Origin of the sequence: Streptomyces sp. PT12 (assembly GCF_003311645.1) — a bacterium.
Lineage (GTDB): Bacteria > Actinomycetota > Actinomycetes > Streptomycetales > Streptomycetaceae > Streptomyces.
In genome coordinates this window covers 1-55374 of record NZ_QEST01000280.1, presented here as the reverse complement: position 1 = coordinate 55374, position 55374 = coordinate 1, and the positions used below count along the sequence as shown (strand labels likewise).

General features: G+C 73.5%; 52 protein-coding genes, 2 pseudogenes and 1 riboswitch (1 of these 55 only partly in view). Of the genes and pseudogenes, 21 read left to right on the top strand and 33 right to left on the bottom strand.

The genetic code is table 11. The annotated features are described in order from the left end of the window. Window positions 1-959 carry the 5' portion of a DUF5925 domain-containing protein gene (locus DEH69_RS29540; protein ID WP_258535047.1) on the bottom strand. Its footprint begins 160 nt before the window's first position, so 959 of the gene's 1119 nt are visible here — the first part of the coding sequence; the start codon lies at window positions 957-959; its stop codon lies beyond the left edge, outside the window. 186 nt (window positions 960-1145) lie between these two features. Here DEH69_RS29540 and DEH69_RS29535 point away from each other — a divergent pair, with 186 nt between their 5' ends. Continuing rightward, window positions 1146-1412 carry a hypothetical protein gene (locus DEH69_RS29535; RefSeq protein WP_113690061.1) on the top strand — a complete coding sequence of 89 codons (267 nt, stop codon included), beginning with the start codon at window positions 1146-1148 and terminating at the stop codon, window positions 1410-1412. A 63-nt stretch (window positions 1413-1475) separates the two neighbouring features. Here the strand turns inward: DEH69_RS29535 and DEH69_RS29530 are convergent, their stop codons facing one another. The 7 genes from DEH69_RS29530 to DEH69_RS29500 all read right to left on the bottom strand — a co-directional run bounded on the left by DEH69_RS29530 (window position 1476) and on the right by DEH69_RS29500 (window position 7168). After that, the gene (locus DEH69_RS29530; RefSeq protein WP_113690060.1) at window positions 1476-2231 is read right to left on the bottom strand and encodes a GntR family transcriptional regulator; all 756 of its coding nucleotides are present in this window, start codon (window positions 2229-2231) and stop codon (window positions 1476-1478) included. Between the two features lie 24 nt (window positions 2232-2255). Further along, a complete protein-coding gene (hmgA, locus tag DEH69_RS29525; protein WP_113690059.1) occupies window positions 2256-3545 on the bottom strand; it encodes a homogentisate 1,2-dioxygenase in 1290 nt (429 codons plus the stop codon). A gap of 78 nt (window positions 3546-3623) precedes the next feature. After that, window positions 3624-4931, bottom strand: a complete 1308-nt coding sequence (locus DEH69_RS29520; protein WP_113690058.1) for a hypothetical protein — start codon at window positions 4929-4931, stop codon at window positions 3624-3626. A gap of 261 nt (window positions 4932-5192) precedes the next feature. Continuing rightward, window positions 5193-5654: a MaoC family dehydratase gene (locus tag DEH69_RS29515; protein ID WP_113690057.1), complete on the bottom strand. Its 462-nt coding sequence runs from the start codon at window positions 5652-5654 to the stop codon at window positions 5193-5195. Window positions 5655-5687: 33 nt separating this feature from the next. Further along, window positions 5688-6038, bottom strand: a complete 351-nt coding sequence (locus DEH69_RS29510; protein WP_113690129.1) for a DUF202 domain-containing protein — start codon at window positions 6036-6038, stop codon at window positions 5688-5690. Beyond that, window positions 6035-6433: a YidH family protein gene (locus DEH69_RS29505; protein WP_113690056.1), complete on the bottom strand. Its 399-nt coding sequence runs from the start codon at window positions 6431-6433 to the stop codon at window positions 6035-6037. Before DEH69_RS29505 ends, DEH69_RS29510 begins: the two co-directional genes overlap by 4 nt. A 39-nt stretch (window positions 6434-6472) precedes the next feature. Then, window positions 6473-7168 (bottom strand): GntR family transcriptional regulator, encoded by a 696-nt coding sequence (locus tag DEH69_RS29500; RefSeq protein WP_258535046.1) that lies wholly within the window; start codon window positions 7166-7168, stop codon window positions 6473-6475. Window positions 7169-7454: 286 nt separating this feature from the next. Here DEH69_RS29500 and DEH69_RS33235 point away from each other — a divergent pair, with 286 nt between their 5' ends. From DEH69_RS33235 to DEH69_RS29470, 6 genes are all read left to right on the top strand, one after another. Next, window positions 7455-8774 (top strand): MFS transporter, encoded by a 1320-nt coding sequence (locus DEH69_RS33235; protein WP_113690054.1) that lies wholly within the window; start codon window positions 7455-7457, stop codon window positions 8772-8774. Beyond that, a complete protein-coding gene (locus tag DEH69_RS33230; RefSeq protein ID WP_113690053.1) occupies window positions 8771-9619 on the top strand; it encodes a putative hydro-lyase in 849 nt (282 codons plus the stop codon). Before DEH69_RS33235 ends, DEH69_RS33230 begins: the two co-directional genes overlap by 4 nt. Next, window positions 9613-10386 (top strand): LamB/YcsF family protein, encoded by a 774-nt coding sequence (locus tag DEH69_RS29485; protein ID WP_113690052.1) that lies wholly within the window; start codon window positions 9613-9615, stop codon window positions 10384-10386. Before DEH69_RS33230 ends, DEH69_RS29485 begins: the two co-directional genes overlap by 7 nt. Next, the gene (locus tag DEH69_RS29480; protein WP_113690051.1) at window positions 10383-11024 is read left to right on the top strand and encodes an allophanate hydrolase subunit 1; all 642 of its coding nucleotides are present in this window, start codon (window positions 10383-10385) and stop codon (window positions 11022-11024) included. Before DEH69_RS29485 ends, DEH69_RS29480 begins: the two co-directional genes overlap by 4 nt. After that, window positions 11021-11932 (top strand): biotin-dependent carboxyltransferase family protein, encoded by a 912-nt coding sequence (locus DEH69_RS29475; protein ID WP_113690050.1) that lies wholly within the window; start codon window positions 11021-11023, stop codon window positions 11930-11932. Before DEH69_RS29480 ends, DEH69_RS29475 begins: the two co-directional genes overlap by 4 nt. Before the next feature lie 77 nt (window positions 11933-12009). Beyond that, a complete protein-coding gene (locus DEH69_RS29470; protein WP_113690049.1) occupies window positions 12010-13662 on the top strand; it encodes an FAD-binding dehydrogenase in 1653 nt (550 codons plus the stop codon). A 116-nt stretch (window positions 13663-13778) separates the two neighbouring features. Here the strand turns inward: DEH69_RS29470 and gvpO are convergent, their stop codons facing one another. Beyond that, the gene (gvpO, locus tag DEH69_RS33520; RefSeq protein WP_309302915.1) at window positions 13779-14306 is read right to left on the bottom strand and encodes a gas vesicle protein GvpO; all 528 of its coding nucleotides are present in this window, start codon (window positions 14304-14306) and stop codon (window positions 13779-13781) included. Here gvpO and DEH69_RS29460 point away from each other — a divergent pair. Continuing rightward, window positions 14253-15410 (top strand): DUF2330 domain-containing protein, encoded by a 1158-nt coding sequence (locus DEH69_RS29460; RefSeq protein WP_113690047.1) that lies wholly within the window; start codon window positions 14253-14255, stop codon window positions 15408-15410. The two genes, gvpO and DEH69_RS29460, sit on opposite strands and share 54 nt — an antisense overlap. Before the next feature lie 79 nt (window positions 15411-15489). After that, window positions 15490-16311 (top strand): bifunctional 2-polyprenyl-6-hydroxyphenol methylase/3-demethylubiquinol 3-O-methyltransferase UbiG, encoded by an 822-nt coding sequence (locus tag DEH69_RS29455; RefSeq protein WP_113690046.1) that lies wholly within the window; start codon window positions 15490-15492, stop codon window positions 16309-16311. Window positions 16312-16526: 215 nt separating this feature from the next. On the opposite strand, the gene DEH69_RS29450 is transcribed toward DEH69_RS29455, so the two are convergent. The 3 genes from DEH69_RS29450 to DEH69_RS29440 all read right to left on the bottom strand — a co-directional run bounded on the left by DEH69_RS29450 (window position 16527) and on the right by DEH69_RS29440 (window position 20909). Further along, window positions 16527-18203, bottom strand: a complete 1677-nt coding sequence (locus DEH69_RS29450) for a BCCT family transporter (protein WP_258535059.1) — start codon at window positions 18201-18203, stop codon at window positions 16527-16529. Window positions 18204-18525: 322 nt separating this feature from the next. Then, complete coding sequence (locus DEH69_RS29445) at window positions 18526-20319, bottom strand: VanW family protein (RefSeq protein ID WP_113690044.1); 1794 nt, start codon at window positions 20317-20319, stop codon at window positions 18526-18528. Window positions 20320-20462: 143 nt separating this feature from the next. After that, on the bottom strand, window positions 20463-20909 hold the full coding sequence (locus DEH69_RS29440; RefSeq protein ID WP_113690043.1) for an ATP-binding protein: 447 nt from the start codon (window positions 20907-20909) through the stop codon (window positions 20463-20465). A gap of 272 nt (window positions 20910-21181) precedes the next feature. Here DEH69_RS29440 and DEH69_RS29430 point away from each other — a divergent pair, with 272 nt between their 5' ends. Further along, window positions 21182-22039 carry a helix-turn-helix transcriptional regulator gene (locus DEH69_RS29430; protein ID WP_113690041.1) on the top strand — a complete coding sequence of 286 codons (858 nt, stop codon included), beginning with the start codon at window positions 21182-21184 and terminating at the stop codon, window positions 22037-22039. A gap of 37 nt (window positions 22040-22076) precedes the next feature. Then, window positions 22077-22313, top strand: a complete 237-nt coding sequence (locus DEH69_RS29425) for a DUF397 domain-containing protein (protein WP_113690040.1) — start codon at window positions 22077-22079, stop codon at window positions 22311-22313. A 96-nt stretch (window positions 22314-22409) separates the two neighbouring features. Here the strand turns inward: DEH69_RS29425 and DEH69_RS29420 are convergent, their stop codons facing one another. Beyond that, a complete protein-coding gene (locus DEH69_RS29420) occupies window positions 22410-23930 on the bottom strand; it encodes an MDR family MFS transporter (protein ID WP_113690039.1) in 1521 nt (506 codons plus the stop codon). A gap of 265 nt (window positions 23931-24195) precedes the next feature. Here DEH69_RS29420 and DEH69_RS29415 point away from each other — a divergent pair, with 265 nt between their 5' ends. Next, window positions 24196-26961, top strand: coding sequence for an alpha/beta fold hydrolase (locus DEH69_RS29415; RefSeq protein WP_113690038.1), 2766 nt, complete (start codon window positions 24196-24198; stop codon window positions 26959-26961). Beyond that, window positions 26961-27815 carry an ABC transporter permease gene (locus DEH69_RS29410; protein WP_113690037.1) on the top strand — a complete coding sequence of 285 codons (855 nt, stop codon included), beginning with the start codon at window positions 26961-26963 and terminating at the stop codon, window positions 27813-27815. Before DEH69_RS29415 ends, DEH69_RS29410 begins: the two co-directional genes overlap by 1 nt. Window positions 27816-27875: 60 nt before the next feature. Here DEH69_RS29410 and DEH69_RS29405 read toward each other — a convergent pair whose 3' ends face one another. From DEH69_RS29405 to pip, 8 genes and pseudogenes are all read right to left on the bottom strand, one after another. Then, window positions 27876-29987, bottom strand: coding sequence for a xanthine dehydrogenase family protein molybdopterin-binding subunit (locus DEH69_RS29405; RefSeq protein ID WP_113690036.1), 2112 nt, complete (start codon window positions 29985-29987; stop codon window positions 27876-27878). Next, the gene (locus tag DEH69_RS29400) at window positions 29984-30994 is read right to left on the bottom strand and encodes a xanthine dehydrogenase family protein subunit M (RefSeq protein WP_113690035.1); all 1011 of its coding nucleotides are present in this window, start codon (window positions 30992-30994) and stop codon (window positions 29984-29986) included. Before DEH69_RS29400 ends, DEH69_RS29405 begins: the two co-directional genes overlap by 4 nt. Beyond that, window positions 30991-31548 (bottom strand): 2Fe-2S iron-sulfur cluster-binding protein, encoded by a 558-nt coding sequence (locus DEH69_RS29395; RefSeq protein ID WP_113690034.1) that lies wholly within the window; start codon window positions 31546-31548, stop codon window positions 30991-30993. Before DEH69_RS29395 ends, DEH69_RS29400 begins: the two co-directional genes overlap by 4 nt. 69 nt (window positions 31549-31617) lie before the next feature. Beyond that, on the bottom strand, window positions 31618-32823 hold the full coding sequence (locus tag DEH69_RS29390) for a glycosyltransferase family 4 protein (protein ID WP_113690033.1): 1206 nt from the start codon (window positions 32821-32823) through the stop codon (window positions 31618-31620). Then, window positions 32820-33260 carry a hypothetical protein gene (locus tag DEH69_RS31875; protein ID WP_181727659.1) on the bottom strand — a complete coding sequence of 147 codons (441 nt, stop codon included), beginning with the start codon at window positions 33258-33260 and terminating at the stop codon, window positions 32820-32822. Before DEH69_RS31875 ends, DEH69_RS29390 begins: the two co-directional genes overlap by 4 nt. Continuing rightward, window positions 33257-34189 (bottom strand): sulfotransferase, encoded by a 933-nt coding sequence (locus DEH69_RS29385; RefSeq protein ID WP_181727658.1) that lies wholly within the window; start codon window positions 34187-34189, stop codon window positions 33257-33259. The genes DEH69_RS31875 and DEH69_RS29385 overlap by 4 nt, the downstream gene beginning before the upstream one ends. Before the next feature lie 309 nt (window positions 34190-34498). Then, window positions 34499-35248, bottom strand: a pseudogene (locus DEH69_RS29380) (sporulation protein); the annotation flags it as partial. 98 nt (window positions 35249-35346) lie between these two features. Further along, window positions 35347-36351, bottom strand: coding sequence for a prolyl aminopeptidase (pip, locus tag DEH69_RS29375; RefSeq protein ID WP_113690031.1), 1005 nt, complete (start codon window positions 36349-36351; stop codon window positions 35347-35349). A gap of 85 nt (window positions 36352-36436) precedes the next feature. Here pip and DEH69_RS29370 point away from each other — a divergent pair, with 85 nt between their 5' ends. The 4 genes from DEH69_RS29370 (at window position 36437) to DEH69_RS29360 (ending at window position 38767) form a co-directional block, all read left to right on the top strand. Next, window positions 36437-36937 (top strand): MarR family winged helix-turn-helix transcriptional regulator, encoded by a 501-nt coding sequence (locus tag DEH69_RS29370; protein ID WP_113690030.1) that lies wholly within the window; start codon window positions 36437-36439, stop codon window positions 36935-36937. A gap of 201 nt (window positions 36938-37138) precedes the next feature. Further along, window positions 37139-37309, top strand: a complete 171-nt coding sequence (locus DEH69_RS31870) for a hypothetical protein (protein WP_181727657.1) — start codon at window positions 37139-37141, stop codon at window positions 37307-37309. A gap of 70 nt (window positions 37310-37379) precedes the next feature. Beyond that, complete coding sequence (locus DEH69_RS29365; RefSeq protein WP_113690029.1) at window positions 37380-38033, top strand: DUF3105 domain-containing protein; 654 nt, start codon at window positions 37380-37382, stop codon at window positions 38031-38033. After that, window positions 38030-38767 carry a DUF305 domain-containing protein gene (locus DEH69_RS29360; protein ID WP_258535045.1) on the top strand — a complete coding sequence of 246 codons (738 nt, stop codon included), beginning with the start codon at window positions 38030-38032 and terminating at the stop codon, window positions 38765-38767. The genes DEH69_RS29365 and DEH69_RS29360 overlap by 4 nt, the downstream gene beginning before the upstream one ends. A gap of 108 nt (window positions 38768-38875) precedes the next feature. On the opposite strand, the gene DEH69_RS29355 is transcribed toward DEH69_RS29360, so the two are convergent. The 3 genes from DEH69_RS29355 to DEH69_RS29340 form a co-directional block, all read right to left on the bottom strand. Then, complete coding sequence (locus tag DEH69_RS29355; protein ID WP_113690028.1) at window positions 38876-39250, bottom strand: RNA-binding S4 domain-containing protein; 375 nt, start codon at window positions 39248-39250, stop codon at window positions 38876-38878. 44 nt (window positions 39251-39294) lie between these two features. Next, window positions 39295-39373: riboswitch (cobalamin riboswitch) on the top strand. A gap of 263 nt (window positions 39374-39636) precedes the next feature. Then, complete coding sequence (locus tag DEH69_RS29350) at window positions 39637-40569, bottom strand: NADP-dependent oxidoreductase (RefSeq protein ID WP_113690027.1); 933 nt, start codon at window positions 40567-40569, stop codon at window positions 39637-39639. A gap of 932 nt (window positions 40570-41501) precedes the next feature. Then, entirely contained in the window at window positions 41502-42971 is a 1470-nt protein-coding gene (locus DEH69_RS29340; protein ID WP_181727656.1) for an NAD(P)/FAD-dependent oxidoreductase, read from the bottom strand. 95 nt (window positions 42972-43066) lie between these two features. Here DEH69_RS29340 and DEH69_RS29335 point away from each other — a divergent pair, with 95 nt between their 5' ends. Next, entirely contained in the window at window positions 43067-43741 is a 675-nt protein-coding gene (locus DEH69_RS29335; protein ID WP_113690026.1) for a UdgX family uracil-DNA binding protein, read from the top strand. 24 nt (window positions 43742-43765) lie between these two features. On the opposite strand, the gene DEH69_RS29330 is transcribed toward DEH69_RS29335, so the two are convergent. The 5 genes from DEH69_RS29330 to DEH69_RS29310 all read right to left on the bottom strand — a co-directional run bounded on the left by DEH69_RS29330 (window position 43766) and on the right by DEH69_RS29310 (window position 48076). Then, a complete protein-coding gene (locus DEH69_RS29330; RefSeq protein WP_113690025.1) occupies window positions 43766-44707 on the bottom strand; it encodes a dihydrodipicolinate synthase family protein in 942 nt (313 codons plus the stop codon). A gap of 304 nt (window positions 44708-45011) precedes the next feature. Beyond that, window positions 45012-46421 (bottom strand): acyltransferase, encoded by a 1410-nt coding sequence (locus DEH69_RS29325; RefSeq protein WP_258535044.1) that lies wholly within the window; start codon window positions 46419-46421, stop codon window positions 45012-45014. Between the two features lie 188 nt (window positions 46422-46609). After that, entirely contained in the window at window positions 46610-47191 is a 582-nt protein-coding gene (locus DEH69_RS29320; protein ID WP_113690024.1) for a dihydrofolate reductase family protein, read from the bottom strand. Then, a complete protein-coding gene (locus tag DEH69_RS29315) occupies window positions 47188-47856 on the bottom strand; it encodes an RNA polymerase sigma factor (protein WP_113690023.1) in 669 nt (222 codons plus the stop codon). The genes DEH69_RS29320 and DEH69_RS29315 overlap by 4 nt, the downstream gene beginning before the upstream one ends. Beyond that, complete coding sequence (locus tag DEH69_RS29310) at window positions 47843-48076, bottom strand: hypothetical protein (protein WP_113690022.1); 234 nt, start codon at window positions 48074-48076, stop codon at window positions 47843-47845. The genes DEH69_RS29315 and DEH69_RS29310 overlap by 14 nt, the downstream gene beginning before the upstream one ends. A 234-nt stretch (window positions 48077-48310) precedes the next feature. Here DEH69_RS29310 and DEH69_RS29305 point away from each other — a divergent pair, with 234 nt between their 5' ends. Next, window positions 48311-48760: an SgcJ/EcaC family oxidoreductase gene (locus DEH69_RS29305; RefSeq protein WP_113690021.1), complete on the top strand. Its 450-nt coding sequence runs from the start codon at window positions 48311-48313 to the stop codon at window positions 48758-48760. A gap of 29 nt (window positions 48761-48789) precedes the next feature. On the opposite strand, the gene DEH69_RS29300 is transcribed toward DEH69_RS29305, so the two are convergent. From DEH69_RS29300 to DEH69_RS29290, 3 genes are read right to left on the bottom strand one after another with little or no spacing between them, the layout of a single operon-like run. Beyond that, the gene (locus DEH69_RS29300) at window positions 48790-51204 is read right to left on the bottom strand and encodes a tetratricopeptide repeat protein (protein ID WP_309302914.1); all 2415 of its coding nucleotides are present in this window, start codon (window positions 51202-51204) and stop codon (window positions 48790-48792) included. Then, the gene (locus DEH69_RS29295) at window positions 51201-51836 is read right to left on the bottom strand and encodes a DUF6879 family protein (RefSeq protein WP_113690020.1); all 636 of its coding nucleotides are present in this window, start codon (window positions 51834-51836) and stop codon (window positions 51201-51203) included. Before DEH69_RS29295 ends, DEH69_RS29300 begins: the two co-directional genes overlap by 4 nt. Next, window positions 51829-52098: a hypothetical protein gene (locus DEH69_RS29290; protein WP_113690019.1), complete on the bottom strand. Its 270-nt coding sequence runs from the start codon at window positions 52096-52098 to the stop codon at window positions 51829-51831. Before DEH69_RS29290 ends, DEH69_RS29295 begins: the two co-directional genes overlap by 8 nt. Window positions 52099-52305: 207 nt before the next feature. Between DEH69_RS29290 and DEH69_RS29285 the strand changes: the two genes are divergently transcribed. After that, window positions 52306-52956, top strand: a complete 651-nt coding sequence (locus DEH69_RS29285; protein WP_113690018.1) for a class I SAM-dependent methyltransferase — start codon at window positions 52306-52308, stop codon at window positions 52954-52956. 21 nt (window positions 52957-52977) lie between these two features. Here the strand turns inward: DEH69_RS29285 and DEH69_RS33225 are convergent. Next, a pseudogene (locus tag DEH69_RS33225) lies at window positions 52978-53178 on the bottom strand (maleylpyruvate isomerase); the annotation flags it as partial. Between the two features lie 730 nt (window positions 53179-53908). On the opposite strand from DEH69_RS33225, the gene DEH69_RS29275 reads away from it, so the two are divergent. After that, window positions 53909-55135, top strand: coding sequence for a helix-turn-helix domain-containing protein (locus DEH69_RS29275; RefSeq protein WP_113690017.1), 1227 nt, complete (start codon window positions 53909-53911; stop codon window positions 55133-55135). Window positions 55136-55374: the final 239 nt, after the last annotated feature.

The following is a 55374-nucleotide window of genomic DNA, read 5'->3' as shown; positions in this document are numbered from 1 at the left end:
CCCACCTCGATCCTGGCCAGGCAGCGCCCGGGGCGCACCACCGCGGGGTGCAGCCGCTCCAGGTCCTCGTTGGTGGTCACGCCCACCAGCACCTTGCGGCCCTGCCCGAGCAGGCCGTCCGTCAGGTTGAGCAGCCGTGAGAGCGCCTGCCCCGCCGCGCTCTTGGCGCCGCCGCGGATCAGCTCGTCGCAGTCCTCGAGGAGCAGCAGCCGCCACCGGTCCTTCTCCTGGTCCTCGTCCCGCCCCATCGCGACGTCCATGAGGTAGCCCACGTCGTTGAACAGGCGCTCGGGGTCGAGCACGCAGTCCACCTGGCACCACGGGCGCCAGGCGCGCGCCAGGGCGCGCAGCGCCGAGGTCTTGCCCGTGCCGGGCGGGCCGTGCAGCAGGAGCAGCCGCCCCGCGACGTCATCGGGCGTCAGCGCCATCAGCCGACCCAGCGCGTCGGCCACGGGCGCGGAGTACCCGGACGCGATCGCGTCCCAGCTGTCCGCCTCGATCCGGCGCGTCATGCGGGCCGGGCGGCGGTTGCCGGGGGAAAGGTGCCAGAAGCCCATCGTGACGCTCGACGGCTCGTTGTCCGGCTCCTCCTCGGCGCCGTCGAGCGCCTCCTTGAGGACGCGCTGCGCGAGCTCGTCGCTCTCGGCGATCACCAGTACGTGCGCGGCGCGCGTCCAGCGGTGCGCGCGCAGCAGCCACCCCTCGCCCGCCGCGAGCACGCTGTCGACGTTGCTGTCGTGGGTCATGAGCCTGACCTCGCAGCCGTCGGGCATGAGCGGGTGGTGCCGCTTGACGTTCTCCACGCGGTGGCCCCGCGCGAACGGCAGCGCGCCCGAGGTGAAGTCCCTCAGGAGCAGCACGTCCATGGCGTCCTCGGGCGAGTCGGCCTGGTCGACGGTGAACCGGATCGGGGATTCCAGGGATTCCTCCTTGGGGGTGGATGGTGTCGTCGGCCTCATGCCCGTCATGATCCGGCACCCCGCGCGCCGGCGCACGGGGGTTTTCGCGACGAACGGGTGTCTCGCCGTGTTCGTCAACCCCGTTGCCGGGAAAGGTGAATCGTGGGACCGGGATACCCATGCGTCCTTGTGGGGCGTTAGGGTTACCCTGCCCGGACCGGGTGCCGTTGTACGGGTGGGAGAGTCATGAAGCAGATAACAGTTCGCAGCAGACCGCCGCGGGTGCCTGCCATCAACGGCGGGAGCAGCGCGAACAGCGCGCGCCTCGACCGTCACCTGAGCGTTCTCTCCGGCCCCGCGGTGCCGCAGCGCGAGGCCGAGGAGGCCACCACGCTGATGCGCGAGCTGACCCGCAGGGACGCCGCGAAGGCGCACACGAGCCGGGGCGCCCGGGTGTCGCTGTTCGCGCCCCTGCGTCGGCTGCGGCGCACGCTGTTCGGCGGTCGCGGCTGAGAGGGCCGCCGGGCAGGGCCCGGCGGCCACCGCGGTCCGGGCGGGTGAGGCGGCGCGCGCCCCTCACTCGCCGGTGGCATCCATCGTGACGGCGAACGAGAACCGGTCACCGCGGTAGTGGATGCGCGCCACGTCGACGGCGCGTTCGCGTTCGTCGTACTCCACGCCCGTGATGTGCAGGATGGGGCTCAGCAACGGCACGCCGAGCAGCCGCGCCACGGGGGGATCGGCCAGGCGCGCCTGCACGGTGTTGGCGATCCGGCTCACCGCCACCCCGGCGATGTCGCGCAACACCTTGGTCATGGGCCAGCGTTCGAGCGCGGCCGGGTCGATCCGATCGGCGATCTCCGGATGCACCAGGTTCTCCGCGTAGTTGGCGGGCTCCCCGCTGACCGGGTCGTGGCGCACCCGGCGGAAGCGCACCACCTCGGCGAGCCCGGGGAAGTGCTCGGCCAGATCGCTTGGCACGGGCACGGGGCCGTGGTCGAGCAGCTTGACCGTTTCTCCCGACTGCTGAGCGACGATCGTGTCCACCGAGCCGAGCAGCCGCACCGGGGCGCCGTGCCGCGCGGCCGGATTGATGAACGTGCCCCTGCGCCGGTGCCGCGTGATCAGCCCCTCGACCTCCAGCTCCTTGAGCGCCTGCCGCATCGTCAGGACGCTCACCCCGTAGTGGCCCGCCAGCTGCTCCTCGGTGGGCAGCCGCAGGGGGGCCTCGGGGGAGCGCCCGAGGATCGAGGCCCGCAGCGACTGCGAGACCTGGTACCACAGCGGCAGCTTTCGGTTCAGCTCGAGCGAGTCGGGGGCGAAGACGGTCACGGGGCGCGCTCCGGGTCGACGATGTTATGAAGGGAAGGTCTGATTCAGACCTTCCCATACGTCGTCATACCCGCGTTGCCGATGCTCGGCGTTGAGCGCCTGATCGGTAACGGTCACAGGCCAGGGCGTTTCGAACATGAACGCAAGGCCATCGTCGACCTTCTGGGGCCGGAGCTCGGCCTTGCTGGCGCGCTCGAAGGTCTCCCTGTCGGGGCCGTGCGCGGACATCATGTTGTGCAACGAGCCGCCGCCCGGCACGAATCCCTCGGCCTTGGCGTCGTACGCGCCCTCGATCAGGCCCATGTACTCGCTCATCACATTGCGGTGGAAGTACGGCGGCCTGAAGGTGTCCTCGCCGACGAGCCAGCGGGGCGCGAAGACCACGAAGTCGGCCGCGGGGGAGGTCAGCACGGTGAAGATCGAGGGGTCGGGGTGATCGAAGCTGATCGAGCCAAGGACGTTGAACCGGCGCAGGTCATAGAGGTAGGGCACATGCGTGCCATGCCAGGCGACCACGTCGAGCGGCGAGTGGTCATAGGTGGCGGCCCAGAGGTTCCCGCAGAACTTGTTGATGACCTCGAAGGGCCGCTCCTCGTCCTCGTAGGCGGCCGAGGGGACCTGGAAGTCCCGGGCCGCGGCGAGGCCGTTGGCGCCGATCGGGCCGAGCTCGGGCAGCGCGAAGGGCGCGTCGTAGTTCTCGCACACATAGCCGCGCGCCGCCCCTTCGGGTAGCTCCACGCGGAAGCGCACCCCGCGCGGGATCAGCGCGATGGACCCCGGCTCGGCGCGCAGCGGGCCGAATTCCGTGCGCAGCAGCAGCGCGCCCGACTCGGGAACGATCAGCAGCTCGCCGTCCGCGTCGCCGAACACCCGGTCGGTCATGGGGGAGTTGGCGCGGTAGAGGTGCACGGCCATCCCGGTGCGGCGGCGGGCGTCACCGTTGCCGCCCAGGGTCCACAGGCCCGCGACGAAGTCGGTGCCTGGCGGCGGCTCGGGCAGCGGGCTCCACCGCATGCGGTTGGGGTCGGGGGCGGGCTCGCCTGGGCCGTCCCCGAACGGCGCGGTGCGCAGCGTCCCGTTGGCCACGCGGGTGAACGGCGGGTGCGCGGCGGACGGCCTGATCCGATAGAGCCATGACCTGCGGTTGGTGGCCCTGGGCTCGGTGAACGCGGTGCCGCTGAGCTGCTCGGCGTAGAGGCCGAGGGGGGCGCGCTGCGGGGAGTTCCGGCCGAGGGGGAGCGCCCCGGGGACCGCCTCGCCGCTGTGCTCGTTCCCGAAACCGCCCGAGTGGAGCGTCAGTCCGCCCGTTTCCATCGCACACTCCCAGCAGCGCGGCCGTTCCCGGCCTCCCACCATTCCTTTGTTCGACCATAGGAATGCGGGGGTGGCAAGTCAACGACCGTGCACGGTCCGTGCGAGAAGCTCGGCCGCGGGCTTGCGGTTCCTGTGGGGCGCGAGGGCCCGGCGCATGTCGCGCACCGCACGCTCCGCGTCGCCCGAGCGCAGGCGTTCCCGCGCGGTCAGGAAGGCGTCCCACGCCGCGCACGCCTCGTCCAGGTGACCAGTGTGCAGCAGGAGTTGACCGAAACGCGCCTGGGTCAGGGCGCGCCCGCGCACATCGGTGGCCGAGCGCTCGCCCGCCGACCGGCGCAGCGAGGCCAGCGCGCCCTGCAGGTCGCCAAGCGACTCAAGCGCCACCGACGTCTGGAAGTGCAGCGCCGCCCTGGGGTAGCTGTCGAACGGCGCGGCGGGGCTCGTCGCCCGCTCGGCGGCCCGTTCCGCCCGGGCCAGTGCCTCAAGCGCCCCGCGCCGGTCGCCCGTCTGCGCCAGCGCCACCGCCAACTGCGCCTGAACGTACGCCTGCTGGGCCGGAGCCGCGGAGCGCGCGCCGTGGTGGGCCGCCTCGGCCAGCTGGAGCGCGGACGGCAGGTGCCCGAGCCGCTGCGCCTGGGCGCTCATCGCCCGCACCACGATGCTCCACGAGGCCCGGTCGCCCGCCTCGGCCGCCAGCCGGTGGGCGCCCGTGTAGTACCGCTGCGCGACGCCGTGCAGCAGCCCGTCCTCGTACATCCGCGCCAGCAGGAACGCCAGGCGCGAGGCGGCCACCAGCACCTCGCCGCGCGCCCGGCGCGCGAGCCCCGAGTGCAGCAACGGCACGACGTCGTCGGCGAGATAGGCCGCGAGCGCGCTGCGCGCGTGCCGCCCGCCGTGGGTGTCGATCGAGCCCGCGAAGAACGCCACGGCGTCGTGCAACGCCATGGTCTCCTCGGTCCGCCCGCCGAGCGGGCGCCGGTGCCCGTGCGCCTCTGGCGGGCTCGGCAGCACCGTGTCGGCCACCCGGTAGGGGCGCTGGTGCAGCGGCGGGCGGCGGCCCGCGTCCGCGTCGGCGCGGGCGAGCGCGGCGAAGCCCGCCACCGGGTCGACCGGCGCGGCCCGGCGCGCCGCGGTGGTGAACCCGGCCGCCTCGGGGCTCACCGAGCGGGCCAGGCGCCGGGTCAGCGCCTCGGCGACCAGCTGCGGAACGGGGTGTCTGGGGCGCGTCCCGGCGAGCCAGTGCGCCACGGCCGTGCGGTCGTAGCGCAGCGCGGCGCCGATCTCCGCGCCCAGCGCGTTGACGGCGCGGGCCAGCGCCTCCTGGGTCCATCCGGCCTCGGTGAGCAGCGCCCGCAACTCGTAGTTCGGCACGCGCCGGTTCTTCATGGTCCCGTGTTCTCCCACGCCGCCGCGCACGCGGGCAGGGCGCACGGTGGCACGGAACGCCCCCGGGCCTGCCTCACGATCACACCATCGGGTGGGGTTTCCCGCTCGTTCGCCGAACGCCATGTGGCCGGAAGTGTGCGCCCGGTTGTAGCAGTGATGCCATGAATGACCCGCATGCCTACTCCGCGGTCGTGGCGCCGCCCGCGTCCCCGGAACGGCCCGCGTCCCCGGAACGGCCCGCGTCCTTTGGCCGTGCCTCGTTCACCAGAGGTAGCGGACGACCGTCTCGGCGACGCACACGGGCTTGGTGCCGCCCTCGCGCTCCACGGTGGCCGCCAGCGCCAGCTGGGCTCCGCCCTCGACCTCGGTGACGTCGTCGATCCTGCCGGTCGCCCGCACCCGTGAGCCCGAGGGCAGGGGGGAGGGGAAACGCACCCGGTTGACGCCGTAGTTGATGGCCATCCGCGCGCCTTCGACGCGCAGCAGCCGGGGCACGAGCACCGGGAGCAGCGCCAGGGTCAGATAGCCGTGGGCGATCGTTGTGCCGAAGGGGCCCTCGGTCGCCCGCTCGGGGTCGGTGTGGATCCACTGGTGGTCGCCCGTCGCCTCCGCGAACAGGTCGATCCTCCGCTGATCCACGTCGAGCCAGTCGCTGACGCCCAACTGCTCGCCCCGCGCCGCGAGAAGGGCGTCGGCCGAGGTGAAGATCAGCGGATCGGTCATCCGGCCAGCATACGTTCGAGCCCCGGCCCTGGGTCACCCCCTGACGGCGACGAGCGCGACCGCGAGCAGTGCCGCGATGGCCACCGCGCCCGCCGCCCCGAGCACCGTCGCCGCGTCGGCGACGGCGGGGCGCGGGGCGGTGAGATCCCTCAGCCGCCGGTGCGCGAGCGCCAGGAACCCCACCCACAGCAGCGCGACGAGCGCGAGCGCGACGCCGCCGACCGCGCGGCCCCGCGCCTCACCCACCACCAGGCCGCGCCCCGCGAGCACGACCACCAGCGCGAACGACAGGGTGGTGCGCCGCCAGGCAAGCCGCGTGCGCTCCGGCTGTGCGCCGGGGTCGCGGGCGCGGTGCGCGTCCGCGGGGTGCGGGGCGCCGCTCATGTCCCGGCCCACCCGGCCACCACGGCGACGAGCACCAGCGTCGCGGTCGCGGCCGTGCCGAGCGCGAGCAGGGTGGGAAAGCGGCTGGCCGGAAGGTCGTCGCCGCGGCGCATGGCGCGTTCAGAGCGCACCCAGTGGTTGACCGCCCTGATCGCGCACAGGGCGCCGCCCGCGAGCAGCGCGACCGCGATCGCGGTGCGCACCGCCCAGCGCATGCCGGTGAGGAACTGGTCCACGGCGATCCCGCCCGCGAGCAGCGCGAGTGCCGTACGCAACCAGGCGAGAAACGTTCGCTCGTTCGCCAGCGAGAACCGGTAGTCGGGCGTCGTGCCCTCCGCCCTCAGCCGCTCGGGCGAGAACCACAGCCGCACCGCCCGCACCGTTCGTCGCACCATACGACCGAGCCTAGGCGCTCCCTCGTGGAGGGCGCCCGCTCAGCCGATCTGGCGCTCGTAGGCGTCGGCCACCTGGCTGCGCGAGTCGTCCAGGTAGCGGGCGAGCAGCCGCTCCGCGTGGGGCGCGTCGCCCGCGACGAGCGACTGGAGGATCTCGCCGTTCCTCGGCAGATACGGCTCGTGGAAGCGGCGCGGGTCGGCCATCACATGGAAGGCGAGCCGGAGTTCGGCGAGGATCCGCCGCATCAGCTCGTCGGTGCGCGGGCTGCCGCCGAGCGCCACCAGGTGCTCGTGGAAGCGGATGTTGGCGGTGCCGAGCTCCCGCCACCGCTCCTCCTTCGCCGCCCGCTCGCCGAGCGCCACGGCGTCCTTGAGGCCGTCCAGGTCGTAGGGCGGGGCGCCGAGGCCCCTGAGCGTGGCGCACTCCACCAGGCGCCGCACGCGGTAGATGTCGTGCAGGTCGTCGACGGTCAGCCGCCGCACGAACACGCCGCGGTTGAGCGCGTGCTCGAGCAGCCGCTCGTGGGTGAGCAGCCGGAACGCCTCGCGCAGCGTGTTGCGCGAGACGCCGAGCCGCTCGCTGATCGCCTTCTCCGACAGCTGGGTGCCGGGCGGGAAGTGGCCCTCGGCCACACGGCTGCGAAGGATCTCGGCGACCCGCTCGGCCGTGCCCGTCCGGTCGAGCAGCGCGCGGTCGTCCGCGAGTGCGGCCAGCGAGTCCTGGGTGTCTGTCACGTCTCCTCTTTCCGCGCGGCCCTCCCCCCGGGGCGCCATCGTGCCCCCCGCAGTCAATCGCGGAAACGAGAATGAGACAACGTGAGGATCGTTCCCCTGATCCCTTGCTCTCTTGTTGAACAATCCCCTAGCTTGAGGGAGGGCGGCCCTGCCGCCCTCGCACACCCGCGGCACGGCACGGCAACGCACGGCACGGCAACGCACGGCATGGCACAGCACAGCAGGACACGGCACAGCACCCGACTCATCCGAACCCGATCGCGGTTCCCGCTTCCGTGAGGTGCACATGAGCTCGCACGCAACGCCCCCCGCCCCGCCAGGACTTGGCCCCTCCCACCCCGGATCCCCACCCGGATCCGACCCCCAGGACGCGGGCGAGACCGGCTCGTTCGCCTGGTTCCGCTCCCTCGGCCCCCGCGGCCGCCGCGCCTTCGCCGGCGCGTTCGGCGGCTATGGCCTCGACTCCTACGACTTCTTCACGCTCCCGCTGAGCATGGTCGCCATCGAGGCGTACTTCCTCCTGAACTCTGGCCAGACCGGCCTGCTGACCACGGTCACGCTCCTGTTCTCCGCGCTCGGCGGCGCCGCGGCCGGAGTGCTCGCCGACCGCATCGGCAGGGTCAGGGCGCTGATGATCACCGTCGTCACCTACGCGTTCTTCACCCTGCTGTGCGGCCTCGCCCCCAGCTACGAGCTGCTGCTGGTCTTCCGCGCGCTCCAGGGCCTCGGCTTCGGCGGCGAGTGGGCGGTCGGCGCCGTCCTGGTCGCCGAGTACGCCAGCGACCGGCACCGGGGCCGCACCCTCGCCTGGATCCAGAGCTCATGGGCGGTCGGCTGGGGCCTCGCCGTGGTCGTCAACACCGTGATCTTCTCGGTCTTCCCCGAGGACACCGCCTGGCGCGTGATGTTCCTCACCGGCGCGCTCCCCGCCCTGCTCGTCCTCTATGTCCGCCGCAGCGTCACCGACGCCCCCGCGGTGACCGAACGCCGCCTGCGCAGCGCCGAACGCGGCTCGCTGCGGGCCATCTTCCGCGGCCCGCTGCTGCGCCCCACCCTGTTCGCGGTCCTGCTCTCCACCGGCGTCCAGGGCGGCTACTACACGCTCGCCACATGGGTGCCCTCCTATCTGCGCGACGAGCGCGGCCTCTCGGTCGTGAACACCGGGGGCTATCTCACGTTCCTCATCTCGGGCGCGTTCGCCGGGTATCTCACCGGCGGCTACATCACCGACCGGCTCGGCAGGCGGCACAACATCGCGCTGTTCGCCGTCCTGTCCGCCCTGTCCATCGGCGCCTACAGCGCCGTCCCCGAGGGCGCCAACACCCTGGTCATGGTGCTCGGACTGCCGCTCGGCTTCTGCTCGTCGGCCATCTTCAGCTCGTTCGGCTCGCTGCTCGCCGAGCTCTACCCCACGGCCCTGCGCGGCACGGGCCAGGGCTTCACCTACAACACCGGACGGGCCGTCGGCGCCGTCTTCCCCACCACCGTCGGCTTCATGGCCGACCGGCTCGGCGTCGGCGGCGCCCTGGTCTTCGGCGCGGCCGCCTACGCCCTCGCCCTGCTGGCCCTGCTCGGCCTGCCCGAGACGAAAGGACGCGCCCTGTGAATCCGCGAGCACCCCAGGGACCCCCGCGAGCACCCCAGGGACCCCCGCACACGCCCCCCGGCCCCCCGCGGCCCCCCGGACCTGCCGAGCTCCGCGCCCGCTTCCGCGCCGGGCACGCCGCCCCCACCGCGGGCCTGGCCCCCGGCCGCACCCAGGCCAACCTCGTCGCCGTGCCCGCCGACTGGGCGCGGGACGTCGAGGAGTTCTGCGGGCGCAACCCCCAGCCCTGCCCGGTCCTCGACACCACCGCGGCCGGATCCTGGACGACCCGGCTCGCCCCAGGCGCCGACCTCCGCACCGACCTGCCGCGCTACCGCGTCTGGGAGAACGGCGTCCTCGTCGACGAGCCACGGGACGCGAGCGCGCACTGGAGGGACGACCTGGTGGCGTTCCTCATCGGGTGCAGCTTCACCTTCGAAACGGCCCTGGCCCTGGCGGGCGTTCCGCTGCGCCACACCGAGCAGGGCCGCAACGTCCCCATGTATGTCACCAACCGCGCCTGCCGCCCCGCGCGGCGGCTCAGCGGCCCCCTGGTCGTCTCGATGCGGCCCGTGCCCGCGCCCCTGGTGCGCAGGGCGCGCCTGATCACCGCCACGATGCCGGGGATGCACGGCGGCCCCGTCCACACGGGCGACCCGATGGCCCTGGGCATCAGGTCCATCGACCGGCCCGACTTCGGTGAGGCCGTCACCCCCGAGCCGGGCGATGTCCCGGTCTTCTGGGCCTGCGGCGTCACGGCCCAGGCCGCGCTGATGGCATCGCGCCCACCGTTCGCGATCACCCACGCGCCGGGCTATATGTTCATCACCGACGCGCGGGACAAGGAGTTTCAGGTCGCATGTTGAGCACAGGGAGAGCGTCGATCGATCTCAACGCCGATCTCGGCGAGGGGTTCGGACGGTGGCGGCTGACCGACGACGAAACGCTGCTGTCCGTCGTGACGAGCGCCAACGTGGCGTGCGGCTATCACGCGGGCGACGCCTCCACCATGCGCCGGGTCTGCGCCCTGGCAGCCGAGCGCGGCGTGGCCATCGGGGCGCAGGTCTCCTACCGGGACCTGGCGGGCTTCGGCCGCCGGGCGATGGATGTCGAGCCGGGCGAGTTGGCGGCCGACGTCGCCTACCAGATCGGCGCCCTCGAGGTCTTCGCCCGCGCTGCCGGGTCCCGCGTCTCCTACGTCAAGCCGCACGGCGCCCTCTACAACCGCGCCGTCACCGACGAGGCCCAGGCCGCGGCCGTGGCCGAGGGCGCCGCCCTGGCCGGGGCCCGGCTGTCCGTGCTCGGACTGCCGGGCTCGGCGCTGCACCGGGCCGCGGCCGCCGCGGGACTTCCCGTGGTGAACGAGGCGTTCGCCGACCGGGCCTACACCGACGGCGGCGCGCTGGTGCCCCGGCGCGAGCCGGGCGCGGTGGTCGTCGACCCCGACGCGGTGGTGCGGCGCTCGGTCGGGATCGCCACCGAGGGCAGGGTGACCACCCACGGGGGCGGCACCCTCGCCATCAGGGCGCGTTCGCTGTGCGTGCACGGCGACACCGAGGGCGCCGCCGCGCTGGCCCGCAGGGTCCGCGAAGGGCTCGAGGCCGCGCGGGTCGCCGTGGAGCCCTTCGCATGAGGGCCATCCCCGTGGGCGACCACGCGCTGCTCGTCGAACTCCCGGACGGCGACGCCGCGTTGGCCCTGCACGCCGAGCTGCTGCGGCGCCGGGACGCGGGGGCGCTCGGGCCCGTGACCGACATCGTGCCCGCCGCCCGCACCGTGCTCGTCGACGGCGTCGCCGACCCGGCGCGCCTTGCCGCGGCTCTCCCCACGTGGGAGATCCCGCCCACCGCGCCCGAGGCGGGCGACACCGTCACCCTGCCCGTGCGCTACACGGGGCCCGACCTCGCCGAAGTCGCCCGCCACTGGGGCGTGAAGCCCGATGACGTCGCGGGGATCCACGCGGGAACGGCGTTCCGGGTGGCGTTCTGCGGCTTCGCGCCGGGGTTCGGCTACCTCACGGGCCTGCCGGAACGGTACGCCGTGCCGCGCAGGGCCACCCCGAGGACCCGCGTCCCCGTCGGCTCCGTCGCCCTCGCCGGGCCCTACACGGGCGTCTATCCGCATGCCTCGCCCGGGGGCTGGCAGCTCATCGGCACCACCGACGCGGTGCTGTGGGATCCGGAACGCGCCCCCGCGGCGCTCCTCACGCCCGGCACGCGCGTCCGCTTCGTCCCCCTCGCTCCCGAGGCCGCCTCCGGGTCCGCCGGATGAGCGCGCGCCCCACCCTCACGGTGGTGGCCCCTGGGCCGCTGACCACCGTTCAGGACCTCGGGCGGCCCGGCCTCGCACACCTCGGCGTGCCGCGCTCGGGAGCGCTCGACCGGCCCGCGCACCTGCTCGCGAACCGCCTCGTGGGCAACGACCCCAGCGCCGCCACCCTGGAGACAACCCTCGGCGGCTGCGCGGTCCGCCCGAGCCACCCCGTCACCGCGGCGGTGACCGGGGCGTTCTGCGCCGTCACCGTCGACGGGACGCCCGCGCCCTGGGGCGCGCCGGTGCGCGTGCCCGCGGGGGCCGTGCTCGCCCTCGGGCCCGCGGGGAGCGGGGTGCGCTGCCATGTGGCGTTCGCGGGGGGCGTCGCCGTCGCCCCCGTGCTGGGCAGCCGCGCCACCGACCTGCTCTCGGGCCTCGGCCCCCCGCCGCTGGCCGAGGGCGCGGAACTCCCGCTCGGCGCCCCTGGGCCGCCCCCCGCGCCCGCCGACGCGATCCCGCACCCGGCGCCCCCCGCCACCCTCGTGCTGCGCGTGCGCCCCGGGCCGCGCGACGACTGGTTCGCGCCGGGGGCGCTCGCCACCCTGGCCAGCGCCCGCTACGTGGTATCGCCCGCCGCCAACCGCATCGGCCTGCGCACCGAGGGCCCACCGCTCGCGCGCGCCAGGGACGGCGAGCTGCCGAGCGAGGGCACGGTGCTCGGCGCCGTCCAGGTGCCGCCCGACGGCCTGCCCGTGGTGTTCCTCGCCGACCACCCGCCCACCGGCGGCTACCCCGTGATCGGCGTCGTGGCCGAGCCCGACCTCGCCGCGGCGGCCCAGGCCAGGCCCGGCACCCCGGTGCGTTTCCTGGTGCGCGGCGGGGCGATGCGCGGCGGGGCGATCCACCGGGCCGCGCCGGGGCGTTGATGCCCTCGGCGCCGCCGTTGATGCCGGGCGTCGGCGCCGCCGTTGACGCCGTACCGCCCGTGGCCCAGGATGCGGGGATGGCCTATGACGCCGACGTCATCGTGATCGGGGCCGGGCTCGCCGGTCTGACCGCCACCGCCGAGCTGGCCGACACCGGGCGGAAGGTGATCCTGCTCGACCAGGAGCCCGAGGCGTCCATCGGCGGGCAGGCGCACTGGTCGTTCGGCGGCCTCTTCCTGGTCGGCTCGCCCGAGCAGCGGCGGCTGCGCGTGCGCGACAGCAGGGACCTGGCGTGGCAGGACTGGCTCGGCACGGCCGCGTTCGACAGGCCGGAGGACCACTGGCCGCGCCGCTGGGCCGAGTCCTATGTCGACTTCGCCGCGGGGGAGAAGCGGGCGTGGCTGCGCGGCCACGGCATACGGTTCTTCCCCGTCGTCGGCTGGGCCGAGCGCGGCGGCTACGCGGCGGGCGGCCACGGGAACTCCGTGCCCCGCTTCCACATCACCTGGGGAACGGGCCCCGGCCTCGTCGAGCCGTTCGAACGCCGCGTGCGCGCCGCGGCCGAACGCGGCCTGGTCGACCTGAGGTTCCGCCACCGCGTGGCCGGGCTCGGGCGCAGCGCGGGCGCGCTCGACACCGTCACGGGCGAGGTGCTCGCGCCGAGCGCCGCGCGGCGCGGCACGGCGAGCAGCCGCGAGGTGATCGGCCTGTTCGAGCTGCGCGCCCAGGCCGTGATCGTCACCTCGGGCGGCATCGGCGGGAACCACGACCTAGTCCGCGAGCACTGGCCGGAACGCCTGGGCGCGCCCCCCGCGCACCTGCTCAGCGGCGTTCCCGCGCACGTGGACGGGCGGCTGCTCGGGATCGCCGAACGCGCCGGCGCGCGGCTGGTCAACCGCGACCGGATGTGGCACTACACCGAGGGCATCACCAACTGGGACCCCATCTGGTCCCGGCACGGCATCCGGATCCTGCCGGGGCCCTCGTCGCTGTGGCTCGACGCCACGGGGCGGCGGCTGCCCGTGCCGCTCTTCCCCGGCTTCGACACGCTCGGCACCCTTGAGCACATCACGCGCGGCGGGCACGGGCACACGTGGTTCGTGCTCACCAGGAAGATCATCGAGAAGGAGTTCGCGCTCTCGGGCTCCGAGCAGAACCCCGACCTCACGGGGCGCAGCGTGCGCGGCGTCCTGGCCAGGGCCCGCTCGGGGGCGCCGGGACCCGTGCGGGCGTTCATGGAGCACGGCCCCGACTTCGTGGTGGAGCGCGACCTCGGCGCGCTCGTGAAGGGGATGAACGAGCTGACCGGCGAGCGGCTGGTCGACGAGCGCGCCCTGCGCCGCGACATCGAGGCGCGCGACCGCGAGGTGGGCCACCGCTTCACCAAGGACCTCCAGCTCACGGCCGTGCGCGGGGCGCGCGCCTACCTCGGCGACCGGCTGGTCCGCGTCGCGGCGCCGCACCGCTTCCTCGACCCGGACGCGGGGCCGCTGATCGCCGTGCGGCTGCACATCCTGACCCGCAAGACGCTGGGCGGCCTTGAGACGGACCTCTCCGCGCGCGTGCTCGCCGAGGGCGGCGACCCCGTGCCCGGGCTCTACGCGGCGGGCGAGGCGGCGGGCTTCGGCGGCGGCGGGATGCACGGCTACCGCTCGCTCGAAGGCACGTTCCTCGGCGGATGCCTCTTCTCCGGGCGAACGGCGGGGCGCGCCGCGGCCCGCGCGCTGTAGGACATCGAGTCCTGTAGGCCGCCGTTCCCGGCGCGGCCACGCGCGGAAGAGGAGCGAGCCGAGCGGGGCCCAGGTCCAGGTTCAGCTCATCGGGCGCGATGCCGTCCTTCGCGCCGTCAGGCGCGGTCGGCCCGGCCCCGCTCGTAGCGGCGGACCCGCCGACAGCCGGTCACGGCGCCGTCCGCGCCCGTGGTGACCTCGTAGGTGGCCATCAGGCTCATCGTGTCGGGCACGCGCGCCAGCTCGGTCACCTCGGCCTCGACCGCCCAGCCGCCGTCGACCCGTTCGAAACGGGTGACCGCCTCGGCCCTCAGGCCGGTCAGCTCCTGGAACTCCGCGCCCGCCCGCCGCATCACGTCGAGGACGGAACGCGGGCTCCCGGCACCGCCGTTGGCCTTGTCCGCCTGCCGTCCGCCTGCCGTCCGCCTGCCGTCCGCCTGCCGTCCGCCGCGCCGTCCGGCTCGTTGGCTTCTCTTGCCCGGTCTCTGTTCGCCATGGCGAAGACCGGGTTCCTTGCCGGGGTCGCCACCAAACGTCCGCGGCGCCCCCGCGCCGGAACCGCGGCGCCTTCCGGGCCGTCCCCACGGGAGATGAGCATCCGACGAAACGCGGCGACGACCGTTCTCCTGCTGCTGCTCGCGCAGTTCGCGGCGGTGGCCTGGCCCGCCTACGCGTGCGGCTGCGGCGGCATGGTGACCGACCCCGACGACACGATCGCCGTCGAGCGTGAGACCTCGGTGGTGACCTGGGACGGCGCCACCGAGCGGATCGTCATGAGCCTCACGGTGGGCGGGGACGCCACCGAGGCCGCCTGGATCATGCCGGTGCCCGACCGCGCCGAAGTGGCGCTCGCCGAGCGGGAGTTGTTCGACGACCTGCGCGCAGCGACCGCGCCGGAGCGGCGCACCAGGCACTACTTCTGGCCGCGCGATGGCGACTGGCCGCGGGGCGATGGCGACGGCGCGGGCGATGGGGCGGGCGATGGGGCGGGCGCGCCGCCGATGGACGGCGCCCCTCCGGTGGACATCATCAGCCGCGACCGGCTCGGCCCGTTCGACGTGGCGCGGCTCGCGGCCACCGACCCCGGCGCGCTCGACTCCTGGCTCGGCGACAACGGCTTCGCGCTCCCCGAGGACCTGGCGGCCGGTCTCGCGCCCTATGTCGAGCAGGGCTGGGAGTATGTCGCGATCCGCCTCGCGCCCGCGGGCGCCGAGGGGGACGGCGACGCCGAGGGCGCCGAACCAGCCGTGCTCGGCGGCACGTTGGACCCGATCTCGCTCACCTTCGCCGCCGACGAGCCCGTCTATCCGATGCGGCTCTCGGCCAACGCCGACACCGAGCAGTCGCTCACGCTCTATGTCCTGGGCCCCGGCCGCATGGAGCCCGTCGACGCCATCGGAGGCTCGCCGCCCGAGGTGACCTTCGCCGCACGGCTCCCGGTCGACGAGCAGCCCGAGGGCCCGCTGCGCGACCTCGCGGCGGGCGACACGTTCCTCACCGTCGTCGAACAGTCATTTCCCGAACCCTCGGCGATCAACGGCGATCACACGCTCAGCCGTTCCGCTCAGGACACCGAGGTCAGGCCGGTCGCGTACGAGGACGAGCTGCTCACCTGGGCGGGCGTCCCCGCGTGGCTCGTCACCGTGCTCGGCGCCGCGCTCCTGCTGGGCGCGGGCGGCGGGTTCGGCGTCCACCGCGTCAGGCGCCACCGGCGGGCGGCGCGCCTGCTCGGGGTGCACAGGCCCTGACCGCCGAGGGACCCGCCACGCCCGCCACGCCCCCCAAATCGTTTGCGGGGCCCGGCTGATCACGCCTACGGTCGCACGCGTGAACGACGACTGGCTGCGGCGCAACCGCGAGAACTGGGACGATCGCGTGGCCGTGCACGCCGCGAGCGACTTCTACGACCTGCCGGGCTTTCGTGAGGGAGCCGACACGCTGCGGCCCTTCGAGATCGACGAGCTCGGCGATGTGAAGGGCAGGAGCCTGCTCCATCTCCAGTGCCACATGGGCCAGGACACCCTCTCGTGGGCGCGCCGGGGCGCGCGCGTGACCGGCCTCGACTTCTCCGCGCCCGCCGTGGAGACCGCGCGGGGCCTGGCGGCGGACATCGGGCTCGCCGACCGGGCCCGCTTCGTGGTCGCCGACGTCCACGACGCCGCGGAGGCGCTGGGCGGCGAGCGGTTCGACATCGTCTACACCGGCGTCGGCGCCCTGGTGTGGCTGCCCGACGTCGAGCGCTGGGCGCGGGTGGCCGCGTCGCTCGTGGCCGAGGGAGGGGTGCTCTACCTCGCGGAGTTCCACCCGTTCACCGAGGTGCTAGGCGAGCAGGGCACCGCGGTCGTGCGGGACTACTTCTTCACCGAGGGGGAGAGGTTCGACTTCCCGCACTCCTACACGGGCGACGGCGAGCTGGCCCACACGGTGCAGGTGCAATGGCACCACACGCTGGGCGAGATCGTCACGGCGCTGGCCAGGGCCGGTCTGGTGATCGAGCTGCTGAACGAGCACGACTACACCCTCTGGACGCGCTTCCCCGAGCTCGAACGGGTGCCAGGGCAGCCCGGATACCGCTACCCGGCCGGGCGGCCGCGTGTCCCGCTGATGTTCTCGATCCGCGCGCGCCGCCCGGCAGGCGTAGCCCGCTAGCGCAGCGTCAGCCAAGGTTCGCCCCGTCGCGACGCCCGGCACGGCACCTCGCTGCGTTGCCGAAGCACCCAAGTGCCCCCAGACTTCGTCCGGGTGGGCCCCCGAGCACGAGGGCGATCCGGCGCCTGATGGGGTACCTCCCAGGCCCTCGCGGGCCTGGGGGACCACCGCACCGGACGCCGCTCCTGTACGGGCGAACCCCGACGGACGCGCCGCTAGTGATTCCGCTTCTCGGTGACGACGACGTCTATGCCGACGTCGACACCGGTGTCGCCGTTGCGGTCGCCGGGGCCGATGCGCAGCTCGAAGTCGCCGTCGTAGCGCTCGTGACCGGCGATGACCGCCATCTCCACGGCCTCCTCGCCCCGTTCACCGCGCAGGATGAGCGGGTCCTGGCGCAGGTCGCGCATCAACGCCGCACACAGCCCGATCATTACGAGCGTGAACGGCACGGCCGCCAGAATGGTCAGATTCTGCAAGCCATCCAACGCGTTCGATCCCTCGTCGCTCATCAGCAGCATGATCGCCGCGACCGCTCCGGTCAGAACGCCCCAGAAGATGACCAGGATCCGGCTGGGTTCGAGCGTGCCGCGCTGCGACAGCGTGCCCATCACGATCGACGCCGCGTCGGCGCCCGAGACGAAGAAGATGCCCACCAGGACCATCACGAGGATCGACGTCAGGGTGGCCAGCGGGTAGTCGCGCAGCACCGCGAACAACTGCCCCTCGGGCGTGGCCTCGTCGGTGATCCGCGCGCCCTCCTCCTCAAGGCGCATTCCGGTCCCGCCGAAGATCGCGAACCAGACCAGGCTGACCGTGCTCGGCACCAGGATCACGCCGCCCACGAACTGCCGGATCGTGCGCCCCCGGCTGATCCGGGCGATGAACATGCCGACAAACGGCGTCCACGAGATCCACCACGCCCAGTAGAAGACCGTCCAGCCCGAGAGCCAGCCCCCGATGTCCTCGCCGCCGCTCGCCTCGGTGCGCGCGGCCATCCCCGGCAGCTCGCCGACGAAGGAGCCGACGGACGTCGGCAGCAGGTCCAGGATCAGCACGGTCGGCCCGACGACGAACAGGAAGAGCGCGAGCACCCCGGCGAGCACCATGTTGGTGTTGGACAGCCACTGGATGCCCTTGGCGACCCCGGAGACCGCCGACAGCACGAACGCCAGCGTCAGGGCCGCGATGATCAGCACGAGCAGCGTGTCGCTCACCTCGTCAAGCCAGTCGAGCTCCATGAAGCCGCTGCCGATCTGGAGGGCGCCGAGGCCGAGCGAGGCGGCCGAGCCGAAGAGGGTGGCGATGATGGCCAGGATGTCTATGATCCGCCCCGCCGTGCCGTTGGCCCGCTTCTCGCCGATCAGCGGCGTGAACACCGCGCTGATCGTCTGCCTGCGCCGCATCCGGAACGTGCTGTAGGCGATCGCCATGCCCGCCACCGCGTAGATGGCCCAGGGGTGCACCGTCCAGTGGAAGAGCGTGGTCGCCATCGCGGTCGACATCGCCTCGCCCGAGTCCGCGGGGTCGGTGCCGGGCGGCGGGGAGACGAAGTGCGTCAATGGCTCGTTGACCCCGAAGAACATCAGCCCGATGCCCATGCCCGCGCTGAACATCATCGCGATCCACGAGATCGTCCTGAACTCCGGCTCCTCGCCCTCCTTGCCCAGCGTGATCCGCCCGTAGCGGCTGATCGCGAGCCACAGCGCGAACACCACGAACCCCGAGGCGACCAGCACGAAGCCCCAGCCGCCATTCTGGATCACGGCGTCGAGCATGTCGCCGGACGCGTCCGCGAGCGACCCCGATGACACCGCGCCCCACAGTACGAACGCCAGCGTCACCACCGCGGCGACTCCGAAGACGATCGGATCCGTTCGCGATCTGATCAGTGACGGCCCTCTGCTGCTTGTGCTCGCATCTTCAGAGCCCCGTTTCTCGCCTGGCACGCTGTGTCCTGCCTTTCGTTCAAGCCCTGGACGGGGTGGTCACCCCGCCGGGCCGCCTTTCACATGGGCGGGCGGCTACCCCGGATCCCCGGGACCATGCGTACCGATTTCGATCAAGGGCAGTGGTATCGCGCCCGGTGAGCGCCACGATGCACACCGTAGTCGCCGGTGCCCGGCACATCAGCAGAGAGAAGGGCAAAGGGCCCGCCCGTGTTCAGGTCTCGAACGGGCGACGGGAGTTCCGTCTCGCGCCGGTGGTGCCGCGCTACTCGCCCTCGGCGGGGCGGCAGATGACCTCGTCGCGGGGGACATAGCTCGTGGAGAACGTCTCGCGGCCCGCCTCGGCGCCGCCGTCGACGAACACCCGGTCCACCTCGATGTCGAAGCCTTCGAGCGGCGGCTGCGGCACGCAGTCCTCGCCCTCGCCCTCGCGGCGCCCCGGCTCCGTCACGTTCTCCCTCGGGCCCTCCTCGGCGCGCACCTCGTCGTACCGCTTGGTGCCGAGGAACGTCACGGTCACCGACGTGTCCGTCGCGCTGGCCATGATGTAGATCGCGTTCCCCGAGTCGTTGAGGAAGCGCAGGTCGAGGCTGCCCCACGCCACCGTCGCCTCGCGCCCCGCGGGGTAGCGCTCGATGTAGAACGAGTGCGCGCCGTACTCCACGGGGTCGACGCCCGCGAAGAAGACCGCGTTGAACATCGTGGTGGCCACGGCCGAGACGCCGCCGCCCTGCGCCTGCTGGTACTGGTCGTCCAGGATGATGACGCCCTCGACGAACCCGTTCTCCTCGGTGCGCTCGCCGACGGTCTCGTTGAAGCTCCACGTCTCGTCGGGCAGCACGAGCGAGCCGTTGATCAGCTCGGCGGCCCTGCCGATGTTGGTGGTGCGGTAGGGCGCGGGCTCGAAGTTCACGGTGAACGACGACATCTCCTCCACGAGCCCCAGGTCCCGGTAGGTGTCCGCGCTCAGCGTCGGCTCCACCTCGGCGGTGTCCACGGGGGCCGTGCGCGCCGCGTCGCCCACGCCGGTGAGCAGCGGCATCACGGTCTCGCCCAGGGAGTCGGTGACCACGCGCGTGCCGGGGGAGCCGCCGGAGGCCATGACCTGGCCGCCGGACAGCGAGAGCGTCGCGTCCACGGGCTCCACCTCGGCCGCGGCGATCGGCTCGGCCAGCCGCTCGTCCTCGGCCAGGCCCGCCCCGTCGAGCCGGGGTTCGAGGCGGCCGCGGTCGTCGGCCTGGAGCGTCAGATGGTCGCCGATGACGCCGGGCGGGATCGAGATCACCGCGTCGCCCGCGGTCAGCAGCACGGGGGCCGACATCGCCGGATCGGCGAACTCCTCGACGGCGCGCCCGACTTCGTCCGCGTCGACGACGGGCTCGGCCTGGGTCACGGGCAGCTCGACCGGATCGATGTCCCCGCCAGCCCCGGCCCCGCCGTCCTCGCGCCGCAGAAAGCCCTCGCGCAGCAGCTCGATGGACGCCCGCACGTCCAGCGCCGTGCCCGCGCGCGGCTCGGTGACGACCACCTGGCCGCTCTCGAACGCGATGGCGCCCTCCTGGACCGCCGTGTCCGACTCCTCGGCGAGCGCCGTGAGCGCGGCGCCGCTCGCGTCCTCGTCCTGCACGACCACGGGGTCGATCTCGTCGCCCCCCATGCCGAAGAGCCGTCCGAAGAGGCCGGGCCGGTCGGCCTTGTCGACGGTCGCCGCCACGTCGACCGAGAGCCCCGCGTCGGCGGGCTCCACGACGTGCGGCTCGTCCTCGCTCTCGAGCAGTACGGGGATGTCGCGGTCGAGCGGCAGCTCGGCGGCCAGCCGCTCACGGGCCTGCTCGGGCGAGAGGCCGCCGATGTCGACGCCGCGCACGGTCGTGCCGGGCGCGATCTCCCCGCCGAGCGCGAGCGATCCGACCAGGTAGAGCCCGGCGACCCCCACGGCGACCCCGCCGCCGACCAGGGCCGGAACCGGGACGCGGCGCAGGGAGTCGGAGAGCCGGGAGACGCGGCCAGGACCGGGAACGCGGGGCGGCTCGGCCGGGGGCGGCGGTATGAAGGCCACGGAACTCCCTCGGGGCGGCGCACAAGGCGGCGGACGCCGGAAGCTTAGCAAAGGCCACCCGGGCGACGGAAACGGAGGGTTGCCGGATGATCACAAGGGTGGGCGATCAACGCCCCCTGCCGGGCCCGGGGTCGGGCCCCGGGTCAGGAGGTGATCTCCGCCCACACCGTGCAGCCGCCGTGCTCGAAGGAGATGACCCCCCATTGGCTCGCGAGCGCGTCGAGCAGCATCAGCCCCCTGCCGTGCTCGGCCCCGGGGTCGGGGCTGCGCGGCTCGGGGCGGGCCGGGCCCGCCCCCTCGTCGGCCACCTCGATGCGCAGCAGCGCCCCGGCGCATTCGAGGCGGCAGATCACCTGGTGACTGTCGGTGTGCAGAAGGGCGTTGGTGAACAACTCGGAGACGATGAGCTGTGCGGTGTCACGCACCGTGTCGGGCAGCCCCCACGCGTTGGTGTGGCTTCCGACCCGGCCGCGCGCGACGGCCACCGAGGAGGCGAGCGCGGGGAGCTCGAACCTCTCGCCCCGCCTCTGGGAACGCGGCCCGACCGGGGCGGGGAACGGGAGCGGCGTCGTGCCGTGAAGTGGGGACACGGTCTTGGTCGCCTTCCGTTGTGCCGGGACAGCCGTGAGCTGAGTCGCGTGTTAACTATGCGCAGCCATAGGCACATTGCGCAAGGGGAGTTCTGCGATTCGCAGAAAGCGAAGCGACGTCTGTCGATGCCACTACCGGGTGTGGCAAACTTCTCCCTGACGTCGGTAGAGGCGAAGTCGGCGGAAGCGACGTCGGCGGAAGTGACGTCGGCGGAAGCGAAGTCCACGGAAGTGAAGTCCACGGAAGTGAAGTCAGCGGCACGGGAGGCGACGTGGCAGAGGCGCGGTCGGGGCCGACCGTCGGGCAGATCGTCCTCGGGCTCCGTCTGAGGGATCTGCGCGAGCGCGCCGGCTGCTCCTTCGCCGACGCCGCCAAGGCGCTCAGCGTCAACACCACCACGGTACGCCGCATGGAGAAGGCCGAGGTCGGCCTCAAGCCGCTGTATGTCAAGGCCCTGCTGGAGCGCTACGGTGTGCCGCCGGTGGAGGCCGAATCGTTCCTCCAGCTCGTCGACGAGGCCAACAGGCCCGGCTGGTGGCACCGTTTCCGCGATGTGCTGCCCGACTGGTTCTCCCTCTATGTGAGTCTGGAGGGCGAGGCCAGCCTCATCAGGGCCTATGAGCCCCACTGCGTCCCCGGGCTGCTCCAGACCGAGGACTACGCGCGCGTCCTGTTCAGGACCGGCTTTCCCGGCGCCTCCGTGAAGGAGATCGAGCGCCGGGTCGCCCTGCGCATGGAACGTCAGGAGCTCCTGTCCCGGTCACGCGCCCCGCTGCTGTGGGCCGTGATCGAGGAGCAGGTGCTGCGCCGCCGCGTCGGACCCCCGTCCGTCATGCGCGCGCAGATCGACCGGCTGATCGAGGCGACGTCGATGCCCAACGTCACGTTGCAGATCATGCCGTTCAGTGCCGGTCCGCATCCCGGCATGTTCGGGCCGTTCCAGCTCTTCCGGTTCGAGATCCCTGAGCTGCCCGACATCATCTACGCCGAGAGCTTGACCGGCGCGGTCTACCACGACGAGCGGCCGGACACGGTCGCGTACCTCGAAGTGCTGGACCGCATGGGTGCGCAGGCCGCACCGGTTCACGACACCGAGGCGATCCTCGGTGCGATTCGCAAGGAGCTCTGACCGCATGAGTGACCACCCGCGTCGTACGACTCACTCCATGGGACCCATATACAACGGCATGCCCGCCCGCGAGCTGGGCAGCGAGGGATGGAGCAAGCCATGGAGCGGAACCAACGGGGGGAACTGCGTCGAGGCGCTGAAGCTGGCCGACGGACGGGTGGCGCTGCGGCAGTCCACCGACCCGGACGGGCCCGCGCTCATTTACACCCCCCACGAGATCGAGACCTTCATCCGGGGCGCGAAGCGCGGCGAGGCGGACTTCCTCCTCGCCTAGCCTCGCCCCGAGGGCATGACCGGCCGCGGAGCAGCGCACCAGCGCCGCTCAGCGGCCTTATCCATGCCCGTTCCCTCGTGCGTTCCCGTGCCGTTCTCAGGCCCGCTTCTCGCCGCCGCCCGTGCGGGTCCGCAAGGCGGTCTCCTCGATGAACAGCGTGAACACCAGCGCGAGCAGCGCGCACGGCGCCGCGTACAGGAAGATGTCGGCCACCCCGTGCCCGTACGCGCCCTCGACGACCGTGCGCAAAGGGCCTGGCAGCGCGTCCAGATCGGGGATGCCGCCCCCGCCGCCGACCGTGGCCGAGCCCTCGACCCCCGCGCCGAGCCGGTGCAGGCCGTCCTCGGCGTAGCCGGTGACGCGCGTGGCGAGCACCGCGCCGAGCACCGAGACGCCGATCGCGCCGCCGAAGGACCGGAAGAACGTCACGACCGAGCTGGCCACGCCCAGGTCCTCGGGCCGCACCTGGTTCTGGGTGGCGAGCACGAGGTTCTGCATGAGCATCCCCAGGCCCAGGCCGAGGAGCGCCATGAACGCCGCGACCCGCGCGTAGGGCGTGTCGTACCGCATCGTGCCCAGCAGGCCGAGGCCCGCCGTGGTCAGCACGCCGCCGGTCACCAGCCAGTGCTTCCACCGGCCCGTGCGCGTGATCAGCTGCCCGGAGAGGGTGGAGGAGACGAACAGGCCCGCGATCAGCGGGATGGTCATGACGCCCGACATCGTCGCGCTCTCCCCGCGCGCCAGCTGGAAGTACTGGCTGAAGAAGACCGTTCCGCTGAACATCGCGATGCCCACGAGGAGCGACGCGACCGACGTCAGCGTGATCGTCCTGTCGCGGAAGAGGCGCAGCGGGATGATCGGGTCGCTCGCCCTGGACTCGACGAGCACGAAGAGCGCGCCGAGCGCCACCGAGCCGCCGACCATGAGCGCGCTCTGCCACGACAGCCAGGCGTAGCGCTCGCCCGCGAGGGTCACCCAGATCAGCAGCAGCGAGACCGACGCGCTCACCAGCAGCGCGCCCGCCCAGTCGATGCGCACCTCGCGCCGCGTCAGCGGCAGCCGCAGCGTCCGCTGGAGCACGACGAGGGCGGCGAGCGCGACCGGCACGCCGATGTAGAAGCACCAGCGCCAGCCGAGCCCCGGGGTGTCGGTGATGACGCCGCCGATCAACGGCCCTCCCACGGTGGCCACCGCAAACGTCGCGCCGAGGTAGCCGCTGTACCGGCCGCGTTCGCGCGGGGGGATCATCGCGGCCAGGATGATCTGGGACAGGCCCATCAGGCCACCGACGCCGAGGCCCTGGACGACGCGGACGGCGATCAGCATCTCCGGGCTCCGCGACAGGCCCGCGACGAGCGAGCCGCCGACGTAGATCAGCAGCGAGGTCTGGATGAGCAGCTTCTTGCTGAAGAGGTCGGCCAGCTTCCCCCACAGCGGCATCGAGGCCGTCATCGAGAGCAGCGTGCCGGTGACGACCCAGGTGAACGCGGACTGGCCGCCGCCGAGGTCGCCGACGATCTGGGGGAGGGCGTTGGTGACGATGGTGGACGACAGGATCGCGGCGAACATGCCGAGCAGCAGCCCCGAGAGGGCGCGCATGATCTCCGGGTGCGTCATCGCGACGGCGCCCTGGTCCGGGGGAGCGGTGGTGGGGGGTGCGGGGGCGGACGTCGTCGATTCCTCACTGTGCGTGGTCAAGCAGGCTCCCTGGGCTAGATATCCGCTAGCGACCATACGACAAGATGCTTAGTACATGTAAAGAATTGGCGAAAGCTTTAGGTCCGTTCGGAGTGCGCCGGGGGCGCGGGCGCGGTGGCCGCGCCGGGGGCGCGATTGGGTAGCGTGGGGAGATCGTCGGCCGCCCGAAGGGACCCTCGCCCTGATGAACTTCCCCTGGCCGCGCCGTTTTCGCCCCGGCGGCGCCCCGCGCGGCGCCCCACGCCGCAGGCGCCTGGTCGCGGCCGTCGCGGCCCTCGCCGCGCTCGCCGCGGCGGGCACCTGGGCCGTGGCGGGCGGGGACGAGGCCGAAGTGCACCGCGAGGACCGGGTGTTCGACATGCCGGAGGCCCCGGGGAGCGACGGCACCGTGGCCATCGACACGTCGTGGTTCACCTCGGGCCCCGAGGGCGGACGCCGCCCCGCCGTCCTCGTCGGCCACGGCTTCGGCGGCAGCAAGGACGACGTCCGCGCCCAGGCCGAGGAGCTCGCCCGCTCCGGCTACGCCGTCATGACCTGGTCGGCCCGCGGCTTCGGCACATCCACCGGGCGGATCGGGCTCAACGACCCGGACGCCGAGGTCGCAGACGTGCGCCGCCTCGTCGACTGGATCGCCGAGCGCCCCGAGGTCGCCCTCGACGCCGACGGTGACCCCCGCGTGGGCGTCACCGGCGCCTCCTACGGCGGCGCCATCGCCCTCCTCGCCGCGGGCCACGACCCGCGCGTGGACGCGATCGCGCCCCTCATCACCTACTGGGACCTCGGCCGGGCGCTGTTCCCCGACGGCGTCTTCAAGCGGCTGTGGGCCGGGATCCTGTTCACCACCGGATCCACCAGGGCCGGATACGTCGAGCAGTCCACCGACACGTTGACCGACCCGGGCTGCGGCCGTTTCACCACCGAGCTGTGCGACCTCTACGAGCGCGTCGCCGTCTCGGGCGAGCCCGACCCCGAGGCCGAGCGCCTGCTGGCCGAACGCAGCCCCTCCGCCGTCGCCGAGAGCATCGACGTGCCCACCCTGATCGTCCAGGGCCAGCACGACTCCCTCTTCCCCCTCGACCACGCCGACGCGATGGCCCGCGCGATCACGGCCAACGGCGCGCCCGTCTCGCTCGACTGGATCTGGGCGGGCCACGACGGCGGCGTCTCCGAGCAGGGCCGCGTCGACCGCCGCGTCACCGCGTGGTTCGACCGCCACCTCAAGGGCGAGGCGGACGCCGACACGGGCCCCGCCTTCCGCGCCACCCGCATCACCGGCTTCGACTCCACCGACGGCGCCACCCTGCTGCGCGGCGCCGAAGGCAGCGCCTACCCCGGGCTCGAAGGCGAGGCCCGCGAGGTCGAACTCACCGGCGACCCCCAGACGTTCGTCAACCCCGCGGGCGGCTCACCGCCCGCCGTCTCCACCGTTCCCGGGCTCGGCTCGCTCGGCGATCTTGGCGCCCTCGGCCTTGGCCTGTCCCTCGACTTCCCCGGCCAGTACGCCAGGTTCGAGTCGGCGCCCCTGGACGAGACCGTCCGCGTCACCGGCTCGCCCACCGTCCGGCTGACCGTGGAGTCCGACGCGCCCGAGGCCGTGCTCTTCGCCAAGGTCTACGACGTCTCGCCCGACGGCTCCCAGCAGTCGCTCCCGGCCCAGCTCGTCGCGCCCGTGCGGATCGACGGCACCGACGAGGGCCGCACGGTCGACGTCCGGCTGCCCGTCGTCGACTACCCCTTCGAGGCGGGCCACCGCATGCGGCTGGTCATCTCCACCACCGACCTCGGCTTCGCCTCGCCCGACGAGCCCGCCACCCACACCGTCGCCCTCGCCGGTGACGGGCTGACCGTCCCCACCGCGCCCGGCGTCGCCACCGGCGCGACGCCGCTGCCCTGGTGGACCTGGGGCCTGCCGCTCGCCGCCGCCGCGCTCGCCACCGCCCTCCTGCTCACCGGGCGACCGCGCGCCGCCGACGCCGCGCCCGACCCCCAGCTCGCCGACGTCCCCCTGCGGATCACCGGGCTCACCAAGCGCTACAAGGGCGCCGTCGACCGCTACGCCGTCCATGACCTCTCCTTCCAGGTCGCCCGCGGCCAGGTTCTCGGCCTCCTCGGGCCCAACGGCGCGGGCAAGACCACCACGCTGAGGATGCTGATGGGCCTGATCGCCCCCGACGCCGGGGAGATCCGCGTCTTCGGCCACCCGATCCGCCCGGGGGCGCCCGTGCTCTCCCGGGTGGGCGCGTTCGTCGAGGGCGCGGGCTTCCTGCCGCACCTCACCGGGCGCACCAACCTGCAGCTGTACTGGCGCGCCACCGGGCGCCCCGCCGATGACGCCCACCTGGACGAGGCGCTGGAGATCGCCGGGCTCGGCGACGCCGTCCACCGCGCCGTGCGCACCTACTCCCAGGGCATGCGCCAACGCCTGGCCATCGCCCAGGCCATGCTCGGCCTGCCCGAGCTGCTGATCCTCGACGAGCCGACCAACGGGCTCGACCCGCCGCAGATCCGCGCGATGCGGGACGTGATGATCCGTTACGCCGCCGAGGGCCGCACCGTGATCGTCTCGAGCCACCTGCTGGCCGAGGTGGAGCAGACGTGCACCCACCTCGTCGTCATGGCCAACGGGCGGCTGGTCAGCGCGGGCCCCGTCGCCGACATCGTCGGGCGCGGCGAGACCCTGCTCGTCGGCACGCCCGCGCCCCTCACCGACGAGCTGCTGGAGAGGGTGTCCGCGCTGCCGGGCGTCGCCGCCGCGGCCCGCGCCGATGGCGGGCTGCTGATCCGCCTCGACGCGGGCGACGAGGGCCGGGGCGAGGGGGACGCGGGCGACGGCACCGTTGACGCCGCGCGGCTGCTCACCGAGCTGGTCGCGCTCGGCGTCCCTGTCCACAGCATGGGGCCCCAACGCCGCCTCGAGGACGCGTTCCTGACCCTGATCGGAGGTGCCTGATGACCACGGCACTCGACGCGGCCCCCGGCTACAGCCCCCGCCGCACCCTGCCGCTGCGCGTGGAGGCCGTGCGCCAGCTCCGCAGACGCCGCACCCAGGTGGTCTTCGGCCTGCTGATCGCGCTGCCGTTCGTGGTGGCCGCCGCCTTCGCCGTGGGTGGGGAGCCGGGCGGCGGCGACGAGGCGGGGACCCTGCTGGACACCGCCACCGCCTCGGGCGCCAACTTCGCCGCCACATGCCTCTTCCTCGGGACGGGCTTCCTGCTCGTGGTGCCGGTCGCGCTGTTCTTCGGCGACACCGTCGCCTCGGAGGCGGGCTGGTCCTCGCTGCGCTACCTGCTGGCCGCGCCCGTGCCGCGCGCCCGGCTGCTCGTCGCCAAGCTGGCCGTCGCGCTGGCGTTCAGCGCCGCCGCGATCGCCGTGCTGCCGCTGGTCGCGCTCGGCGTGGGCGCCGCCGCCTACGGCTGGGGCCCGCTTGAGCTGCCCACGGGCGGCACCCTGCCCGCGGGCGATGCGGCGGGCAGGCTCGCCGTCGCGACCGCCTTCGTGATGGTCAGCCAACTCGTCGTGGCAGGGCTGGCGTTCTGGCTCTCCACGGTCACCGACGCCCCGCTCGGCGCGGTCGGCGGGGCGCTCGGGCTGACCATCGTGGGCAGCATCCTCGACGCCATCACCGCGCTCGGCGACTGGCGCGACTTCCTGCCCGCGCACTGGCTGTACGCGTGGGCCGACGCGCTCCAGCCCGAGGCCGAGTGGGGCGGTATGATCCGCGGCGCCTCGGTCTCGGTGTCCTACGCGCTGGTGCTGTTCGCCCTGGCGTTCCGCGGCTTCCGCACCAAGGACATCGTGTCCTGAACTCCGTGCCCGTCAACGCCGTGCCCGTCAACGCCTGCCCGTCAACGCCGCCCCGACGCGTCAGGAACGGCCCGCGCCGAGGCCCGCCCTGACGCGTTCCATCAGGATCGGCAGCTCCCGCACCCGCACGCCCGTCGCGTGGTGGACGGCGTTGCCGATGGCCGCCGCCGCGCCGACGATGCCGAGCTCGCCGATCCCCTTGGTGCCCAGGGGGTTGACGCGCTCGTCCTCCTCGGGGAGCACATGCGCCTCGATCCCGCGGACGTCGGCGTGCGCCGCGATGTGGTAGGTCGCCAGGTCGTGGTTGGCGAAGTCCCCGAAGCGCGGGTCGAGTTCAAGGACCTCGTGCAACGCAGTGGACAGGCCCATGATCATCGCGCCGACGAGCTGCGAACGCGCCGTGCGGGCGTTGACGACCCGGCCCGCCGCGAAGACGCCGAGCAGCCGCTCCACCCGCACCTGGCCCGTGACCGCGTCCACCCGCACCTCGGCGAACTGCGCGCCGAACGCGTGCCGCGCCAGGTCGGGCAGCGCCGCCACGTCATCGGCGGTGTCCGCGGCCACCTCCACGCCATCGGGGCCCACCGCGCCGCCCCGCCGCCCCAGCTCGGCGGTCAGCGCCCTGCACGCCTTGTCCACCGCCCAGCCCCACGAGTTGATACCCGCGGAGCCGCCCGCGAACTCGGCGCACCCGTAGGCGCTGCGGCCCAGTTCGAGCGTCACCCGGTCGAAGGGCGCGCCCAGCGCCTCGGCCGCGAGCTGCGTCAGGGCCGTTCGCGCTCCCGTGCCGATGTCGACCGCGGCGATCCGCACCGTGAACCGCCCCTCGGGCTCGGCCCGCGCGCTGGCCGTTGACGGCATGATGTGCACCGGGTACCTGGCGGCCGCGACGCCGGTCCCGACCAGCCATGGCCCCTCGCGCCGCGCCCCTGGCGTGCGGTCACGCGTCGCGTCCCAGCCGAAGCGGCGGGCGCCGTCCCGCAGGCACGCCACCAGGTTCCTGCTGCTGAACGCGCGCCCCGAGTCGGGCTCCACCTCGGGCTCGTTGCGCACCCGCAGCTCGATGGGGTCGAGGTCGAGCGCGTACGCCAGCTCGTCCATCGCCGACTCAAGCGCGAACATCCCCGGCGCCTCGCCCGGCGCCCGCACCCAGCCGGGCGTCGGCACGTCGAGGCGCGCGAGCCTGTGGGTGGTGCGCAGCGCGGGCGTCGCGTACATGGCGCGGGTGGGCGTCGTGGTCTGCTCGCAGTACTCGGTCAGCCGCGACGACCGCTGCAACGCGTCGTGCCACAGCGCCCGCAGGCGCCCGTCCCGCTCGGCGCCGATCCGCACCCGCTGCACGGTCGGCGTCCGGTGGGACACCAGCGTGAACATCTGCTGCCGCGTCAACGCCACCTTGACGGGGCGCCCGACCGCGCGAGCGGCCAGCGCCGCGAGCACCGTCGGCGGCCTGACCAGGGCCTTGGAGCCGAAGCCGCCGCCGATGTGGTCGGAGATCACCCGGATGTTCTCCACCGGCACATCGAAGAGCGCCGCCATCCGCTGCGCCGCGCGGAAGGGCCCCTGGTTGCTGTCGTGGAGGGTGAGCACGTCGCCGTCCCAGGCCGCGACGGCGGCGTGCGGCTCCATCGGCGCGGCGTGCTCGGGCGGCGTGGCATAGGTGACGTCGATGCGGACGGGCGCCTCGGCGAGGCCCGCGTCCACGTCGCCCTTCTCGCGGCGCCCGGGGAAGCCGCCGTTGACCGAATCGGGCTCGTAGATCCCCGGCGCGTCCTCGCGCAGCAGCGCGTCGTGCTCCTCCTCCTGGTAGGCCACGCGCACCAGGGCGGCGGCCTCGCGCGCCGCCTCGGACGTCTCGGCGACGACGGCCGCGACGATCTGCCCGTGGAAGGCGACCCTTGGGGACTGGAGAACGGCCAGGTCCCCGTCCCGCTCTGCGATTGGGGGCACGTTGTCGCTCGTCAGCACCGCGATCACGCCCGCCTGTGCGAGCGCGTCCGCGTCGTCCACCCGTGTCACCCTGCCCCGCGCGATGTCCGAGGTGACAGCCCAGGCGTGGACCGCGCCCGCCACCTGATACTCGTGGCTGTAGCGCGCCGCCCCTGTCACCTTGTCGACACCTTCGATGCGGGCGATCCCCGCGCCCACGGCCGACTCGGCGCCCGCCCTCATCGCCCGCCTCCCGCGGGGGCCGCGAGGGACAGGACCGTCTCGGCGAGCACGTCGGCCGCGAGGCCCACCTTGAAGGCGTTGTGCGGCAGCGGGCGCGCCGCGGCGAACTCCGCCTCGGCCGCCGCACGTACCAGGTCCCGCGTCGGGCGCCGCCCCGTGAGCATCCGTTCCGCCTCCCTGGCCCGCCAGGGCAGCGGCGCGACGCCGCCGAGCGCGAGCCGCACGCCGCGCAGCGCGCCGTCCTCGTCGAGCGCGACCAGGGCCGCGACCGAGACCACGGCGAACGCGAACGACCAGCGGTCGCGGACCTTGCGGTAGCGCATCGCGGCGCCCACGGGCGGCGGCGGCACCTCGACGCCGGTGACCAGGTCGCCGCGGCGCAGCACCGTCTCGCGGTCCGGGGTGTCGCCGGGCAGCCGGTAGAAGTCGGTCAGCGGGATCCGGCTCGGCCCCTGGCCGTCCCCGATGGGCCGCACCAGGACGGTGGCGTCGAGGGCGGCGAGGGCGACGGCCATGTCGGAGGGGTGGCTGGCGACGCAGGCGTCGGACGTGCCGAGCACGGCGAGGTCGCGGTGGCTGCCGTCGACGGCGGCGCAACCGGTGCCGGGCGCCCGCTTGTTGCAGGGTTTGCCGATGTCCTGGAAATAGACGCAGCGGGTGCGTTGCAGCAGGTTCCCCGCCGTGGTGGCTCGGGCCCTCAGCTGGCCGGAGGCCCCGGCAAGCAGGGCCTGGGACAGTAGCGGGAAACGGCGGCGGACGCCGGGGTCGCCCGCCAGGTCGCTGTTGCGGACGGTCGCGCCGACGACGAGTGAGCCGTCGGGGCGGTGGTCGACGCGGTCGTAGGGCAGGCCGTTGATGTCGACCACCAGGGATGGCCTGGCCACGCCGAGCTTCATCAGGTCGACGAGGTTGGTGCCGCCCGCGAGGAGCGTCGCCTCGCGGTCGCTCGACAGCAGGGCGGCGGCGTGCTCGGGCCCCGTGGCGCGCTCGTAGACGAAGGGCCTCATCGCGCGCCCGCCACGGCGAGGACGGCCTCCACGATGCGGGGGTAGGCGGCGCAGCGGCACAGGTTGCCGCTCATGCGCTCGCCGATCTCGTCCGCGTCCAGGTCGCGCGCGGAGCGCGGGCCCTCCGCGACATCGGGGGTGACATGGCTGGGCCAGCCGCGGTCCGCCTCGGCGAGCGCGCCGATCGCCGAGCAGATCTGGCCCGGCGTGCAGTATCCGCACTGGAGGCCGTCGTGGTCGATGAACGCCCGCTGGATGGGGGCGAGCCCGTCGCCGTCGGCGCCGCCTTCGAGCGCGGCGACGCCCTCGATGGTGACGATGTCGCAGCCCTGGGCGGATGCGGCGAGCAGGAGGCAGCTGTTCACGCGCCGCCCGTCCATCAGCACGGTGCACGCGCCGCACTGCCCGTGGTCGCAGCCCTTCTTGGTGCCCGTGAGTCCGAGGTGCTCGCGCAGGGCGTCGAGCACCGTGGTGCGGTTGTCGAGGGTGAGGCGGTGGTCGCCGCCGTTGATGCGGAGGGTGAGCTCGCTGGTCGGTGCTCCGGTCGTTGCCATGGGGCAAATCCTGGCATTAACGGGCGAATCGCCCGGCGCAACACGCGTTCGCCGCCCGTCAACCAGTCGTCAACCCGCCTGGGTGCGCTCCGGTGGGCGCGCCTCCGCGAGCAGGCCGTTGAACAACGCGGTCCACTGCTCGCGGATCGCCTCGGGGGAGTAGCGCTGAACGGTGGCCAGGCCCGCGTCGCCCATCTCGGCGCGCAGCGCCTCGTCGCCCATCAGCCTGCGCATCGCGGCGGCCAGCGCCTTGACGTCCTCGGGGGGCACGAGCAGCCCCTCCTTGCCGTCGGTGATGACGTCGGCGGGCCCGGTGGGGCAGTCGAAGCTCACCACGGGCAGGCCGTGCGAAAGCGCCTCGATCAGCACCATGGGCAGCCCCTCGTACCGCGAACTCATCACGAACATCGACGCCTTGGCCATCTCGTCGTCCAGCCGGTCGGTGCTGCCCATGAGGAAGACATGGTTGTAGAGGTGGTGCTTGTCGATCAGCTTTCTGAGCTGGGGGCGCTTGTCGCCCTCGCCGTAGATGCGCAGCTGCCAGTCGGGGAAGTCGTCGACCGTCTGCCGGTAGGCCGCGATCATGAGGTCGAACGCCTTCTGGTGGCGCAGCCGCCCGGCCGCGACGGCGATCCTCGAGGCGCACGTGGCGGGCTTCTGGCGCAGCGAGTGCACGGCGTTGGGGATGCGGACGACCTTGGTGCCTGGCGCCTTGCGCGCGTACTCGTCGCGGTCCCTGCTGGTGAGCACGGCGACCGCGTCGAGGCGCGGGTAGTAGCGAATGATCGCGGCGCGCAGATCGGGCTTGTGGGTGCTGAGGTTGACGTGCTCCTGGCCCACCCGGACGACGCCCTCGGTGGCGAACCCCGCGGAGAGGAGGTTGAGCGCGGGGCGCGTGGTGACCAGGACGCCGTCGGTCAGCGTGGCCATCCAGCCGGTGACGGCCCGTTCGACGCGGCGGTTCATGGCCTTGTACCCGGCCTCGCTGACCGGGATGTGGCGCGGCGGGCGGGCGTCGAGGCGGTCGGCGCGGCGGGCCCGCAGCCGCGCGAGCAGGCCGCGCGGGGGCGGGGGCGCGGCGGACGGCCTGGCGTCGGTGAGGGAGCTGAGCCGCACGCGCGGGTCGACGTCGAAATAGGGCTCGTCCTTGCGCCGCAGCACGCTGACCAGCTCGACGTCGTGGCCCGCCGCGGCCATGGCGTTGGCCTGAGTGATCACCGTGCGGATGGTGCCGCCCATTCCATAGGCGTGGAGCAGCAGATAACGGATCTTCATGGGGTCGCGGTCACCCCAACCGAGAGGTTGTCCTTGATCGTGAAATAGGGCCGCACCCTGGCCGTTCCGCCCGGCCTGGTGAGGGGCTGCGCGGGGTAGACCATGATCTTCTTCTTGCCGCTGATGTCGTCGAGCACCTTGCCGACGCGCAGCGCGTCGGCCGGGTCAGCGGCCGGGTCGGGGGCGAGGTAGAGGTCCCACACGGCGGGCAGGGGCAGGTCGTCGGGGGCGAGGTCGGCCACGGGGCAGGAGACGTCGAACGCCGTGCCCTTGAGCCCACCGGGGTAGTGCAGCCGCCGCTCGGGCGCCTCCCGGTGCACCAGCAGGAGGCCATAGGCGCGGGCGTTCCGGCCCGGGTCGTGGTCGTGGAGCGCGCCGACCAGGCGGAGCCGCCTGTCGCGCGGCCACACCCGCGACAGCTCGGCGTGGCCCCTCATGACGCCCGCCGCTTCGCGGGCCCGCCCGCGGGATAGCCCCAGGCGGCGCAGACGCGGTGCAGCGCGGGGTGGACATCGGCCGGGTGCGGCGGCTCGCGGCCAGGGAGCACGGTGCCGGAGCGGATCTTGTCCCGCCAGTCGCCCAGCCCTTTGGTCAGCTCGCCCTCGGGGCGGGGGCCGTAGTCGGTCATGCCGGGCTCGAAGTCCACGTCGAGGAACGCGCACACGCCCTTGAGCGCGGTCGCCGGGTCCTCGGTCAGCTCCTCGTAGCGCACGGTGTGGCCCGGCAGGGCGGCGCGGGCGCGTTCGACGGCGTTCATGTAGCGCAGGGCGTCGGTGGCGGCCTGGTCGGGGTTCCGCTTGAGCGGGTCGGCCTCGTGCCACGACCTGGCGATCGACCCGGGGTGGCGCAGCAGGAAGACAAAGCGGGCGTCGGGCCAGCAGGCGGCGATGCGGCGGAAGGAGAACGCGTTGCCCGGGGTCTTCTCCACCAGGAACTCCTTGCCGGAGCGGGCCAGTTCGCGGTGGAGCAGCCGGTCCCAGAGCAGGTGCTCGGCGTCGGCGCGGTCGAGCCCGAGCGCCCCGAGGGACATCCGGGCGAGGCCGGTGGAGAAGCGGACCTCAAGGCGCCTGAAGTGCACCTCGTGCGGCGCGTGCAGGCGGCTGTGGCCGCCGAGCATGAGCCGCAGCAGGGTCGATCCGGAGCGGACCGGCGCGATGACGAACACCGGCCGCTTCAGCAGCCGGTCGAGCCCCGGGTCGGCGGGCGGGCCCCACTCTCCCGGCGTGCGCGGGGGCGTAGCGTGCGGCGGCGGGGTGGCCACGGGCGGGCGCGCGGCCGAGCGCGCGGTGGGGACGGGGTGGGCCCTGCGGACCTGGAACCCGGTCGCTGAGCCGAGCGCGGCATTGATTTTCCGAAGGAGAGTCATGGCGTTGAGGGGTGGAGACCAACCGGGAAGGGAAGAGAGGATGTCGATTCACGGTCGTTCATACACCAGCAAGACAACGGCCGGAAATGCCGTGCCCGCCATGCGGGTTGATCGGCCAGCGGTATTCCACGTTCATGGAATACCGCGTGTCACACGGAGGGGTGAACGCCTTTCCTCTTCCCCGCTGACGGGACCGCCCGCGGCGGTCGGGAACGGCCGCGGGCGGTCGGCCGGTCAGGGCCGCGTCCCTCAGTACCCGGTCCCTCAGTACCCGGTCCCTCAGTGCCCGCGGCGGGCGGCGAGCTGGCCGATCCAGGACTCGACCTCGGCGGTCCAGTTGTAGCCGGGGACCTGGTTGTGGCTGACGGTGAAGCGCAGCAGCGCGTCGCCGCCCCCGGTGAAGAACCCGCCGCGCTTGTCGGCCTCGAGCACCACCTCGACGCCCGCGGGCGAGGCGAGGAACGTCAGCTCCACCTCGCGCATCACAGGGGACCACTGCGCCGAGGGGATCAGCTCGATCTCCTGGTAGAACGGCAGCTGCTGCCCTGTGCCCCCGATGCGGCCCAGTTCGAGGTCGGCCGACTTAAAGCCGAAGCCCAGCTGCCCGAACGCCTCGAGCACCGCCTCCTGCACGGGCATCGGCCGCACCAGCAGCGGGTCGAGGTCGCCGGTGTCCACCGCGCCCGCGACGGCCAGCTCGGTCTTGACCCCGAGCACGATGCCGAGCGGCTGCCCGTACAGCTCGGTGATCGGCGTCTCCCAAGGCACCCCCACGGAGAACGGCACGCTGAACTGCTGCCCCTCCTGGAGGCGGAAGCCGCCGCCTATCGTCTCGCGGTGGAAGACGACCTGCCCCTGGCTCTCCCCCTCCTCGTGCTCGGCCTCGACGCGCGCCACGAAGTGCAGCGTGAGATGCGTGATCTCCGCGTCCATCGAGCCGCCCCGCACATGGACCTGGCCGGTCAGCGGCATCCCCGGGGTGACGGCGCCCCCGCCGAGCACCGTGTCCACCGAGGGGCCGCCTACCCCGAGTGAGTTGAGCAACCGTTTGAACACCATCGCGGTGCTCTCCTTTTCTGCTGTGTCGACAAGTCTTCGTCTTTGTGGAAACCGCCGCCGTGGCCGAACGACCGGCCTGGTCACGGCCGTTGCTCACGTTACCCCGCGCCTTCCGCGGCCGGGGCGGAACGTTCGGACCCGCTGGAGGGTTCGGACCCGGCGAATCGGTCGGTCGCGGCCACCAGCGCCTCGGCCGTGCCGGGGGCCGCCGAGCTGTGCCCGGCGTCGTTCAGCACGGTCAACTCGCTGCCTGGCCACGCGTGGTGGAGCAGCCAGGGCGTTCCCACCAGGTTCCCCGGATCGAGCGCGCCCTGGACGAGGACGCCGGGGATCCCCGCGAGCCGTCCCGCGTCCCGCAGCACCTGGCCCTCCTCCAGCCACGAGCCATGGCTCCAGTAGTGCGTGACGAGCCGGGTGAAGCCGAGGCGGAAGCGCGCCGACGCATACCGGGAGCCCGAGTGGCCCGCCGCGACATCGATCGCCTCCTCCCACGCGCACCAGTCGCGCGCGGCCCGCTCCCGCACGGCCGGGTCGGGGTCGGCGAGCAGCCGGGCGTAGGCCGCGGCGAGGTCGCCGTCCCGCTCGCCCTCGGGGACGCCCCCGGCGAAGCGCGCCCACGCCTCGGGGAAGTAGGCGCCGAGGCCGCGCGTGAGCAGGTCGGTCTCGGCCCGCCGCCCGGTGGCGAGCCCGGACAGCACGATCTCGGTGACGCGCTCGGGGTGCCGGATCGCGTAGGACAGGCCGAGCACCGCGCCCCACGATCCGCCGAACAGCAGCCACCGTTCGATCCCGAGGTGGGTGCGCAGCCGCTCCATGTCGCCGAGCAGGTGCTCGGTGGTGTTGGCGGCGAGCAGCGGCTCGGGATCCGCGGCGTGCGGGGTGCTGCGCCCGCTGCCGCGCTGGTCGAACAGCACGATCCGGTACGCGGCCGGGTCGAACCACCGGCGCATCCCCGGGGAGCAGCCCGAGCCCGGGCCGCCGTGCACCACGAGGGCGGGCTTGCCCCCGGGATTCCCGCAGACCTCCCAGTACACGTGGTGGCCCTCGCCCACGTCGAGCATCCCGTGCTCGTACGGCTCGATCGCCGGATACCGCGCGTCCATTGTCCCGCTCCCCTTCCCCTGTCTCTCACGCGCCCCGCGGGGCGCCGGTTCCCCGGAAATGCAACAGCGCTGTTATATTAACGGCATGGCTTCCCCAGCTGCGGCTTCCGGTCTCGGCACGCGTCTGCGCCACCTGCTCGACCAGCTCGAGGGGGACATCGCCTCCCTCTATCCGGCCCTCGGCCTCGACGACTACCGGCCGAGGTTCACGCCGGTCGTGCGCGCCCTGGTGGCGGGCGGGCCCAGCTCGATCAGGGATCTCGCCCTCGCGATGGGCGTGACGCACTCGGCGGCCAGCCAGACCGTGGCCCAGATGAGCGCGCGCGGGCTGGTCACGCTGGAGGTGGGCAGCGCGGACGCGCGGCGGCGCGTCGTCCATCTGACCTCACGCGCACGGGAGTTGCTGCCGGTCCTGGCCTGGGAGTGGGAGGTGGTGGAGTCGGCGCGCGCGGATCTGGAGGCCGAGCTGCCCTATTCGCTCGGCGAGCTGCTCACCGCGCTCGAGGCCGCGCTCGAACGGCGTCCGTTCCGTGACCGCATCGCCGACGCCATAGCGCGACGGGATGAGTACGATGACGGACGATGATACGACCATACGGCTACCGGTCGGGCGGGCCCAGAGCAACCGCCCTGGTCAGCTGTGTGCTTGCCGTCACCGCCCTGCTGTGTGTCGTGGGGATGGGGGTCCCGGGGGCCGCCTCCGTTGATCACGCCGAGGAGCGGGCGTTCACCGAGCTGCGACCCTCGATGGACCTCAAGGAGCCGGGCGACGCCTGCCGCGGTGGCCATGGCTTCGTCGGCCACCTGCGTCTCGCCGACACCCGTGCCGCTCCACGTCCCGGCGTCCGACCCGGGCCCGCCCACCTTCCGCCCCTGCGGCCCGCTCGCCATCGGCGGCCCCACCGACGACGGCGCCTCGGCCGTCGACCTCCACCGTCCCGAGATCCAGCGCACCTAGGGCGAGTCCTACCGCGGCAACCGCGACACCCGAAACCAACCCGTCGAGGACCTGAGGACGACTCCCCACCATGGCGAACAAGCAGACCAAGAAGGCGGCCGCGGGCCGTCGCGCCAAGATAGAGGCGGCTCGCAACGCGGAGCGCGCGCGGCAGGCGCGCAACCGCACGTTCATCATCATCGGCAGCGCCCTGGCCCTGGCCGCCCTGGTCATCGGCGTGGCCTTCCTGATAGCCGAGGCCGAGAACGGCGACGGCGAGGGCGGCACCGTCTCGGCGACCGGCGAGCCCGGCGCCATCGAGGGCGCCCGCACCTGGGAGGACCTGAGCCGGAACCACGTCGAGACGGACATCGACTACGCGATGACCCCGCCCGCGGGCGGCGACCACGCGGCCGCGTGGCTCAACTGCGACGTCTACGAGGACGAGGTCCCCGAGGAGAACGCCGTCCACTCGCTGGAACACGGCGCGGTCTGGGTCACCTACAACGACAGCGCGTCCGACGCCGATGTCGAGGCGCTGACCGAGCGCGTCTCCAGCACCCCCTACTCGCTCATGAGCCCGCTGGCCGACCAGGAGTCCCCGATCGTGCTGACCGCGTGGGGCAACCAGCTGCCGCTCGACACCGCGGACGACCCGCGGGTCGACGAGTTCTTCGAGACGTTCGTGCAGGGCGAGCAGACCCCCGAGCCGGGTGCCGCCTGCACCGGCGGGGTCTCCGAGTGACCGGGAGGCGCTGGCTGCTGTCGGCCAGCGCGGCGCTCGGCGTGGTCGCCGCGTTCCTGGTCGCCGTGGTGGTGATGTCGCCCGAGGGCTCGTCCGCTTCGTCGTCGACGCCGGAGCGGGACTCGGTGGACGTGGGGTTCGCCCGCGACATGTCCGTGCACCACCAGCAGGCCGTGCAGATGGCGTTCCTGGTGCGCGACAACACCGACGACGAGGACGTGCGGCGGCTGGCGTTCGACATCATCAACACCCAGGCCAACCAGCGCGGCATGATGCTGGGCTGGCTGGAGATGTGGGACATGCCCAAGAGCACGTCGACGCCCATGGACTGGATGCCGGACCACTCCACGCCCGACGACGAGGGCCCCGACGACGAGGGCCCCGACGACGAGGGCCCCGACGACGAGGGCTCCGACGACGAGGGCCCCGACCACGAGGGCCCCGACCACGAGGGCATGGACGGCATGGAAGACACGGAGGGCGGCGGCGCCCTGATGCCGGGTATGGCGACCGACGAGCAGATCGAGGAGCTGACCGCCGCCGAGGGGCGCGCGGCCGAGGTCCTCTTCCTCCAGCTGATGATCGTGCACCACCAGGGCGGCGTGGACATGGCCCGCGCCGCGGCGGACGCGGCGTCCACCGAGGAGGTCGAACGCCTCGCCAGCGGCATGGTGGAGGCCCAGGCGTCCGAGATCGACCTGATGAACGACATGCTGGAGGCCCGCGGCGCCTGACCCGGACCGTTCCGCCCGCGACCGTTCCGCCCGGGGGCCTTTTCCCCGGCTCGTTCCCCCGCCCACCCGGTGGCCACCACCGGGTGGGCGGGGGCGTTCGCGGCGGGCTCACATGCCGCGCAGCCGGTCCATCTCGCGGCGGTCCCGCTTGGTGGGGCGCCCCGCGCCCCGGTCCCGCTGCGGAAGCGCGGGCAGCAGCTCGCGCGGCGGCCTGGGCGGGCTGTTGTCGACATAGCACTCCACGGCGACGGCCGCGCCGACCCGCTTCCTGATCACCCGGCTCACCACCACGACCCGCTCCCAGCCCGGCTGCCTGACCCTGACCTCGTCCCCGGCCCGCACCGCGTGCGCGGGCTTGACCCGCTCCCCGTTGACCCGGACATGCCCCGCCCGGCAGGCGGCCGCGGCGCTCGACCTGGTCTTGGCCAGCCGCACCGACCAGACCCAGCTGTCCACCCGCACACTGCCCTCGTCTTCGGCCATGGCTCCGATTATCCTCCGGGCAGTCACTCGCGTGTACGGCCCAGGGAAGCCGGTGGGAATCCGGCGCTGACCTGCAACCGTGTGCGGCCCTGCGCATCCCGCGTGGACCGCGAGTCGGGCTACTCGACCGTACAGCGGATCCGCTTCTCACTGTCACGGTTCGCGGCGCGGAGCACGGCCACCCGGCTCGTCGGGTCGCCACGTCTGTCTTCGACGAGAAGGGATGTGCTCGCACCCGATGTCCCTCTCCCCGCGCCGTGCCGCGGCGCTGCTCGCGATGCCCGCGCTCGCGGGCGCGGCCATCCATCTGATCGCCGCCACCGCGGGGAACGGCACACGCCGTCCTGAGCGCGGGCGCCCCGGCGACGGGCCGGGGCGCCCGCCTCTCAGGGGACGAGCACGATCTTGCCGAGCGTGTGCCGCTGCTCCAGCTCCCGGTAGGCGTCGCGGACCTCGTCGAGGGGGTAGGCCGCCGCGATCGGGATCTCCAGCGCCCCCCGGTCCACGAGCGCCGCGAGCTCGGCCAGCACCTCCGCCTCCGCCGCGTCGCTGTTGCCCGCCGTCCGCGTGCCGAGGGCTTCCGCGCCGGGGTAGTTGATGATCGTGTTGATCCGCTCGTGCGGGATGCCGAGGCGGTCGGCGAGGTTCAGGTAGTCGTCGCCGAACGTGTCGATGAACGCCGCGGGGCGCTCGCCCTCCGTCGCCGCCAGGATCCGCTCGCCCGTGTCGTCAATGCCGTCGCCGTAGGGGACCGGGACCACGCCGTGGGCCGTCAGCCAGTCATGGTGCCGCTCGCTCGCGAGGCCGATCACCGTGGCGCCGGTGTTCCGCGCCAGCTGCGCGGCGATCGAGCCGACCCCGCCCGCGGCGCCCGAGACGACGACCGTGTCCCCGCGTTCGGCGCCCACGGCCCTGACCGACGCGTAGGCCGTGGTCCCGACGACGAACAACGCGCCCGCCGCCAGCCAGGGAACGCCCACGGGGCGCCGCACCAGCCGGTCCGCCTCGGTGACCACATAGTCCGCCTGGCTCGCCCGCCCTTCGGTCCAGCCAAGCACCTCGTCGCCGGTCTCCACCCAGCTCACACCGGGCCCGCGCCCCTCCACGACCCCCGCGAGGTCGCTGCCCTGCCCCGAGGGGAACATCGCGGGCCACCGCTCGCGCAGCGCGCCGTTCCTGATGGCCGACTCACCGGGGTTGATCCCGGCCGCCTTCACCCGCACCAGGACCTGCCCGGGCCCGGGCTCGGGCCGGTCCACCTCCTCGACGCGGAGGACATCGACATCGCCGTACTCGTGAAACCTGACAGCCCGGGGCATCGCGGGTCCCTTTCTGTTCCGGGGAGAAGGCCCCCATAACGGGGCATACCCCGCAGGATGGCATGCCTGGCCACCGTCGACGGCGGGGACACCGCGACCGCCGCCCGTGGCTCACGGAACCTTTGCGACGGCGTCACCCCACCGCACTCGCCGATCTGACAGAGTGGCCCGCACCGAGCGCACGACCGGACGGCGGAGGGAACAAATGACGGCTCGGGCAAGGGCGTTGGGGCTTGTTGCCCTCGCGGTGCTCGCCGTGCCCGCGTGTGGCTTCGACGAGGGCGCGCCGCCCGAAGGCGACGCGCCGGGGCCGGTGCGGGCCAGCTCGGACGAGGCCACGCCGCCCGCCCCCGAGGTGGACCTGACCGACCCGTCGCCCAGCGAAGACCTCACCGAACCCCTCGCGCCACCCGAGCCCACCGGCCCCCGCCCCCGCCCCCGCCCCCGCCCCCGACGCCGACCGTCACGCCGGATCGCCCGGAGGATCAGTTCCCCGACATCGAGATCTCTCCGCTACCCCCCGATGTCACGTTCGACCGGGATCCCGAGGACTGCGAGATCGGCGACGACCAGTGGGACGACTACCTGCGCGACTGGTGCGAGAACGCCTTTGGCGACCCACGCTGAGGTGTCTCGGCATACGCCGAGGCACCGGCCACCGCGCGGCCGCCACGAGCGGCGGGGCGTCGCCGCTTCCGGGTGCGGGCGGTGTGGCTCGGGGGCGTCGGGTCGGTGGTCGCGGCTTGGGCCCTGGCGGGCCCGGGCGCCCGGCCCCGTGGTGGGGCCACCCCCGTTCGGCGAGCGGCGGGGCGTCGCCGCTGTGGGGGTCGGGCCCGGTCGCGGGTGACGCGCCGTGGTCGGGCGCGGGCGGCGGCGGCCAACGGGCCGTCCGTCGGCGGCCGCCGCCGCGTGCTACCCCCGGAGGGGCCGTGCTACCCCCGGAGGGTTTCGAGCAAGCGCAGCCAGATCTCGCTCACCGTCGGGAAGCACGGGACCGCGTGCCACAGGCGGGCGATCGGGACCTCGCCCGTGACCGCGATCGTCGCCGCGTGCAGCAGGTCGCCCGCCTGGGGGCCCACGAACGTCGCGCCCACCAGCACCTCGCGGTCCAGGTCCACCACGATGCGCGCCTTGCCCCGGTAGTCGTCCGAGAACAGCGCGGCGCCCGCGACGTTGCCCAGGTCGTAGTCGACCGCGCGCACGCGGCGGCCCGAGCGTTCCGCCTCCTGGGCCGTCAGGCCCACCGAGGCCGCCTCGGGCTCGGTGAACACCACCTGTGGCGCCCCCACCGTGTCCGCCGTCGCCGCGTGTTCGCCCCACGGCCGGTCGTCGATGGGCCCGCCCGCCGCGCGCGCCACGATCGCCGCCCCCGCCACGCGCGCCTGGTACTTGCCCTGGTGGGTCAGCAGCGCGCGGCGGTTGGTGTCGCCCGCGCAGTACAGCCAGCCGCCGTCCACGCCCCGCACCCGCAGCGTCTCGTCCACGTCGAGCCATGAGCCGGGCCGCAGGCCCACCGTTTCCAGACCCATGTCCTCCGTGCGCGGCTTGCGGCCCGTGGCGAACAGCACCTCGTCGGCCTCCAGCGTCTCCCCGCCCCCCAGCGTGAGTGTCACCGGGCCCGTCGCGTGCGCCCGGCGCAACTCCGCCACCGACGCGCCGGGGCGCACATCCACGCCGCGCGCCGCCAGGCCCTCGGCCACCAGGTCGCCAGCGAACGCCTCCATCCTCGGCAGCGGCCGTTCCCCGCGCATCAGCAGCGTCACCTTCGAGCCCAGCGCGCTCCACGCCGCCGCCATCTCCGCGCCGACCACGCCCCCGCCCACGATCGCGAGGCGGTCGGGCGCCTTGCGTGCCGCCGTCGCCTCGCGCGGCGTCCAGGGCCGCGCCTCCGCGACGCCGGGCAGCCCGGGAACGGCCGCCGCGCTGCCCGTGCACACCGCCACCGCGTGGGTCGCGGTCAGCTCCACCGTCGCGCCGTCGGGCGCCGCGACCGTCACCCTGCGTTCCCCGGCCAGCCGCCCATGGCCACGGATCAGCTCGATCCCCGCCGACTCCAGCCACGACACCTGCCCGTCGTCCTGCCAGTCCGACACGAACCCGTTCCGCCGCGCGAGCACCGCCGCCACGTCGAGCCGCCCGCCCGCCGCCTGCCGCGCCCCCGCCACCGCCCTCGCCGCCGCGAGCGCGGCGGGCGGGCGCAGCAGCGCCTTGCTGGGGATGCACGCCCAGTACGAGCAGTCCCCGCCGACGAGTTCGCTCTCGACGATCGCCGTCCGAAGGCCCGCGGCGGCGGTCCGGTCCGCCACGTTCTCGCCCGTGGGTCCCGCGCCGATGACGATGACGTCGAACTCCCTGGACTCCCTGGACTCCCTGGACTCGCTGGACTCCCTGGGCTCGCTCATGGGGTGCTCCTCACGGTGTGACAGGAGGGGTGACGGTGGAACGGGTCCCACCGTAGGCCGACCCCACACCTTCCCCCGCGTGGCCACCGCCGGGGGTGTCGGCGCGCCGTTCCCGGGTACCCGGCGGCGATGGCGGATCCCACGGCGGACTCGGCGACGGCTTCCACGACGGGGTCCAGGCGGGCGAACGGGCGCGCGGGGCGGCGGCCGGGTGCGAGGGGGGCTCGCTGTGCCGCGGCACCACGGGGACCGTCTTCAGGGCGGGGAACGCGGCCGCCCGCGTGCTGCTGGTCGGCGAGGAGCCGGGCGACCGGGAGGACAGGCGCGGCGAGCCGTTCGTCGGGCCAGCGGGGCGGCTGCTGACGCGGGCGATGGACGAGGCGGGCATCGACCCGGACGACACGTATGTGACCAACGCGGTCAAGCACTTCACGTTCACGCGCTCGGGCGGGGGCAGGCGGCGCATCCACAGGCCGCCGAGCCTGCGGGAGTTGACGGCGTGCGGCCCGTGGCTTGAGGCGGAGCCGCGCGAGGTGGACCCCGATGTGGTGGTGGCGCTGGGCGCGAGCGCGGGCAAGGCGCCGCTTGGCTCGTCGTTCCGCGTGACCCGCGAGCGCGGGTACCGGCGCGGCCTGCCGGGCCGGGAAGGAACGGCGCTCGTGGCGACCGTCCACCCCTCGGCCGTGCTGCGCGCGGGCGAGGACCGCGACGCGGTGTACCCGGGGCTGGTCGCCGATCCGCGGGTGGCGGCCGAGGCGTTGAACGACTGAGCCGCCGCGCCCCGGGGGCGCGGGTCACGCGCCGGGCAGGCGCCCGCCCGCGGGGGCCGTGAGCAGCTCGGGCACCGCGCGCCAGGCCGCCGCGCGCAGGGCGGGGATCGACGCGTCCGGCACGGACCGGTGCGGCCAGCGCACCCGCGTGCCGACCGTCGACCAGTCGCCCACCGCGCACAGCGTCTTGTCGAGCGCCGGGTCGCAGTAGCCCGCGGCGGCGAGCGGCGCGATGTGCTCGTCGAGGAACGCGCCAAGCCGCGCCTCCAGTGCGGCCGCGGCCGCCGGGTCGGTGGTCATCTGCTCGTACCAGCGGACCGCGCCCGCGGGGCTCATGCAGGAGACGTTGGAGTAGGAGCCCGCCGCGCCCTCGCGGTGCGCGCTCGCGAGCGTGTGCCCGGCGACGAACACCGCGAACCGCTCGGTCAGCCCCTTCGCCACCGCGATCCCCGGCACCTTGAGCCCGATCACCGCGGGCAGCGCGTCGGCGATGCGGGCCAGCAGCTCGGGGCCCACCTGGGTCTTGGCGTACGGGGGGTTGTACAGCACCAGCGGCACCCCGTCGGCGGCCTGGGCCATCCGGTCGAGCGCGGCGAGCACTTCGGGCGGGCGCAGCGGAAGCCAGTCGGGCAGCACGACCTGGATGGCGCCGGGGCGCAGGCGGGCGGCGCGGGCGATGCGGCCGAGCGAGATCTGGCCGCTCGGGTGGCTGGCACCGAGCTGGAACGGCATCCCCGCGGCCGAGCACCGCTCCGCGACCAGCTCGTGCAGCCGGTCGTACTCGTCCTCGGTGAGCGTGTGGAACTCACTCGCGGTGCCATTGGTATACACCCCGTTGACGCCCGTGCCGAGCACGGTTTCCAACGTGCTGTCGAGGCGATCGAAGTCGATGGCCTCGCTCATGGTGACCGGCAGCAGCAGCGGGGACCAGATCCCCCGCAGGCCGCGAGATGTCAGTGCCCGCATCGTCGTCTCCCGGGAGGGATTCCTCGGCCGCAACGTCGGACATGGTATGTCGGGAGGGGGCGCCGTGGACCGCTGCGGCGTCCGCTGACGAGTGACGAAGGAGGGGGGCCGTGGTGGAGGGTGTTCGGCACGAGTGGGCGCGCGAGTTGATGGCGCGGCATCTGGCGCGGATCGCGGCCCACCGGCCCGAGTTCGTGGCGCGGCCCGCGTGGCGCGCGCCTCGGTGGCCCCGACGTGGCGCACTGGCTCCTCGGCCACGGCGGGGACGGCCGCACGGTGGCGCACCTGGCGTTCGTCCCCGCCCCTAGCCGCCGCCCCCGAGCCGCCGCACCCCCGAGAGAAACGTCAGGCCCACCCCCACCGCGAACAGCGCGAGTCCGAGGATCGCGATCCGCCCCCCGGGCGCGAACCCATCGAGGGCGATCTTCGCCAGGCCCGCCGCCGTCGCGCCGATCCCGGCGACCAGCGGGACCGGGGCCCGGCGCCCCGCCACGTTCGCGCCCAACGGCAGCCTCCGCAGGGGACGTTCGGCCCACATCACGCCAAGCACCAGCGGCGCGAGCACCAGGGCGAGCACCGCGACCCACGCCACGCGCAGGGCCACCCAGGGGCCCGAGCCGATGTCGGGCTGGGGCGCCACGCCCGTGGGATAGAGCGTCAGGGCGATCAGGACCACCGGGACCATGTGCCACAGGTACACGGTCAGCACCGCGCCGTTGACACGTGCCAACCGCCGTAGCCTCGCGGGCCGTTCGAGCCGGGGCGCCACCCGGGGCTCGGCCGTCAGCAGCAGTCCGACCTGCGTCGCCGCGAACGCCAGCAGCGCGATGGACGGCGGCGCTGTGTTGTTGACGCGCAGCCCCGCGCCGATCATGTCCACGGGGAAGGGCCCGGGCCACAGCAGCAGCGTCAGCAGCACGGCGCTGACCGCGGCCAGCGCGGCGGGCAGCCAACGGGGCCGCGTCAGCCGCCCGTCGAGCCACGAGAACCCCCACTGGTGCATCGCCCCCCACACCAGCAGGTAGTTGGCGTCGCCGATCACCGGGACGCCGCCGCCCACCCGCGCCAGGTCGATGGCCCCGACGAGCGCCGCCATCACCGCGGGCACGGCGAGCCCCCATCTGCGGTGCGCGGCCAGGAACAGCGGCGTCAGCAGGATCAGCGTCAGATAGACCGGCAGGAACCACAGGTGCAGCGCGACAAACCAGCCCGCCCGGTCCAGTTCGCGCGCGGGCGCCCCCGCGATCAGCGCGACCGTGACGCCAAGCGCCGCGACCACCACATAGACCGCGACGGGCCACAGCAGCGCCATCGCCCGCGCCGCGACCCACACGTGCCACGGCGTTCCGCGCGCGTGGTGCGACGTCCAGGAGACGGCGTTGACATAGCCGCCCACGGTGAAGAACACCGGCAGCACCTGGAGCACCAGCGTCACCCAGCGGCCCCAGCCCACGTACTCGACGGAGTTCCTGCCGCCCAGGTGCCCGTCGTGGTAGGTGATGTCGGTCAGCAGCCAGTGCCCGACCACCACCGCCGCGATCGCGCACACGCGCAGCAGGTCCGCGTAGCGGTTGCGGCCGGGGCCGCGCGTCGGGGGGCGGGGCGGCATGCGGTGTTCGGGGGCGTTGTCCACCCGTTCAGCGTCGGGGGCGGCGCGTGGCGCGGGAGCGGGGCGCGCCGCCCGCCCGGTGCGGGTGATCCGGATGGAAGACACGTCGGGCCCGGGCGCCCGTTGCGGTGGTCCTTCGGCGGCGCGAGCCCGGCCACCGTCCAACGACCCGCGCGCCGTTGGACGGTGGCAGCGCCCGTGTCCCGCCCTCGCCAGCCGCGACCACCGGCGTCCGCGGCAGCGCCGCGAGCAGCCGCTCGCCCACCCCAGCCCAGCCCACCCCGCCGCGCCGCTCAGCCGACGATCCGGTACCGCACATGCGTGGCGGCGGGCGTGGTCACCGACTCCACCGGCTCCAGGTGCACATGCCCGCCGTCGAGCGGCCCGAACAGCCGCGTCCCGCCGCCGAACACCACCGGCACCAGGTGGATCGACACCTCGTCCGCCAGCCCTCCGGCCAGCACCTGGCGCACGATGTCCGCGCCGCCCATCACCGAGACGTCCCCGCCGCCCGCCGCCCCCCGCGCCCGCTCCACCGCGGCCTCGATCCCGTCCGTGACAAACGTGTACACGCCGCCGTCGGGCAGCCGCTCCGGCACGGAGTGCGAGACGACGAACACCGGAACGCGCGCGGCGCCCGAAGGACCGTCCGCGCCCCACCAGGGGAGCGAATAGTCGAACGTGCGCCGCCCCGCCACCACCGCGCCCGTTCCCGCGCTCCCGCGCTCCAGGACGTCGCGGTCGCGCGAGTCCGCCCCGAACGCCCACGTGTGCAGCCGCTCCCCGCCGTCCCCAAGCGGCTCGTCGGGGCGCACCCCCGAGGCGGTCACGAAACCGTCGAGGGACATGCTGATGTCGATCGCTACGTTGCTCATACGAGGGCGGACCCGGCGCGTTCGCCGAACTCATCGCCCCCGTCCGGCGATCGGGCGAGCCCGTCGAACAGCACGGTCGTCAGCCGGTCTCCGGGGCGCACGCCGGGGCGGCAGGCCGCCGTGCGCAGCATCGCGAGCGCGTCGCCTGGCGCGATGTCCGCCGCGCGGCGGCCCTTCAACAGGCTCGCCCGCACCGCCTCCGGGGTCATGCCCAGCTCCTTGGCGATCTCCGTCGGCGTGTATCCGCTGAGCGTCCAGGCCATCACCTGCCGCTGCCGGTAGGGGAGTTGGGCTAGCGCCCGCAGGATGTCGTGGCGCGTCTCCCACTCGGCAGCCGCGTCGGGGCGGGGGAGCAGCGGCGTCGGCTCGGGAACGCGCTCCACCGGCTCCTCGTGGACCTCGGCGATCCGACGGATCAGCGCCCGTGACGCCACGCGGTGCACCCAGGCGCGCGGGTTGTCGAGGTCGGACCAGCGCTGGTACGCCTTGATCAGCGTCTCCTGCGCAACGTCCGCCGCCACGGGGAGCGTCGCGCCCTGGTTCACCAGGAACCCCACGAGGCGCGGGGCCGTCGCCCGGTAGAACGCGGAGAACTCCTCGACCAGCGCCGCGCGTTGGGCCTCGCGTAACGCCGTGTCCTGGGCAGGCCGTTCATGCTCGGTCATCGCGCGACGCCGCCCCTCCCGCCCCGGCACGGGTGATCCGCAGCCGCAGCGCGTCGTCGTCCAGCTCCAACTCCTGCCCGTCCCCGAGCCCTTGGGCGATGCGGACGACGTAGCGGCGGCGGGCCCTCTCGTGGCGCAGCCGCAGCAGGAGCGCGAGCAGCGCGCATCCCTTGGCGACGATGACCGCGCCGACGGTAAGCGCGGCCGTTGCCGGGTCCATGAGCGTCCCCCTTCTCGAAGTCCGCACGTCCTTCGAGGAGTAGAGACCGTGGGGCGCCTCAGCGTGAACCCGCCGCCGCGACTTTCTCCAGCAGCTCCGCCGTGATCCCGGCCAGGCGCCCCGCGGCGGCGCGCTGGAACAGCTCGTCGTCGACCGCGAGTTGAGTGCTGCGGATCGGGGGCGGCGCCGGAGGCCCTTGACTTCAAGCCGCCTTGAAGTTCCAGGCTGGTCCCCATGACCACAGACATCGACACACGGACACGCGAGGCCGAGATCGAGGCGATCCTGCGGGTCGTCGCCACGGTCGAGCACGCCCAGAACAACGAGCGGCCCGACGCGTTCATCGAACTGTTCCGCGCCGACGCGATCTGGACGACGGGCGGCGGGCGGCGCCTCTTCGGCCGCGACGCGATCGCCACGTTCACGCGCCAGGTGCTTCCCGGCGGGATGCGGGGCATGTCGGTCACGTTCGAGCTCGAACACGTCCTGTTCATCCGCCCCGACGTCGCCGCGGTCAAGCTGCGCCAGCTCTACCGGACGTCGGAGGGCACGGACGTGGGCACCCCCCTGTGGGTCCTGGCGAAGGAGGACGGGCGCTGGCGCCTGGCCGCCTGCCAGAACATGGCCGCGCCGGACGACGAGACGGAAGGGGAGGCCCGCCCGGTCTTCGGCCCGGCCACCTGAGCACGCCGCGAGCACACCCCGCCACCGGGTCAGAGCGCGCTCGCCACGCGCGACCGCAGCGCCACCGCTCTCGGGTCGTCGAACGCCGCGACCAGGCGCAGCACATCGCGCCGCAACCGCCGTGCCTCCTCGGGGCGTTCGGCCTGGAGCGAGGCGGCAAGCCCGTCCAGCGCGACGGCTTCGCTCCAGGCGTCCCCCAACTCCCGGTGAACAGCCGCCGCTTGCCGGTGGAACGCCGCCGCCTCCCCGTGCCGCCCGAGCCGCGCGTACACCGTCCCCGCCCCGTGCCACGCCCGCGCCTCACGGCCGCGGTCCCCGAGGCGGCGATGCAGGGCGGCCGAGCGTTGATAGGACTCCTGCGCCGCCCCGAGGTCACCGCTCGCCCGCTGCGCGGCCCCCAACGCCAGGAGCCAGTAGCCCTCGAGCGTGTGATCGCGCAGCTCGAGCGCGATGTCCAGCGCCTCACGGGCCGCGCCGAGCCCCGCCTCCGGCTCGCCGCGGTCGACGTGCACCGCGCTGAGGATCGACAGCGCGTCACCCACGCTCGCGCGCTCCCCGCGGTCACGGTGGATGGCCAGGGCGTTCCCGGCGTCGTCCGCCGCCGCGTCGAGCAGCCCGGCCTCGTGGCGGACCCGGCCCCGGTTGGCGAGGACGACGGCCTGCCACGCGATGTCGCCGCGTTCCACGAAGGCGTCCATGGCCTGGCCGAACAGGCCCTCGGCCGCCGCGAGCCGCCTGCCGCGCAGCTCCAGCAGGCCGAGGGCGTTGAGCGAGACCGCCTCGCCACGGCGGTCGCCGAGCTCCCGCCAGATCTCCCGCGCGCCCCTGTGGTGGTCGCGGCTCTCCGTCAGCCGGTCGAGCCGCCGGTGGACGATGCCGAGACCGTCGAGCAGCCGGGCCACTCCCGCGCGGTCACCGGCCCGTCGCGCGGCGCGCAGGCCGATCGTCCCGATGGGCAGCCACTCGGCGGCCGGGGCGGACGGCGGCTGCCCGTACCGCCACACGAGGGCCAGCCGCCAGGCGTGGCCGTCGAGGCCCGCGGCCTCGGCGGCCCGCACGGCAGGCAGCACGCCCGCCCGCTCGCGCTCCGACCACTCGACGGCCCTGTCATAGTCGGCGAAGGTCAACGGCCGTACCGCGTCGGCGTGTTGCTCCAACGGCACCCGGTCCTCCTCCGGCTCCACCCACGCCTGCGCGGCGTCCGCCGTGTGCAGATACCAGTCAAGCAGCCGACGCAGGGCCTCGCCGTGCGCGGCGCCGCTCTCCTCCTCGCGGACCAGATCCGCCGCGTAGACGCGCAGCAGATCGTGGAACTCGTAGCGGTCGGGCCCGGTCTGCTCCACGAGGTGCGCGCCGACCAGCACATCGAGCAGCTGCCGGGTGCGGCGCACCGGTGTGCCGACCAGCGCCGAGATCGCCTCGGCCCCGAAGTCGGGGCCCGGGTGGAGACCGAGGAGACGGAAGACACGGGACGCCTCGCCTGGCAGCGCCCGATAGGACCAGGCGAAAACGGTCCGCACGGCCTCGGCCTCCTCCTCGTCCCCGGAACTGAGGGCGTCCCAGAGCGCCGACTCGTCGCGCAGATCGGCGATCAACTCCTCGAGCCGCATGTGCGGATGGCTCGCCGCCCTCTCGGCCGCGATCCGCAGTGCCAGCGGCAACCTCGCGCACAGGCGTGAGAGTTCGACTAGATTCTCCTCGCCCTCCTGCGGCCTGAAGCCCGCTGTCACGACCCGGAGCAGCGCAACGGCCTCCGCCTCGGCCAGCGTTCCCAGGGTGAGGCGCTGCGCCCCGTCCCTTATGGCAAGGCCCGAAAGGCGGTTGCGGCTCGTCACGATCGTCAGGCATCGGTCACCGCCGGGTAGCAGTGGGCGCACCTGGCCGACCGATGAGGCATTGTCCAGGACGATGAGCATCCGGCGATCGGCGACCACGGACCGGTAGAGCGCCGCCGCGTCGTCGATGTCGTGCGGCACGGCGTCGGAGGGGATCCCGAGCGCGGAGAGAAAACGTCGCAGCGCCACCTGCGCGGGCACCGGCTCCTGGGGGTCGTAGCCGCGCAGGTTGATGTAGAGTTGCCCGTCGGGGAAACGCTCCTTGATCCGGTGGGCCCAGTGCAGGGCCAGCGAGGTCTTTCCCGCGCCCGCGGTGCCCGCGATCACACAGATGGAGACGACGAGGGGTTCGCCGTCCCGTCCCGGCAGCACCGCGTTCAGCTGTTCAAGCTCGTCCGCGCGGTTGACGAAGCCCCTGGTGTCGCGGAGGAGTTGGCGCGGCGCTGGCCTGTTCCGCTCGCGGCCCCCGTGCTCGCGCCCTCCGTGGTCGTGGAAGTGGACGCCGCCGCTCACGCTCCCCGCCTGCACCACATCACGGGAGGAGCCCGACATCTCCGACCTGGTGCCGCCGTGGACCTCCCCGTCCCGGTCGCCTCCCCCGGTCGTCACTCCACGCCCTGCCCGGGGAACGGCGAGGGCAGCCGCGCCACATACCGGCCCACGTAGGAGAGCACGTCCTCGCCGGACGCGTAAAGGCTCTCGATCGCCTGTTCCCAGGCCCGGGTGAGCCCGGGATCGGTGAAACGCCTGCCCCCTGCCAGCACACCCGCCTCGGTGTACAGGACCTCGTAGAGCACCCGCCCCCCGAGCACGACCACTTCAGGCAGCGGCCCGGACTCCTCCCACCCGCGGATCCGCTCGGCCTCGACGACCCGGATCCCCAAACCCGCCTCCGCCTGCACCCGCAGGGCGTGCAACTCCCACTGCATGTACGGCGTCAGCGGCGTCTCCACCACCCGCACGCGGCGGAACGGCGTACCACGCTTCTCGTCCTCCCGCGCGATGCCGAGCCAGTGGTCCCGCTCGCCCTCCAGAAGCCTCAGGGCCTCGTCCCAGCGGCCCCGGCTCAGCGCGTCGCGGCTGGGGTCGCCCTGCTCCTCGAAGTGCTGGCGGCGCTCGAACTTCCAGGAGACGTGATCGCGCGTGGCGTTCTCGCGCTCCGCGAAGTCGCTGGTGTAGGCGTCCAGCGGGAGATGGGTGCCCTGCGCCGGATCGAGGCGCAGGGCGTGCACATCAAGCATCGGGAATGTCCGGCTTCGCCAGCCGCAGCATGCGGCCAGGAATGATCACGAGGCGTTCGTCGGGTGCGACGGCCACTCCCGAGGGGAGGCGTGAGTGGTACGTCTCCGTGTGATCACGACCGATCACCGCCACATCCCCGTTGTCCAGCTCCCAGATGTCGGGACAGCCGTTCCTGTCCTTCGAATCTCCCGACTCCTCGGCCGACTTCCCCAGCCGCCGCGCGAACGCGGCCGAGGGGTCGGCTTCCCACCCACGGTCCATGACCGCCTCCCTATCCGATTTGGCCCGGTTGGCCACTCACCACGCTAACGAGCGCGGCGCCGCGCGACAACGAGGTGAGTGAAGCGTGCCCCACGCGGCTCGCATGGTATGCCAGAGGCATGCGGGCTCTGCCGCGCCGCTGACGCAACTCACCTGGATGAGTGGCCCCTGAGGCGACCCCACCGGGCACCACTAGGGTCGTCTCCCGTGACCGAACTCCCGTCCGCGCGCCGCTCTCATCTCTCCATGACGGCCGACGCCTATGACGCCGTGGCCGTGCTCTACGCCGGGCTCGCCCGTGACGACCTGGAGCGGCTGCCGCTGGATCGCGCGGTGCTTGGGGCGTTCGCCGAGTCCGTGCGGGGTGCTGGTGGCGGGCGCGTGGCCGAGCTGGGGTGCGGCCCCGGGCCCGTGACGGCGCACCTGCGCGGACTCGGCCTCGACGTCTTCGGCGTCGACCTGTCCCCGGTGATGATCGGCCTCGCCCGCGAGGCGTACCCCGATCTGCGCTTCGACGTCGGCTCGATGGACGCCCTCGACCTGGCCGACGGCGAGCTGGGCGGCATCGTGTCCTGGTACTCGGTCATCCACGCCCCGCCGCGGGAACTCCCCTCCTACCTCGCGGAGTTCAGGCGGGTGCTGGCCCCAGGTGGCAGCCTCCTGCTGGCGTTCTTCGAGGCGGAGGGCGGGCCGTTGACCGCGTTTGACCACCGGGTGACCACGGCCTACCGCTGGCCGGTCGACGACCTCGCCGGGCTGGCGCGCGAGGCCGGGTTCGCGGAGGTCGGCCGGATGCTGCGCGAGCCCGGCGAGGGCGAACGCTTCCGCCGCGGCCACCTGTTGATGCGCGCCCGCTAGCGGCGTGGCCGCGCGCCTGAACCGCGCGGCCAGGTCGCCCAACGCCGCCCGCTCCTCCTCGATCGGCGCGCGCCGACCCGTGCCGATCAGCAGCGCGTCCCTGGCTCGGCGGCCGACGGCAGGCGCGCGATCAGGTCGAGGTGGTGCACGGTCCACTCCAGCGCATACGCGGAGAGGAAGTCCCCGACGGGTCAGCACCTGGTCGCGGGTGGCGACGAGGGCGGCACCGGCGTCATCATCAACGGAACGGCCCTCACCTCCACCGACCAGGTTCACTTCGGCGCCGCGCCCGCCAGCTTCGCCGCCATCTCCGACACCATCGTCCTCGCCGTCTCGCCGTCTCGCCGCCCGGAGCCGGGAGCGTTCCCGTCACCGTGCACTCGCCGGGCGGCACCGGCAACTCCCTGCCCTTCACCTACGAGTGACCGAGCCGCCCCGACGCGGAGCTCGGCGCACACGGGTGCCCCGCCCAACGGGGTGGGGCACCCACCCTGTTGCCCGGCATCAGCGCCGCGTCTCCGCATAACGCCTGGCGCGCGGCGCGATGAACCCCGGCAGCTGGGATATGTGGCGGCGTCCACAGCACCGTGAAGCAGCCCATGTGGAACGACTGGCGCCCGTGGAAGTGCAGCAGCTTGCCGCCCCTGCCGCGCCGCACGCCACCCGCCCCAGCCACGTCAACGATCGTAGGAAGGTCGCTGTCAACGATGGGGCGCTGACAGGGTTTCCCATGATCAATCCCGGTAGCTCGGAATTGGCTCCAGGGTCCTTCCTGCGCACTCGGGGCAAGAGGCACCTCTCCTCCGCTGAACATGCCCCCGCACGCAGCCTTCGGGCCTCGCGCGGGGGCGCTTCGTCATGCCTGAGGTGAGTGCCCTCGGTCGCTGCGCGCACAGCAAATCCCCGCCCTATGCTGGCAGTGACTAGCTGACCAGATAGGACGGGGTTCGACATGCCCGACTCTACCGTGCCCGGCGACCGCCTGCGAGAGATCCGGCTCCTGCGTGGCCTCACCCAAGAGGAACTGGCCGAGCGTTCCGGCCTTAGCCTGCCGACCGTAAAAAAAATCGAGCAAGGCGGCAGCGCGCGGATCGAGACGTACCATGCGCTCGCCCGCGGGCTGCGTATCCGCACGAGCCAGCTGTTCGAGCCGGGAGACCAGCCGTCTCGCCGCGATCACGCCGACGATGACCGGATCGATCTCCTCCCAATGCGGCAGGCGGTCGCTCCACCGCTCGGTCCCGGCGGGCACCTCCACGTGGAAACCGTGGAGATCGAGCCCGACCTGGATCAACTGCGCGCGACTGCACGAGCCTTGGATGAGGCGTACCACCGCGACGACTACGTCACCACCTCCCGCCTACTGCCGCCACTGATCCGTTCCGCACACACCGCCGTCGCCCACTTCGACGGGGGCCCGCAGCATGTGGACGCGTTGCGGCTGCGCTCGGATGCGCTCCAACAGGCGGGCAGGTTGTTGACGCAGATCAGGGTGTACGACCTGGCTCAGATGGCGTTGCGGGACGCGGTGCGTGACTCGGCGTCGGCCGGGGACGTGCTCGCTGAGGCTGCGGCCGTTGATCTCCAGGGCTGGGCGCTGGTGCGTGAGGCGCGGCTGGATGAGGCGGAAGGGGTGGCACTGGCGACGGCGGAGGCGATCGAGCCGCGGCTGTCCCGGGCGAGCAGGGATGAGCTGGCGGTGTGGGGGCGGCTGTTGGTGAGAGCGTCTGGTGCGGCGGCGCGGAACAACAGGCCGTCTGAGGCGCGGGAGATCCTCCAGGTGGCGCGGGCGGCGGGTTCGGCACTGGGCCAGCGAACCGGGGGTGCCTCGTACAAGTCCGGCGCGTTCAACCACCTAAGCGCCGCATATCAGGCGATTGAGAACCACATGATCGCGGACCGTCCCGACAGGGTGTTGGGGATGGCCGAGCGCATCCAGGCGGCCGAGGCGTCCACGTCGAACACGCGGCACCGGCATCTACTGGACGTCGCGCGCGCGCACGTGGCGCTGCGTCAGGACGGCGACGCAGAGGACATCCTGGATGCGCTGCATGAGGAGTCTCCGGACTGGCTGCGGCATCAGCAGATGGCGTCGGAGGTGTTCGCTGATCTGCTGCGGAAGCGGAAGCGTCTGACGCAGCGGCAGCGGCGTCTGGCGCAGTTCTTCGCTGCGGCGTAGGGGATACATAGCGTATTCCTTAGGGCACCCTGCGGTGACGAAGGAATACGCCGCACCCCTGTAGCAGGGGTGTCACCCCCCGTAGTTTCTGGGGTACTTCCTCCCCCAAGGAGTACCCCATGAAGACGCGCAGCCAGGCGCCCGAGCATCTGCCTCCCGCGCCGCCGCCGTTGAGCGACGATGAGCCGGTCACGGTGATCGTGGGGCGGGAATGCCCCCCGGCGACGCCGCTTGATCTG

What these genes read in the sequence shown, in the direction of transcription:
- DEH69_RS29535 (WP_113690061.1), top strand. Translation starts at nt 1,146, where the DNA reads ATGAAGCAGATAACAGTTCGCAGCAGACCGCCGCGGGTGCCTGCCATC.
- hmgA (WP_113690059.1), bottom strand. Translation starts at nt 3,545, where the DNA reads ATGGAAACGGGCGGACTGACGCTCCACTCGGGCGGTTTCGGGAACGAG.
- DEH69_RS29520 (WP_113690058.1), bottom strand. Translation starts at nt 4,931, where the DNA reads ATGAAGAACCGGCGCGTGCCGAACTACGAGTTGCGGGCGCTGCTCACC.
- DEH69_RS29515 (WP_113690057.1), bottom strand. Translation starts at nt 5,654, where the DNA reads ATGACCGATCCGCTGATCTTCACCTCGGCCGACGCCCTTCTCGCGGCG.
- DEH69_RS29510 (WP_113690129.1), bottom strand. Translation starts at nt 6,038, where the DNA reads ATGAGCGGCGCCCCGCACCCCGCGGACGCGCACCGCGCCCGCGACCCC.
- DEH69_RS29505 (WP_113690056.1), bottom strand. Translation starts at nt 6,433, where the DNA reads ATGGTGCGACGAACGGTGCGGGCGGTGCGGCTGTGGTTCTCGCCCGAG.
- DEH69_RS33235 (WP_113690054.1), top strand. Translation starts at nt 7,455, where the DNA reads ATGAGCTCGCACGCAACGCCCCCCGCCCCGCCAGGACTTGGCCCCTCC.
- DEH69_RS29485 (WP_113690052.1), top strand. Translation starts at nt 9,613, where the DNA reads ATGTTGAGCACAGGGAGAGCGTCGATCGATCTCAACGCCGATCTCGGC.
- DEH69_RS29480 (WP_113690051.1), top strand. Translation starts at nt 10,383, where the DNA reads ATGAGGGCCATCCCCGTGGGCGACCACGCGCTGCTCGTCGAACTCCCG.
- DEH69_RS29475 (WP_113690050.1), top strand. Translation starts at nt 11,021, where the DNA reads ATGAGCGCGCGCCCCACCCTCACGGTGGTGGCCCCTGGGCCGCTGACC.
- DEH69_RS29470 (WP_113690049.1), top strand. Translation starts at nt 12,010, where the DNA reads ATGGCCTATGACGCCGACGTCATCGTGATCGGGGCCGGGCTCGCCGGT.
- DEH69_RS29460 (WP_113690047.1), top strand. Translation starts at nt 14,253, where the DNA reads ATGAGCATCCGACGAAACGCGGCGACGACCGTTCTCCTGCTGCTGCTC.
- DEH69_RS29425 (WP_113690040.1), top strand. Translation starts at nt 22,077, where the DNA reads ATGGGACCCATATACAACGGCATGCCCGCCCGCGAGCTGGGCAGCGAG.
- DEH69_RS29420 (WP_113690039.1), bottom strand. Translation starts at nt 23,930, where the DNA reads ATGACGCACCCGGAGATCATGCGCGCCCTCTCGGGGCTGCTGCTCGGC.
- DEH69_RS29415 (WP_113690038.1), top strand. Translation starts at nt 24,196, where the DNA reads ATGAACTTCCCCTGGCCGCGCCGTTTTCGCCCCGGCGGCGCCCCGCGC.
- DEH69_RS29410 (WP_113690037.1), top strand. Translation starts at nt 26,961, where the DNA reads ATGACCACGGCACTCGACGCGGCCCCCGGCTACAGCCCCCGCCGCACC.
- DEH69_RS29405 (WP_113690036.1), bottom strand. Translation starts at nt 29,987, where the DNA reads ATGAGGGCGGGCGCCGAGTCGGCCGTGGGCGCGGGGATCGCCCGCATC.
- DEH69_RS29400 (WP_113690035.1), bottom strand. Translation starts at nt 30,994, where the DNA reads ATGAGGCCCTTCGTCTACGAGCGCGCCACGGGGCCCGAGCACGCCGCC.
- DEH69_RS29395 (WP_113690034.1), bottom strand. Translation starts at nt 31,548, where the DNA reads ATGGCAACGACCGGAGCACCGACCAGCGAGCTCACCCTCCGCATCAAC.
- DEH69_RS29390 (WP_113690033.1), bottom strand. Translation starts at nt 32,823, where the DNA reads ATGAAGATCCGTTATCTGCTGCTCCACGCCTATGGAATGGGCGGCACC.
- DEH69_RS31875 (WP_181727659.1), bottom strand. Translation starts at nt 33,260, where the DNA reads ATGAGGGGCCACGCCGAGCTGTCGCGGGTGTGGCCGCGCGACAGGCGG.
- DEH69_RS29385 (WP_181727658.1), bottom strand. Translation starts at nt 34,189, where the DNA reads ATGACTCTCCTTCGGAAAATCAATGCCGCGCTCGGCTCAGCGACCGGG.
- pip (WP_113690031.1), bottom strand. Translation starts at nt 36,351, where the DNA reads ATGGACGCGCGGTATCCGGCGATCGAGCCGTACGAGCACGGGATGCTC.
- DEH69_RS29370 (WP_113690030.1), top strand. Translation starts at nt 36,437, where the DNA reads ATGGCTTCCCCAGCTGCGGCTTCCGGTCTCGGCACGCGTCTGCGCCAC.
- DEH69_RS31870 (WP_181727657.1), top strand. Translation starts at nt 37,139, where the DNA reads ATGGCTTCGTCGGCCACCTGCGTCTCGCCGACACCCGTGCCGCTCCAC.
- DEH69_RS29365 (WP_113690029.1), top strand. Translation starts at nt 37,380, where the DNA reads ATGGCGAACAAGCAGACCAAGAAGGCGGCCGCGGGCCGTCGCGCCAAG.
- DEH69_RS29355 (WP_113690028.1), bottom strand. Translation starts at nt 39,250, where the DNA reads ATGGCCGAAGACGAGGGCAGTGTGCGGGTGGACAGCTGGGTCTGGTCG.
- DEH69_RS29350 (WP_113690027.1), bottom strand. Translation starts at nt 40,569, where the DNA reads ATGCCCCGGGCTGTCAGGTTTCACGAGTACGGCGATGTCGATGTCCTC.
- DEH69_RS29340 (WP_181727656.1), bottom strand. Translation starts at nt 42,971, where the DNA reads ATGAGCGAGCCCAGGGAGTCCAGCGAGTCCAGGGAGTCCAGGGAGTCC.
- DEH69_RS29330 (WP_113690025.1), bottom strand. Translation starts at nt 44,707, where the DNA reads ATGCGGGCACTGACATCTCGCGGCCTGCGGGGGATCTGGTCCCCGCTG.
- DEH69_RS29320 (WP_113690024.1), bottom strand. Translation starts at nt 47,191, where the DNA reads ATGAGCAACGTAGCGATCGACATCAGCATGTCCCTCGACGGTTTCGTG.
- DEH69_RS29315 (WP_113690023.1), bottom strand. Translation starts at nt 47,856, where the DNA reads ATGACCGAGCATGAACGGCCTGCCCAGGACACGGCGTTACGCGAGGCC.
- DEH69_RS29310 (WP_113690022.1), bottom strand. Translation starts at nt 48,076, where the DNA reads ATGGACCCGGCAACGGCCGCGCTTACCGTCGGCGCGGTCATCGTCGCC.
- DEH69_RS29305 (WP_113690021.1), top strand. Translation starts at nt 48,311, where the DNA reads ATGACCACAGACATCGACACACGGACACGCGAGGCCGAGATCGAGGCG.
- DEH69_RS29295 (WP_113690020.1), bottom strand. Translation starts at nt 51,836, where the DNA reads ATGCTTGATGTGCACGCCCTGCGCCTCGATCCGGCGCAGGGCACCCAT.
- DEH69_RS29290 (WP_113690019.1), bottom strand. Translation starts at nt 52,098, where the DNA reads ATGGACCGTGGGTGGGAAGCCGACCCCTCGGCCGCGTTCGCGCGGCGG.
- DEH69_RS29275 (WP_113690017.1), top strand. Translation starts at nt 53,909, where the DNA reads ATGCCCGACTCTACCGTGCCCGGCGACCGCCTGCGAGAGATCCGGCTC.